This window comes from Micromonospora sp. URMC 105, assembly GCF_051386295.1.
Lineage (GTDB): Bacteria > Actinomycetota > Actinomycetes > Mycobacteriales > Micromonosporaceae > Micromonospora.
Window position 1 is genome coordinate 1 of record NZ_JBPQTL010000030.1, and the last position, 56,680, is coordinate 56,680.

Below are 56,680 nucleotides of genomic sequence, written 5' to 3' on the forward strand. Positions count from 1 at the left end.
CGACATGCGCGGCACCACCGCGCCCCGGCTGCTGCTGGAGCTGATCTGCGCCCGGATGATGCTGCCCGGCGCGGAGCCGGCGGCGGCCGACGGCAGCTCGGCGCCACCCAGGGTGAGCCGGCGTTCCATCCGCTCCAGGCGCTGGAGCAGGCCGCCGGTGGTGTCGTCCGCGCCGGGCAGCATCATCCGGGCGCAGATCAGCTCCAGCAGCAGCCGGGGCGCGGTGGTGCCGCGCATGTCGACCAGGCCGTTGTGCACGATGTCGGCGCAGCGGGAGAGGGTGCCCGGGCCGAGCCGCTGGGCCTGGGCGGCCATCCGCTCGACGTGGTCGGCCGGGCCGTCGATCAGGCCCTTGGCCGCGGCGTCCGGCACCTGCTGGAGCACGATCAGGTCGCGCAGGCGTTCCAGCAGGTCGGAGGCGAAGCGGCGCGGGTCGTGCCCGGCCTCGGCCACCCGGTCGACGGTCGCGTACGCGGCGGCGCCGTCCCCGGCGGCCAGCGCGTCGCACATCTCGTCGATCAGCGCGGAGTCGGTGACGCCGAGCAGCGCGGCGGCCCGGGCGTAGGTGACGCCCTCCGGACCGGCGCCGGCGATGAGCTGGTCGAGCACGGAGAGGCTGTCCCGGGCGCTGCCGCCGCCGGCGCGGACCACCAGCGGGAAGACGGCCGGCTCGACGGTGACGCCCTCCGCCTCGCAGAGCTGTTCGAGGTACGGCCGGAGCGTCTTCGGCGGGATCAGCCGGAACGGGTAGTGGTGGGTCCGCGACTTGATCGTGCCGAGGACCTTCTCCGGCTCGGTGGTGGCGAAGATGAACTTGACGTACTCCGGCGGCTCCTCGACCAGCTTGAGCAGGGCGTTGAAGCCGGCCGACGAGACCATGTGCGCCTCGTCGATGACGTAGATCTTGAAGCGGCTGCTAGCCGGCGCGAAGAACGCCTTCTCGCGCAGCTCGCGGGCGTCGTCGACGCCACCGTGGCTGGCCGCGTCGATCTCGATCACGTCGATCGAGCCGGCACCGTCAGTCGCCAGCGAGCGGCAGGACGCGCAGGTGCCGCAGGGCTCCGGGGTGGGGCCCTGCTCACAGTTGAGCGAGCGGGCCAGGATCCGGGCGCTGGACGTCTTGCCGCAGCCCCGGGGACCGGAGAAGAGGTAGGCGTGGTTGAGCCGCCCGCTGCGCAGCGCCTGCGACAGCGGTTCGGTGACGTGCTCCTGCCCGATGACCTCGGCGAAGGTGCGTGGCCGGTACTTGCGGTAAAGGGCCAGTGCCACCCGTACCGCCTCCTCTCGACCGAGCCATTCTGCGCCGGTCAGGCGCGGGTGACCACCCACCACCCCGTGACCTGACCCGCAGGTACGGTACCGGCGCCCGGAGACAAAAAGGCCTCCCGTGCACCCGGCAGAGCTCGCTTATCCTTGCTGCCTTCCGGCCCTGGGGAGGTTCACGAGGTACCGCCGCACGGGAGGTGACGCCAAGCCTACCCGACCCCGCGTGGATCTTCGGGGGGTGGTGGGGTGGATGGACCGGCGGAGACCTGTATCCTGGCTCGCGGAGGATTCGCCTAGAGGCCTAGGGCGCACGCTTGGAAAGCGTGTTGGGTTAACACCCTCACGAGTTCGAATCTCGTATCCTCCGCTCGCTTGAGCAGGAAAACGACAGGGTCGGCCCCGCGCGGGGCCGGCCCTTCGTCGTACGCGCAGAGGTCACCCACGGGCACGGGCCCAGGAGACGAACCGGTCGATCAGGCCCTCCGGGTTCGTGCCGGGTTCAGAACCGGCCAAGTGTCCGGCCGCCTCGGCCTGAAGGGTCGCCAGGTAGACGGTCAGCGCGGCCCGGTCGTGGCGGTACTCGGCGAGCAGCCGCAGTTTCGCCGCCGAGCAGGGCCAGGCGATGCCGCATGCCTGGCAGCGCCAGGTGGGTCGGGTGGGGACGTGCTCCCGGCGGCGGCTCACCGCGACGGCACCTCGACGGCGACCGCCCGGTCGACCCGGACGAACGCGAATCGCTGGCGGATGCGGAGCGTGCCGTCCGGGTTCACCTCGTGGCCGCGCAGCTCGGCCCACTGCGCCCCCTCGAACGGGACGACGCTCAGCACCTCGGTGATCCACAGCGTCAGCGGGCCCTTCCCGAAGCGGTAGGCATCGGCCGGGACGCGGATCGTGGCGCCGACGGTGACGCGGGACCTGGCTGGCATGGGCGGGGCCTCCTTCGCGGTGGAAGGGGCCGCCCCGCCTCCGGCGTCGAGGCGGCCCCTGACTGACGCCGACCGCCGGGCTCACTCCCCTCCACCGGCCGCGCCGTCCTGTGCGACCACCGTTGCGCGCGTCACCGGACAGGTACACCGCGTAGCTATATGGTCGGCGGATATTCGAGACATCCGATGGAGGGGCCGTGAACGACGCGCTGCGGGCGGCGCTGAGCGACACCGGGCACACCACCGAATCCCTCGCCGAACGCGTCGGCGTCGATCCGAAGACCGTCGCGCGCTGGCTGACCGAGGGCCGCATCCCGCATCCTCGGCACCGCTTCACCGCGGCGGAAGCCCTCGGCCGGGACGTGGCGGACATATGGCCGGACACATCGAGACGCCGGGACCCGATCTGGTTCCGGCCATGGCAGGAGATCGAGCGCGAGGCGGTGTCGCTGCGGTGGTTCGAGCCGAGCGTCCTGCCTGGCCTCTTACAGACCGAGGCATATGCCCGAGCGGTGCTCAGCGACGCGGGTCTGATCCCCCGAGGTGATGTCGAGCGGCGGCTGGCGGCCCGCCTCGCTCGCCAAGGCGTTCTCAATCGGGACGACCCACCGCAGTTCGTGGCCGTCATCGACGAGGCGATCCTCCGCCGGCCGGTCGGCGGCCGGGCGACCATGCACGAGCAGCTACGGGCCCTGGTCGCGGCGTGCGCAGAGCCGCACATCCGGGTGCACGTCGTGCCGTCGACGGTGGGCGCCTACGCGGGCCTCAACGGGCCGTTCGTGATCGCCAACAGCCATGACCACCGGGTCGCCGGCTATCTCGACAACCAACTTCAGGGACAAGTGGTTAGCGACCCGGAGGACATCGCGGCGATGATGGCAGCGTGGGAGAACGTGCGCGGCGAGGCGTTGTCCCACTGGCAGTCTGTCGATCTCATCACGGAAGTGGCGGAGACATGGACCTGAACAACGCGCGGTGGCGCAAGAGCAGTCGCAGCAGCGGCAACGGCGGTGCATGCGTCGAAGTCGCCGACAACCTGCCCGGCATCGTCGGCGTACGCGACTCCAAGGACCCGACCGGACCGGCGCTCATCTTCGCGCCGGCCGCCTGGCGCGCCTTCGTCGCCCGGGTCGCCGAACGGGCCTGACCCCAGCCTCAGCGAGGGCGCATCGAGGGGTGAGGCGCTGCCTCATTCGCAGCCTGTCGAACTTCCGGGAAGGGCGGAGACATGGACCTGAACAACGCGCGGTGGCGCAAGAGCAGTCGCAGCAGCGGCAACGGCGGCAACTGCGTCGAGGTCGCCGACAACCTGCCCGGCATCGTCGGCGTACGCGACTCCAAGGACCCGACCGGACCGGCGCTCGTCTTCACGCCGACCGCCTGGCGCGCCTTCGTCGCCCGGGTCGTCGAGCGGGCCTGACCCCAGCCTCGCAGCGGGAGCCCCCAGGAGGGCCGATACTCCGGCCAGCACAGGGGCGGATGACCCACGGCCCGGCGGGTACCGTCCGGATGATCGACGGCGGCACCGGTTCGTCGTACACATGTTCCATCCACAGGCTGTGGATGCCGGAGGGCTCGGATGAGTTACCAGCTCAGCGCGGTGGTCGCGGACGTCGAGCTGCTCCGCGAGCAGACCGCCGAGCTGGACCACGCGGTCCTCGCCGCGCTCCGGCAGGACTTCGCCCTGCTGCCGGTGACGCCCCAGCTCGTGCAGGAGCTGACCGGCGCGCTGCCCGACTTCGCCACCGACGAGCCGAGCGCGGAGCAGCCGTTCCAGCTGATCCTCTCCCCCGCGTTGGCGGAACTGCTGGCCCGCTGGTCGCGGCAGGGGCCGGTGGCGTACCTGGAGGCGGAGTTCGCCGGTGGCGCCGGGCACCAGTCGGCGGTGGTGTGGCTGGGTGGCGAGGTGAGCTGGGGTCCGCGGCTCGACCGGCTGCTCGACGGGCCCCGCGCCGAGTGGCCGATCAATGCGGCGCTGACCCGGCTCGGTGTCGAACCTGGCCGGTGGCTCGATCCCTTCGCCGAGCTGGGCCTGCACCTGGAGCGACACACCGACGGCTGGCTGGCCCATGGACGGCGGGGACTCTCTGCCGACTACTGGGACGAGCTGGCCGAGGAGTGGGAATACCGGCAATCCGGCCAGGAGCAGCAACCTGAGCGGCCCGGTTCCGTTGGGGACTGGGGGATTCCATGAAATTGCGACAATTCGTATTCATTGCCACGCTGCTGACGGCTGCCTCGATCTCGGGCAGCGGCGTCCGTCCACAAGGGTCGGACGTGCCGGCCCCGCCGGTCGGCGACACCGAGGTGGTACGCCTCAGCGGCCTGGCGCAGGTCGAGTTCGGTGACACCGAGCAGGAGCTGACCCGCCGTGGCGTGCTACAGGCCGAGGCCGACTCCTGCGGGCCGACGCTGGCCGGGCACGGGGCGGCCAGCCCGATCTTCGTCGACGACCGCCTGGTGCTGCTCTGGCTGGACGACCCGATGAGCACGCCGGAGGGGATCACCGTCGGCACGCCCGTCGACGAGGTGCTGGCCAGCTACCCGTCGGCGGTCCGGCTCGACGCTCCACAGCGGACTTACCGGTTCGACGGGCTGCTCGCCCGTGACGGCGACCGCGCGTACCTCTTCCTGCACGACGGCACCGCCGTGCGGGAGATCATCGCCGGGTACGCCGACTGGGCCCGCCGCCTCTTCGACGAGGGCTACGGCCCCTGCTGAAGCCGGCCTGCACCAGCAGGACAGTTAGGCGATTGTCGGCGATCGACACCCGTGGAATCATCTCCTCGCCCGCCCACTCGCGCGGGGATCCACGGGGGAGTTGATGTGAAGACAACCTTGTCCGCCCACCTGAGAAACCGCTTCAGGAACAGCCTCTCGCCGCTGGCGCTGGTCGCGGCGACCACCATGACCCTGTCGATCGTCCTGATCGGGCCCGCCGCCGCCGGCGCCGCGGCATCCCGGCCGGCACCGGCCGCCAGCTCGTCCGCCACGGCCACCTCGTCCGCCACGCCGACGTCGTCGCCGACCGACCGGGCGACCGCCGGGGCGACGACCAGGGCGACGACCGAGCGGAGCCGCACCCGGTCGGCCGCCGTCACCCCGCGGCCGAGGACGCGGAGCACCAAGCCGCCCGCGTGTGGCGGGAAGCTGACCTACGGCAAGGTCGAGACCTGCGCCTCCATCGCCGACGCGCAGGAGAACGCCTGGACCTTCACCACGACCGTCGACTCCGACACCCTGTACGCCCGCCTCAACGGGGTGTCGGGCACCGGTGTCGGCGCCCGGGTCACCGACCGCAACGGCCAGGTCTCCTGCTACGTGGGTCCCTACCTCAACGAGTGCCGGCTGGGTCCCGCCGGCCCGTACACGCTCACCGTGACGACCACCTACGGCACCGGAGAGGGGGCCTACACCCTCTCGGTCGAGTCGATGCGGACGCCGTCGGAGTGCGACACCCTGCCGGAACCCTTCTTCTCGTTCGCCTCGGCGGGCGTGCGCGGCACCCTGCCGGCCGGCCTGGCCGCCCGCTGTTTCAAGTTCGACCAGCCCACCGGCAGCCGGCTGCACCTGGCGGATCCGAGCGGCGCCGGTGACGTGCAGGGAAGCATCCTCGACGGCGGGTACGAGCCGGCCGGGTGCATGGTTCGATACACCACCGAATGCACCCTGACCGGGCCTGGACCGTACCGGCTCTTCCTCCACGAGCTGTACGGCAACGAGGCGGCGTACGCCCTCAGGATGCCGCGCCTCTCGCAGGCGGTCGGCTGCCCGGCGGTGCCGCTCGCCCCGTTCGGCGACCCCGGCGCCGCGGTCGGCCGGGGTTCGGTGGCCGAGCGGGAGGAAGTGGCCTGCCACTCGCTGACCTCCAGCACCCCCGGCTCGGTCGTGGTCCGGTTCAACCGCAACCAGGACCAGCACCTGTCCTGGGGCGTGTACGACGCCGCCGGCCTGCGGATCTGCGACGAGTACGAGTCCGCCCGGCACTGCGCCCTGCCCGCCGCCGGGACGTACACGCTGCTGGTGCAGAACCAGAACGACTTCGGCACCGTCGTCGACTACCCGGTCGCCGTGACCGCGCTGCACCGTACCGACGGGTGCGCGGCGGCGACCGGCACCAGCTGGGAGGCGCCCGCCCTGGTCCTGCACCAGACCTCGCCGGTGCAGACCAACTGCCAGCCGTTCCACGCCGAGGCCGGCGACCGAATCGTCACGTACACCGCCCCGGACCGGTACAACGACGCGGCGGCGTGGCTGGTCGACGCCGACGGCAAGGTGCTCTGCACCGAGTGGTCGGAGCAGGACGGCTGCGTGCTGCCGGCCACCGGGACGTACCGGGTCGTCTCGTACCTCGCCAGCTGGGCCGACGACAGCACCGACCTGACGTACCGGATGCAGGTCCGGCGGCTCTCCGACGCCGTCGGCTGCCCCACCGTGACGCTCGGCACCTACGGCTCGGCGCCCGCCGGCGGCCTCGGCGGGATCCGCTGCCGCACCCTGGACGTCGCGGCCGCCGGCCCGTACCGGCTGCGCGCGGTCGGCGACGACAACTACGAGCGCTACGGCCGGGTGTACGACCAGGCGGGCCTGCGGGTCTGCGGCACCGGCCGGTGCGAGTTCCCCGCCGCCGGCAGGTACACGCTGGTGCTGGGCGACCGGGGCACCGGCCAGGTGATCGACAACGACGTCCGGCACGCCGTCGCCCTCCTGCCGTGGGCGCCGTCGGACTGCGCGCCGGTGTCGGACGCCGGCTGGCGGGACACGCCGCACCGGGGCACGTTCCCGGCCGCCGGCCAGGTCAACTGCCTCCAGCTGCCCAGCCCGGCCGGCTCCCGGATCGTCCAGTCGCAGCCGGGTGAGACCAGCTTCGACGCGAGCCCGGAGATCACCGTCGTGGACGCCACCGGCGCGTACCTGTGCGACTATTCCTCGCTGCGCCAGTACACCTGCGAACTGACCGGCGAGGCGCCGTTCCACGCGGTGCTGACCGGCCCGGGGGGCAGCCCCGTCAGCGCGTACGCGATGGCCTTCAGCCGGGTCGACGGTCCACCGGCCTGCCCGGTACTGCCGCGTGACGCCGCGGGGGCCACGGCCACCACCGGCGCGGACCGCTTCGTCGCCTGCTGGTCGGTCCCGGCGGACCAGCACGCCGCGCGGGAGACCTTCACCTGGACGCGGACCTCGGGCACCGGCGACGCCCGCCTGTCGGTGATCGACAGTCGTGGGATCCGGTACTGCGGTCCGACCGGCTACGCCGTCGAGCGGACGATCACCTGCACTCTGCCGGCGGGTCCGGTCACGGTGCTGCTGGAGTCGGACGCGGTCGACGCCGCGTACCGGCTGACCCACCGGGACGCCGCCGCCCCGACCGGTTGAGACGGGTGGGCCGGCCTCACGGGGCCGGCCCACCCGCACCGCCCGTACACGTCGAACGCCCGGCCGATCCTGACGGATCGGCCGGGCGTTCGGCATGGTCGGATCAGTAGAGCGCGGCGCCGCTCTGCGGCCCGGCGATCCGGATGCCGTACCGCTGCGGCCAGACCACCTCGGTCCGCAGGGACGATCCGCTCCACGAGGCGTTCAGCGGCACGAGCCCGCCGGTCGAGCCGTGGAACGGGACCATGAGCCCGGACGGGTAGCCGGCGATGTCACCGCCCACCTCCTCACCGATCGACGTCGCGACGGAGTCGAGCGGGCCGGTGCCGTTGAGGTTCAGCACCGCGACGGACGCGCCGAACTTGTCCCCCCGCTCGGAGCCGCCCGGGACGACCGGGTGGTTCTGGTCGAACCCCTGCGCGCCGCTGCCGGTCAGGCCGGCGGACGAGCCCCGGAGCAGGGTGACGACGCCGGCCTCCGCTCGCGTGCCGACGGCCTCGCCGGGGGCGCCGATGAGCAGGTCCGCCCGGCCGTCGCCGGTCACGTCGCCGGTGGCGAGCGCCGCACCGAAGCGGTCGCTGTCCTCCGGTTCGCCCGGCACCCCGGCCGTACGCTGGGTGATGATCCGGACGGCGGTGCCGGACAGGCCGCCGGTGCGGCCGGTGAAGACCGCGACGAGCCCGCCGTAGATGTGCGGGGTCTGGGCGCTGGGCGCCCCGGCGACCACCTCACCGAGGCCGTCACCGTTCACGTCGCCGATCGCGAGCGACTCGCCCAGATACCACGCGATGACGCCACTCTGGTCGATCTTCGGAAGGACCGCCGCGCCGGTGACCCCGGTGGCGCGGGTCATCGACACGCCGGACGGCGAGCCCCACATCAGGCTCACCATGCCCGTGCCGTTCCAGGAGGCGCCGTCGTTCTCACCGGGGGCGCCGATGACCAGGTCGTGGTACCGGTTGTTGTCGACCTTGCCGATGGCGAGCGAGAAGCCGAACCGGTCGTTGCGCTCGGCCCCGCCGGGCACCGCGGCCAGGTCCTGCTGGAGGAACTGGGCGCCGGTGGCGGTGAGGCCGGTGGAGCCGCCGTACAGGACGGTGACCGACCCGGCCATCGCCTTGCTCCCGATCCCCTCCCCGTAGGCGCCGATCGCCAGGTCCTCGCGGGCGTCCCCGTTGATGTCGCCGGCCGCGAGCGCAGCCCCGAACCAGTCCTGGTTCTCCGAGTCACCGGGCACTCCCGGCGAGTTCTGGCTGAAGTGGGTCGCCGAGTCGGGCCGAAGCCCGGTGCTGCCGCCCGGGATGATCCAGACTCCGCCACCGTGAGCCCGGGTACGGGGATCCACCTCGTCCGGGTCGCCGATCGCCAGGTCGTCGTAGCGGTCGCCGTTGAAGTCGCCGGCCGCCAGCGCGTTGCCGAAGCAGGCACAACCGCCGTTGTCCGCCGACAGCACACCCATGAAGTAGTCGACCTGCGGCGCGGACGAGTAACGCACGACGACCACACCGGTCGGGGACTGAGGAAGGCTGTAGTTGAAGGGGTCACCGGTGGCGGCGATGTCGTCGATGCCGTCGCCGTCGAAGTCGGAGCGGGTTCCCCCGGTTCCCCGTACCGGCGTGGTCGCCTTCGCCACCCGGTGGTGCAGGAGGGTGAAACCCTCCCGCGTGATGGTCTGCACGTCACCCGCCGCCTGGGCGGGGACGCTGACCGCCAGGCCGGCCAGGACGGCCAGCACGGACACACCTGTCGTCGTTCGACGCACCAAGAACCCCCGTTCGCTGTGGATGCTTCGACACCGTAGAAGAGGGGATCGAGGGCGGTAACCAGATGAACGGGCAGGTCGGGTGACGACCTGTAGGTCGCCGTCGGCCGAACGGTCGCCGCGGCGGGGTGTCGCCGGAAAGCGGAACGCCCGGTGCGATCCTCGCGGATCGACCGGGCGTCCTCGCTGTTCACGAGCGGTGGCGGCGGGATTTGAACCCGCGGAGGGCGTAAACCCTCACACGCTTTCGAGGTCTGCGATCATGCATCCGCTGTGGTCCGGTAGTGGCCACGAGCAGGCGTGATGGTCCCCGACGACTGGCGGCATACACCCGCGTACCGCGGCGAACGAGACCGCAACTGAGACCGCCCCTGCCACGACGGCGCCTCGCCGCCCCGCGGACGTCCGCCCCTTGCCCTATCGTGCCGCCATGGCTTTCGAGCGGACCTACGGCGAAATCCCTGGCTACCCACCCGGCTCAACCTTCAAGAACCGGGATGAGCTCGCCGATTCCCAAGTGCACCGGCCGAACCAGGCCGGCATATGCGGAGGCAAGGACGGCGCTGAGTCGATCGTGGTCTCGGGCGGCTACGTGGATGATGAGGACTACGGCACGGAGATCGTTTACACAGGTCAGGGTGGCAATGACCCAGCCACTAAGCGGCAGATCGCAGACCAGCAGCTAACCCGCGGCAATCTTGGACTCGCTCGAAGCCAGATCGACGGCAACCCGGTCCGGGTGATTAGGGGCGCCGGCGGAGACCCGAAGTACTCCCCCAAGGCAGGCCTCCGGTACGACGGACTGTTCCGCGTAGTCGACCACTGGCACGATACTGGCAAGGATGGATTTCAAATTTGGCGTTACCGCTTGGTTGCGCTCGAAAGCGCTGACCCGCCGCCCGCAGGCACCCTTGGCGCTACAGGACCTGCCGCACGTACCGAAGCCACGATCCAACGCCTAGTTAGAAGTACCGCCGTCGCCAACAAGGTGAAGCGCCTGCACGAACACAAGTGCCAGGTCTGCGGCATCCAGCTTGCGACACCAGCTGGCCCATACGCAGAGGCAGCACACATACGTGCGCTGGGCAAGCCACACAACGGCCCCGATGTGGCGAGCAATGTCCTTTGCCTCTGCCCCAACGATCACCTGCTCTTCGACACTGGCGCCATCTATATTGAAGCCGACGGCACTGTGAGGCAGGCGGGTACGGCTGCCGAACTTGGTAAGCTCCGGCTGATTCACGGGCACTCAGTGGACTGGGCGCAGCTGGCTTACCATCGGGAACACCACCAGCCATAGACCAGACGCGATTCCCGATGCGCTGTCGTCGATTGGCAACCTACCGCCGCCCGACTGTCCTCACGGGTCCTGGCAAAGACGCGGGTTCGGGGCCGGAAGCGCTAGCTGGGCTAGCATCGAAACACCGCAACTCGGTAGCAAGACAACCCTCGGCAACGCTTCGGTTTGGTGGTCGCATCGGGCTCCACTCCCGTGTACCGTATGTTCATGTCAGACGCACCGAAGGCGGACGATAACCCACTGGATGTAGACGCGGCCGACCTCAGCATCTTTCAGGACGACGATGCGGAGCCAGCGGATGACGGTCAAGCCGCAGGCACGGCCAGCCAGACCGAGGCACTAGGTCTCCTGCGGAGTGTCGGATACGACGCAGAACATAGCCATATCGATCTCGCCTTCAAGTCCTTCGACGGAGCGCATTGGTTCTCAATTTTCAAACTTCAACCGAATGGCAAGAAGGAACGCTCAGGCATCCTTCCTGACTACGCGATACGCGGATATGTAGGCGAACTCGAAAAAGGCTGGTCGGCGGATCCGGATGGCCTGTCCATCGCATCGGCGGACGGTCGGTACGTAGAACTTATGATTTCGGGACGTTCGATGCGTATGCGACTCAGGCAGACTAGTCTTGCAAAGGGTACCTACACCTCCCCGCGCAGCAAATGCCCGAGCGCGGCTACCGATGGCGACCATGCGACAGCGTTCAGCACAGCATACGGATTAGAGGATCGACCGATCCCCGGCAGGCATAATGGTGTTCATCTTCCTGTTGTCCTCCACCTGGGCAGTGGGAAGGGCGACTGTGTAGAAGTCTCCAACCCTTCGGCCACCATGGCAGCCATATATTACAAGGCAGCAAACGGAATGCGCCCTACGGACTACCCACGGTCCGCTTCCATCAAATTCCGCTTCGCCGAGGGCGGATCGAGGGAATTCGCGATCCGTCGAGCCAGAGAGGTGGCAGCAACGCTTTTCTTCGAGATGGCAGCGATGGGCTGGCATACGATTCGGCTTCACGAGCCTTTGCGGGAACGCAGGCGCAGACTGCCACGTCAGCGCAGCGGCGAGTCCGTACTGAGATTTCCGCCCCAGGTTGTGGATGCACGGGCTGCTTCGCTCTTCGTTGGCGCAGAAGAGGCCACGAGCCCCCTGAGCGTTTATCTTTCGTATTACCAATCGATTGAGTACTACCTTCCGTTCAGTGACGAGCGAAGCACCATTGCTCGCCTTCGGAGAGAAATATTCTCCCCGGGCTTCGACCTAGGCAACGATTCCTCCCTCCTCCGATTAGCCCGAGCGGTTGGCAGACAAAGCAATAAAAGCGAGAGAGAATCTTTTCAGGCACTTCTTGCCTTTGCCCTTCCCAGAGATAAGAGTGAGGCAATATTCGATGGGGTCGCCGGCCGGTATAAGGATCATTTCGGGAAGCGGGGACCCATCTCTGATGTCGGACACGTAAACACACAAGACAAGCGCCTCCTATCGGATCAAATCGCCGACCGAATATATGACCTGCGGTGCCGTATCGTGCATTCCAAGGTCTCAGGCGGAGCCACGGGCGCTGAACCCCTGTTTCCGACAGATAGCCAGGTCGACCACCTAGAGGCCGACATCGAGTTAGTCAGGTTGGTTGCGATAGAAGTTATTACGGTTTTCGCTACGCCGAACTTCAGGATCGGACCCGGAGTCTCGTAAACGCTGCCACAGCCTCCGGCCCCTGTGGCAGTCCTATCCAGAGACAAGATTAATGCAACCACATCCGATACATTCGAACCATGAGATTCGAAGGCTTACAGAGGGGCGGACAGATTTAGAACGGTCCTACCTATACTGTGGCAATTAGGGCGGTGGCGATCTCGCTCATATTGGTGATGACCGCGTCAGCCCCCGCGGACCGAAATGCCTGCACCTTAGAAGCTCGGTTTGCGTAACCGACCGCCCGCACCCCGGCCGCCCGCGCCCCCTCGATGTCCGATAACGAGTCGCCGACGAGGACGCAATGGCGCGCAGTGACGTTGAGAGCCTGCGTGGCTAGCAGGATTGGTGCGGGGTTCGGCTTCATACGGGCCGGCTCGGCGTACGCTCGCCCCACCAGAGGCGACACATGCCCAGCGAGCCGGTGCGCCACCAGGTATGCCGTGACGGCACCGGCCGAGTTGTTGCTGACCACCGCCACGGGTAGCCCCGCCTGCCGTGCGGCCACAATGACCTCACGACCGTAGGGCGTGGGCTCAGCGGTAGCCGCGGCGCGGCGCTCTGCCGCGCAAAGAGCGTCCTCCACCGCCCGTGTAACTTCCTGATCCCCGGCTGCCCCGGTCCACCGCAACACCTCAAGCGGGTCAGGCTCGTGGACAAGGCCGGGAGGTAGGTCAACACCATGCCGCCGCAGCACGTCGACCAGCTCGGCCGCGATCTGGGGTGCGGGTAGGCCAGCGAAGATACTGCACACCGGTCCGTCGAAGTCGAGCAGCACCGCCCTGACCTCGCCGAACAGTCGGGCAAGATCGGCGCTCATCCGTCATACCGGTAGGCGATGGTGGACCAGACCGAGTCGAACCATTGGCGGGACGCCTCCACGAACTGCGTGCCGTGCGAGGCGTCATCGTCGGTCACCGCGTAGTGGAACAGCGGCACGTCCTTGCCCATCAGGTCGTAGATCGCCATGGGCTCGCCTTTGATCGAGACGGTGCGTTCGACGACCGGGTAGAAGCCATAGAAGACCTCGTCGCCGTTCAGGATGTAGAGCTTGAACAGCGGGGAAGCTCGGTGCATCCGCACCTCAGCCGTGGCCGACCGAATGAGGCCGAGGTCACCCAGCTCGGCGACCTGATCGATGATGCCGTCTGCCGCCCGCCGGGTGATGCGCTCTGCGCGCTCGCGTACCGCGGGGTCGTCAGCCTGTGTCTCGGCCCGCGACGGCAGCGCCATCGGTACGGACATGTCGGAGATCAAGACCCGCACCGCGATCGTCTCCGGCGCGAGCCGGCCCACACGCACTTTGTCGAGTGCTTCGGCGAGCGCATCGCGCAACGTCTCCCCGGAGAACCCGGCGAAGTCGATCGTGACGTGCGGCCGCTCGAACGCGGCTTCAATGTGTGGACGCAGCTCAACCGCTCGCTGCGTCTGCGCCCGTACGAACGCGCCGCTGCCCTGCCGGGTCACAATCAGCCGCTCTGTCCGTAGCAGCTCCAATGCCCGCTTGACCGTCTCCCGCGCTACGCCGTAGCGGGCGGCCAGCTCGGGCTGTGAGGGCAGCTTGTCGCCTGGCGAGAGCCGCCGCGTGAGGATGGCCGCCCGTAGCTTGTTTGCGATCTGCTGCGAAGCCTGCTTGGGGTCGTCGGGATCTAGCTCACCGAGGAAGTCAAGGTTCTCGCTCACCTGCTCACGGTAGCGCTGACTAGCCAAGTTAGGAAAGTTCCGCACGCCTCCTTGACCTGACTAGCCAAGTCGACCTACCTTGAAGGCGTCGTACCTGGCTAGCCAGGAACGACAAGCCGGGCGGAAGCCGGGGAAGGTGGCGCATGCGCTGCACGCCCACGGGCCGGTCGTGTGGTCGTTCATTCAGAACTTCACAGCAGAAGCGCCGCGTAGATCCGTCTGCGGCATCCCCGCCTTGAGCCACACGGTGGCCGACCTCGGTAGATCCCGGGCGAGCGGGGCGAGCGGGCCGGATCTTGGCGCGCGGCTTGGGCTTCTGCCTCTTTCCTTGTTCGTCCCGGAGTGCGGCCGGTCTGGTCGCACCACGGGGCTTCCGACCTCAACGACTCCCCCGGAGGTTTCCCGTGCGGAAGCACCTCGCCCCCGTCACCGCCGAGCCGATCGCCGCCGACCTCGCGGCCATCGAGGCGGAGTGGCCGCTGATCGCGGCCGAGCTGGACGTACTCGACGCCGAAATCACCCTGCTCTACGCCGAGGACCACGGCGGCCCGACCGCGCTGGACTGGCGTCGGCTGCGCCGGGCCGAGGCCCGCGTCACCCGCGCCGCCGCCGAGCTGACCGCCCGCACCGACCCGCGCCGCGCGGCCTGATGTCCCGCGTCCGCGCCGCCTACTTCGATCCGGACGGGGCGCGGTACGGCATCCCCACCTTCTGGTGGAAGGGTGCCCCGCCCGGCTACGCCACCCGCCGGCAACTCCGCGCCGCCGGCCTACGGCCCGGTGGTCAACCGATCGCCGCTCAGGTGCTCTGGCGCGGTATCGGCGGTACCCGTGTCGCCTACCTGTACCGGATCGACCTGGCCGCCCCGAAGCGCACCGCCACCCCCGCCCAACGCGCTGCCATCGCCGCCGCGCTGACCGCCCGCCGCACCTGCCGCGTCTGCGGCCAGGTCCAGCCCTACTGCATCCCGCGCTCGCTGGGCGAATGCCTCGCGTGCGCCTTTCCCGAGGAGGACGCAGCATGACCGCCCCCACCATCAACGGCTCCCGTTACCCGCAGCCCATCGAGGACCTGTTGCCCGCCGCCCGCAAGCTCGCCAAGGAACTCGACGCGCTGCCGTCCCGTAACCGGCTGATGCGGGAGTTCCACATCGGCGCGCCGAAGGCCGACGAGCTGCTGTCTCGGCTGCGCGACGAGGCCGACCGGCAGGCCCGCGCCGACGCGCTGCACCTTCACATGGTCAAGCGCGGCAGCATCGCCGAGCGGGTCGAGCTGTTCCCCACTGAGCCCGCCACGGACCCGGCCGACCCGCCGGCCGCGCCCGAGCCCGCACCGCCCGCCGTCGACCCGGTGGAGATCACGCCGGTCGACAGGGTCGCCGAGGTCAACACGGCCGGACACCCGGACACGCCCACCGCGACCGCGCCGCCTCGCCGGGCGGTGGTGTGGCCGGTGGTGCTGCTGGCGCTGCCGGCGTTCGTGGCGATCTGGTCCGGGTGGGTCGGACTCGGCGGACTCACCGGGTTCGGCGTGGTCCATCCGCTGCCGGGGATCTGGGACAGCTTCTCCATCAACTCGGCAATCACCCTGCCGATCGGGGTGGAGACGTACGGCGCGTACGCGCTCTACGTGTGGCTGTCCGGCCGGGTGCCGGACCGGGCGCGCCGGTTCGCGAAGTGGTCGGCCATCGCCTCGCTCCTGGTCGGCGCGCTCGGCCAGGTCGCCTACCACCTGTTGGAGGCCGCCGGTGTCACCTCGGCCCCGTGGTGGATCACCACCGCTGTGGCCTGCCTCCCGGTGGCGGTGCTCGGCATGGGCGCCGCACTCGCACACCTCGTCCGCACCCACGACTAGCGCCGCCCCGCCGCCGGCCCCCTTCCGATCCGCAGACCGTTGGAGGAACCCCCATCATGACTGCCCCTGATGACCGCTTCGACTGGCAGGCCGCCGAAGCGGAGCTGACCGACCCGACCACCGCCGGCCCGGACGCCGAGGTGGTCGACCTGGACGACGCCCGCGCCCGCCGCACGCCCCAGCCGCGTCCGCCGGCCGACAACGACGACTGCGACCAGGACGACGACCACGACGACGCGGAGAGCATCGAGGACGGACCGGACCGCCTCGGCGGCCCGGTCGATACCGCCGAGGACATCCCCCGTGACGTGCTGGCCCGCCAGCAGGACCGCCGGCCGATCCTGGCGGACTGGGCCAGGTCGTGGCGCGGCTTCCGCGCCGCCGTGCGGCATCAACTCAAGGACGCCGGCTACGTGACCGCCTACCACGGCGTCCGCCTGCCGAAGTATGCGGCCAAGACGGCGGTGTGGGCACCGGTTGGGCTGTTCCGCGGCTTCGGCCGCGCGCTGCACTGGGCCACCGCCGAGCAGGGCAACTGGGACCTACGACAGGCCGCCGCGTCCCGTGGCGACGCCGACACCTGGCTCAAGCTCGACGCCCGCCGGCAGCGCCAAACGGTGTGGCGGTGGTGGGTCCTCGCCGCCGGAGCCGGTGCGACCGTAGCCGGCGCGATCGTGCTGGCGCTCGGCCCGTCGTGGTGGCGCTACGCCGCGCTCGCGGTGGTGGTGCCACTGCTGGCCACCCTCGGCCGACCGGCGGACAAGCCGCTCACGGACCGGGTGACCGAGGGCAACCGCTACCGGAAGCTCACCGCCGAGCTGGTCCGCCGGGCGCTCACGTCGCTGCAAATGAGCGGCATCAACTCGGCGGTGGCCAAGGACCCGAAGGCGATCAGTTTCCCGGTGGATATCCACCGGGACGGTCCCGGCCACCTCGCGGTGGTCGACCTCCCGTACGGGGTGGAGGCCGCTGAGGTGGTCGCGCGCCGGGGCAAGCTCGCATCGGCGATGCGGCTGCCGCTGGATCAGGTATGGCCCGAGCCCGCCCCCGGCCACACCGGCCGCCTAGCGCTGTGGGTCGGTTATGAGCCGGCGTCGCAGATGAAACAACCGCCCTGGCCGCTGCTCTCGGCCTCGGCCAAGGTCGATGTGTTCAAGGCGTTCCCGTTCGCCACCACGCCCCGGCTCGATACGGTCGCGGTGGACCTGATGTTCCGTAACTACCTGTTCGGCGGTCAGCCCGGTTCGGGTAAGACGTTCGCGCTGCGGGATCTGATCCTGGCCGCTGCGCTGGACGCGCGGACCGAGATCCGGGGGTACGAACTCAAGGGCGTCGGGGACTTCGCCGTGCTTGAGCCGGTGATGGCCGAGTATGGCAACGGCTTCGATGACGACACCCTCGCCCGCTGCTTCGCGTTCATCGAGTGGCTGTATGAGGAGTGCCGCCGCCGTTCGAAGCGCATCGAGCACTACGCCCGCTTGGGCAAGGCCCCGGAGAACAAGGTGACGCCCGAGCTGGCGTCGCTCAAGGGGTCCGGGCTGCACCCGCTGGTGGCGTGGTTCGATGAGCTGCAAGAGCTGATGACCAGCAAGTACGGCAAGGACGCCGGGGAGATCCTGGAGAAGGTCATCAAGCTCGGCCGGGCGCTTGGCGTGATCATCCTGATCGGTACGCAGATCCCCGACAAGGACAGCTTGCCGACCGGCATCACCCGCAACGTCAACTCCCGCTTCTGCCTGTCAGTGGCGGATCAGACGGCGAACGACATGATCCTTGGCACCTCGGCGTACAAGAACGGATACCGGGCGACCGTCTTCCAGCCGGTGATCGAGGCCGGGTGGGGCATCCTGCGTGGCTTCGGGCCGAAGGCGTCGGCGGTGCGGTCGTTCTACGTCGACACCACCGCCGCCGCCCGCATCGTCGCTCGCGCGGTGGCGTTGCGGACCACGGCCGGGACGTTGCCGAAGCTGGACGAGCAGACCCGCGACGTGGCCCCGGTGGCGGATGTGCTCGGCGACCTGGCGCGGGTGTGGCCGGGCGACGATAAGGCCGCGTGGAACGAGACGCTGTGCGCGCTGCTGGCCGAGCTGCGCCCCGACGTGTACGGGGGTTGGGAGGCCGCGCAGCTGTCCACCGCCCTCAAGCCCCACCCCCTCGTGAAGGTCGGCGACGTGGGCCGGCGTATCGACGGCAAGGCCACCACCCGGCGCGGCATCAAGCACGCTGACCTCCTCGCCGCGATCGCGGAGCGTGACCGGAAGCGGTCCGCCGGCTAACCGCCTCTGAGGGTGCTAGCGCTAGCGGCCCGATCTGCTAGCGCTAGCACCCCCGCTAGCACCCCATCCGAATCATGAGCTGCGACCTAGCAGATAGCAGCTCACAGCCTCACGCACCCAAAAACCGGCCTGGGAGGCACTTGTGGACCCCCTGCTCACCCTCGCTAGCGTCATCGTCACGCCCGCCGCCCTGGTCACGCTCGGTTACGCCGGGCTGTGCTGGGTCAGCCCCTTCAAAACCTGCAAGCGGTGCGCTGGCACCGGTCACACGACGACCCGCTTCCTGCGCCGTCCGCGCGCCTGCCGCCGCTGCGATCGCGGGCTGCGGCTGCGCACCGGGCGGCGCGTCTTCAACTACTTCCACCGCCTCCGCGCCGAGGCGACCCGATGAACCGCCCCGGCTCCCACACCGACTGGTGCGGCCGGGACCACCGTTGCGGCCTCGGCGAGCACCGCTCACCGGAAATCGTGGTCGACATCCCCGGCCGTGCGCGTGCCGTCCTCGTGCGGGTGCGCACCGCTGCCGGCCGGGAGCACGCCGAGGTGCGCGTCAGGGTCGCCCTCGCGCCGGGCGACCTGGCCGCCCGCCGCCAGTTGGTCGGACTGCTCGGCGACCTCCGCCAGGCCGTCACCCGCGCCGCCATCACCGCCCGCCCCCGGCCGAGACGGTGACGCGGTGGCCGCCCGATGGCTCGTCGCGTCCACGGTGCTCGGCCGGCCGGTAACCGACGACGAGCCGTACCCGCACATCTGCGGCCGGCTGCTGGCAGCCGAGGACAGCCGCAGCGGCCGATCGGTCTACCTCCTGCGGCGGGACTGCGCTGCCTGCGCTCAGGAGCGCCACGACCGCACCAACCGGCAGCCCGACCCGGCGGGCGGTTCGGTGGTCGACCTGGCCGCCGCCCGCGCTCGCCGCACCGCACGAAGGGAGAGGCCCGTTGCCTGATCTGCTCGCCGCCGCCCTGCGCTACGCCGAGCGCGGGTTGCCGGTGTTCATGCTCGGCCGGTCGAAACGGCCGGTCGCCAACTGCCCCGACTGCCCAAAGGCAGACCAGGACCCCACTCACGATCAGGAAGCCTGCGGCTGCCTTACCTGCCACGGTTTCTACGCCGCTACCACCGACCCGGCGCGGGTCGCTGCGATTGTGGCCGCCGTCCCGCGTGGGCAGCTCGCCTTGCGCACCGGGGCAGCGTCCGGGGTGATCGTGGTCGACGTGGACCCCGCGCACGGCGGGGCGGACACCCTCGCCCGGCTGATCGCCGCAAGCTTCACCCCGCCCACAGCGCGGGTACTCACCGGGTCGGGCGGGCTGCACCTGTACTACCGGCACCCCGGCGGCCGAGTGCCGTGTAGCCAAGGCAGGCCCGGTCAAGGGCTCGGACCAGGCGTCGACGTGAAAGCCGATGGCGGCTACGTGGTGCTGCCGCCGTCGGTGCACCCGCGTACCGGCCGCCCGTACCGGTGGGTGCCCGGTCAGGCCGTGAAGGAGATGCCCCCCGCCCTTCTCACGGCATGCACCCGGCCGCAGGCCCCGCCGCCGATGGTGGCCGCGCCCGGTTCGACGCGGCTGAGCGGGGCGGGGGGCATCTCCCACCCCGACCGGCTCCTAGCCGCACTGCTCGACCGGGTGGCCACCTCCGCTGAGGGCACCCGCCGCACCACCCTCTACGGGGCAGCCCGAGGCGTCGCCCGCATGGTCGCCGCCAGAGCCATCGACCGGGCCGACGCCATCGCCGCGCTTACCGACGCCGGCCGCCAAGCGGAGCAGACCGACCGCGATATCCGCGCCGCCATCCGTGGCGGCTTCCGAGACGAAGGAGTCGCCGCATGACCACCGAACCTGACGACGGGGCAGCCATCCTCGACGCTCTGCACGCCTGCCTGACCCGCTACGTCATCCTGCCCAGCGCCGAGGCCGTCGACGCGGTGGCGCTGTGGATCGCCGCCACCCACGCCCAACCAGCGTGGGCGCATGCACCCCGCCTCGTGATCCGGGCGCCGGAGAAGCGGTGCGGGAAATCGCGGCTGCTCGACGTGGTGGAGGGCTGCTGCCACAACCCGCTCATCACCGTCAACGCCTCACCCGCCGCCGTCTACCGCGCCATCGGCAGCGACAACCCGCCCACCCTGCTCGTGGATGAAGCCGACACCATCTTCGGCGGGAAGAACGCCGACGCGAACGAAGACCTACGCGGGCTGCTCAACGCCGGCCACCAGCGCAACAGGCCCGCGATCCGATGGGACGCCGGCACCCAACGGCTGGAAAAGATCCCCACCTTCGCCATGGCCGCACTCGCCGGCATCGGCGCGATGCCCGACACCATCGAAGACCGCGCCGTAGTCGTACGCATGCGCCGCCGCGCCCCCGGCGAGACCGTCGCCCCCTACCGGCACCGCCGCGACGGCCCAGCATTGCGCACCATCGCGCAACGTCTCGGACAGTGGCTCGGCGCGCACCTCGCCACCCTCGAAGCCGCCGAACCGCCGATGCCGGTCGAAGACCGCGCCGCCGACACCTGGGAACCACTCGTAGCCGTCGCCGACCTCGCCGGTAGCACCTGGCCGCAGCGCGCCCGCCAGGCCGTCACCGTCCTGACCACCGAAGCCGACGAGTCCGGCAACGTCTCCACCCGCGTACGGCTGCTCGCCGACGTGCGCACCGCCTTCACCGTCCTCGGCGACCCGCCCGCGGCTTCCACCCACGACCTGCTCACCGCGCTCAACGGCGACGAAGAAGCACCCTGGGCAGGGTTCGGGCCGACCGGCCTCACCGGCAAACGCCTCGGCGACCTGCTCCGCGAGTTCGGCATCACCTCGACCACCATCCGATTCCCTGTCGGACAGGCCAAGGGCTACACCCGAGACGCCTTCACCGATGCGTGGAACCGCTACTGCCCAGCACCCACCGCCGGGCCATCCGTACCAAGCGTCCCAACCTCGTTTCCGCAGGTCATCCCCGGGACGGATTCCCTCACTGGTACGGATCAATCCGTACCAGCACCCCAATCCGTACCGCACCTGACCAGGCAAAACAAGCTTGGTACGGATGGGACGGATACCCCCCGGCAACAGGTCACCCAGCATCGCCGGTGACAAGCCGAGCCGCAGAACGGCCCGCTGAGAGCCACGGAGACCGTTGCACCCTACGCCGTACGCCGGGACACCGGAAATCTTGCCTCTACGGCGCTCTCAGCGGGCCGCCCCAACGGCCTCCATCGATCCGCCTACCCCACCCAGCAACTGACACTCGCCGGACGAGAACGCCCGCCACCGGCGCTCTCAAGCCACCGAAACCACGGGGAGAAGCCGTGCCCACGCCAGAAAACCGCGTCGTCCTGACCATCGAAGAAGCCGCCCACCGACTCGGCATCGGCCGCACCACCATGTACGCCCTCATCAAAACCGGCCAGATCCGCACCGTCACGATCGGCCGCCTCCGCCGCGTGCCGGCGTTCTGCCTGGACGAGTACGTGCGAAACCTGCTCGCCGAGCCCACGCCCCTCGACCACGCCGCCTAACGAAAGGAGCCAGCCATGGGACGCAAACCGAACGGCGCATCCAGCATCTACCTGGGCGCGGACGGCTCGTGGCACGGCCGGGTCACGGTCGGCGTGAAGGACGACGGATCGCCGGATCGCCGCCACGTCCGGGGCAGGACGGAAGCTGCGGTGATCAAGAAGGTCCGACTCTTGGAACGAGAGCGGGACAGCGGCACGGTCCGCAAGGCTGGCCAGCGCTGGACGGTGAAGACCTGGCTCACTCACTGGGTAGAAAACATCGCTGCCCCGGCCGTGCGAGAGAACACCCTCGCCGGCTACCGGGTGGCTGTCTACCGACACCTCATCCCCGGTCTCGGTGCTCACCGGATCGAGCGCCTGGAGCCCGAGCACCTGGAGCGCTTCTACCGCCGGATGCAGGAGACTGGCAGAGCCCCGGCGACCGCCCACCAAGCGCACCGCACGATCCGGACCGCGCTCAACGAGGCCGTACGCCGGGGGCACCTCGCCAAGAATCCGGCCACCCTCGCCAAGGCACCGCGCCTGCCCGAGAGCGAGATCGAGCCGTACACGGTCGCCGAGGTACAGCGGTTGATGGCAGCCACCCGCGCCCGGCGCAACAGCGCACGGTGGGCGGTCGCGCTCGCCCTCGGCCTACGTCAGGGGGAAGCGCTCGGCCTGCGCTGGTCGGATGTTGACCTGGACGCCGGCACACTGACCGTCCGGCGCGGCCGGCAACGACCGAGGTGGGAGCACGGGTGCCGCTCACCGTGCGGCCGAAAGCACGGCGGCCACTGTCCCGACCGCCGCCAGATACGGGCCGATACCGCCGACACCAAGTCTCGGGCCGGACGACGCAGCATCGGCCTCCCTGACGAGCTGGTGACGCTGCTCCACAAACACCGCGACGAGCAGGAACGGGAGCGCGCTACCGCCGCCCAACTCTGGGAGGGAGGTGACTGGCTGTTCACCACGCCGACCGGCGGCCCGGTCAACCCCCGCACCGACTACGACGAGTGGAAGCGGCTGCTCAAGCTCGCCGGGCTGCGCGACGGCCGGCTGCATGACGCCCGGCACACCGCCGCCACGGTGCTGCTGATCCTCGGCGTGGCCGAGCGGGCGGTGATGGGCATCATGGGCTGGTCAAACTCAGCGATGGCGGCCCGGTACCAACACCTCACCGGCCAGGTGCGCCGGGACATCGCCCAGCGCGTCGGAGGGCTGCTCTGGGACCGCCCGACAGGGGACTCGAAGTCGCGCTCTTGAGCAGCAACTGAGACCGAAACTGAGACCACAAGCGGAACGCCCGGCCGGTCCTCGCGGACCTGCCGGGCGTTCGCGCATCTCACTGGCGGTGGCGGCGGGATTTGAACCCGCGGAGGGCGTAAACCCTCACACGCTTTCGAGGCGTGCTCCTTAGGCCACTCGGACACGCCACCGCCGACGAGGGTACAGGACCACTGGTCTGGATGCCGAACCGGTATGCCCGCCCCCGGCCTGGCAGGATCTTTGCCATGAGTACGCACATCGGCGCGAAGCCGGGAGAGATCGCCGAGCGGGTCCTGATGCCGGGCGACCCGCTGCGGGCCAAGTGGATCGCGGAGACCTACCTCGAGGACGCCACGTGCTACTCGACGGTCCGGGGCATGCTGGGCTTCACCGGCCGCTGGAACGGCGTGCCGGTCTCCGTCCAGGGCTCCGGCATGGGCATGCCGTCCGCCTCCATCTACGCCCACGAGCTGGTCAACGAGTACGGCGTGAAGACCCTGATCCGGGTCGGCTCCTGCGGCGCCCTCACCGAGGACCTCCAGCTGCGCGACGTCGTCGCCGCGATCGGGTCCTCCACCGACTCGAACATGAACCGGATGCGGTTCGACGGGCTGATCGACTACGCCCCGGTCGCCGACTTCGGGCTGCTGCGTACCTCGGTCGAGGTGGCCGAGCGGCGCGGCATCAGCATGCGGGTCGGACCGATCCTGGCGGCGGACGCCTTCTACACCGACCGGCCGGACCTCTACGACACCCTGGCCGACTACGGCGTGCTGGCGGTGGAGATGGAGTCCGCGGCGCTCTACACGATCGCCGCCCGGTTCAAGGCCCGCGCCCTGACCATCCTGACCGTCAGCGACCACATCAAGACCGGCGAGAAGACCACCTCCGAGGAGCGTGAGCAGACCTTCAGCCAGATGGTCGAGATCGCCCTGGACACCGCCATCGCCTGATCCCCTCCTTCGCCGGCGACGCCCCGTCATCCGTCCGGACGGCGGGGCGTCGCCGTGTGTGGAGTGACCACGGTCACCAGACGAAACAATACGACCGGTCGTGCTTTTTGATTAACCTCTCCTCATGACAGTCGACGGACGCGTCGCTCGGGGCGACCGGACCCGGGGCGCCGCACTCGACGCCGCGGTGGTGCTGGCCACCGAGGTCGGCCTGCACGGGCTCTCGCTCGCGCAGCTCGCCGACACGCTGGGAGTGAGCAAGTCCGGCCTCTTCGCGCACTGGCGCTCGAAGGAGGCGCTCCAGCTCGCCACCGTCGACCGGGCGGTGGAGCAGTGGCAGGAGCGGATCGTCGATCCGGCCCTGCGCGCCCCCCGGGGCGTACGGCGGCTCTGGGCCCTGCACCAGGCCCGGATCGACTTCTACGCCGCCCGGGTGCTCCCCGGCGGCTGCTTCTTCGCCAGCACCGACTTCGAGTACAACGCCCGCCCCGGCCCGGTCCGCGACCGGCTCGCCGAGGTGTTCGGCCGCTGGACCGCGTTCCTCGAACACCTCGTCCGGGAGGCGGTCACCGCCGGCGAACTTCCCGCCGACACCGACGTTCCGCAACTGGCGTACGAGATCGACGCGCTCGGGATCACCGCCGCGATGCGCTCCCGGCTGCTGGACCCCGACACCGCCTACCGCCACGCCCGTCAGGGCCTGCTGCACCGCCTGCGGGCGTTGTGCCCCGATCCGACCCTGCTACCGGAAGGCCTCTCATGAGCCACGCCCTCGCCCACCCCTCCGCCGTCGAGTACGGCCACGTCGAGCACGTCAGCGTGTACTTCGACGACCTGGACGCCCTCGGCATCCTGCACAACGCCCGGTACGCCGTGCTGCTGGAGCGGGCCCTGACCGCGTACTGGGCCGAGCGGGGCGTCTCCTACCAGGGCGGGCAGCGCAGCGCGCCGGACACCTTCCACGCGGTACGCGAGTTCACCATTACCTACCGCGCCCCGATCGCGGCCACCGGGCCGGTGGCGGTGCACTTCTGGCTCGAACACTTCGGCACCAGCAGCGCCGAGTACGCCTACCAGTTCCGCTCGCTCGACGGCGGCACCGTGCACGCCGAGGGTCGGCGGGCGATCGTCCGGCTCGACCCGGCGACCCTGCGACCCACCCCGTGGACCGAGACCGCCCGGGCGGTGGCCGCGAACCTGCTCCGCCCCGCACCGACCCCGGCCTGAGCGGCGACCCGGGCTGAGCGCCCGAGATGCCGGATCAACGCGTCAGCGGAAGAAGGCGCGCAGCAGCGCGGCGCTCTCGGACTCCAGGACGCCGCCGTAGACCTCCGGGCGGTGGTTGAGCCGGCGGTCGCGCAGCACGTCCCAGAGCGAGCCGGCCGCGCCGGTCTTCGGCTCCCAGGCACCGAACACCACGGTGGACACGCGGGCCAGGACCAGCGCCCCCGCGCACATCGTGCAGGGCTCCAGGGTCACCACCAGGGTGCAGCCGTCGAGCCGCCAGCGACCCGTCCGCTCGGCGGCCCGCCGCAGCGCCAGCACCTCGGCGTGCGCGGTCGGGTCGCCAGTCAGCTCGCGCTCGTTGCGGCCGATCGACAGTTCCGTGCCGTCCGGCCCGTAGAGCACGGCACCGACCGGGATGTCGTCGGACCCGTCCGCGCCGTCCGGGCCGGGAGCGGGCCTGTCCGGGCCGGTCACGGCGACCTCGAGCGCCCGGCGCATCCACAGTTCGTGCCGCTGCCGGCGGCCCGCCCCGTCCGGATCGGCCAGCCCCTCGTGCGGGCCGGGTCCGACCCGGCCCACCGCGCCCGGGGTCGGCTGTCCCGAACGTACGGTCTCCAGCGCCGGGTCGGTCGAGTCGACCGGCTCGGCGGCCCCGGCCAGCGGCGAGCCGCCGCCCGACAGCGGGGCGGTTCCGTCGGCGGACGGCTCAGACCTCACGCAGTTCCTCGACCTCGTCGGCGCAGCCGAGGACCTGGCACACCTCGGCCGTGACGTCGGCGGGCAGCATCCCCTGGTGGGCGCTGAGCCGGAGCAGCTTCTGGGCGGAGATGCCCAGGTCGGCGAGGATGTCCGCGTCACCGACCGGGTCGGCTTCCGGGTCGACCGCCGGCTGCTCGCTCTCCGTGTCCCCGGTGGCGGCCGGAGCGGGCTCCTCGCCCTCCTCCAGCCCGGTGACCGAGGTCTTCAGGTCGCCGACGAGCAGCGCACCCAGCCGGGACTCCTCCGCGTACGCCGAGTCGGAGCCGAAGACCCGCAGGTCCTCCCCCTCGTCCAGGCGCAGGATCACCAGGTAGGCGTCGTCCGCCTCGACGAAGAGCAGCGAGAGGTCGGCGTCGGGCTCGACGTCGCGCAGCCGGTCGGCGACGTCGTCGATGTCGGAGGCGCCCCGTAGGTTCACCTCGGCGGCGCTCCACTCGCCCTCGTCGCGCACCACGGCGGCAGCGAAGTACGACACGGTCCCCCCAAAGGCTTCGGCACAGCACGCCGACTCGTTACGCGATGCACGTTAACCGGTCGGGTCGGCAGGCGACCGGTCAACGCCCCGAAGGGCCGGTCAATCCTGAGAAAACGGGTCAGCCGGCGACGCGACGCCGGGTCGCGATCAGCTGCCGCAGTCGCTCGGTGCGCTCCCGCTGCGGCTTGTCCCGCTGTCGTACCGCGCGGGCTCCCGCCAACTCGGCGAGAATCTGCAGGCGGCGACGGCTTCGCTCAGGGTCGAGCCGCGGGGTGGTCCAGGCCATACCGGAAAGCGTCCCCAGTCACAGCGAGTACGTCAAGATGGCGTTCGAAGCGGAGCCGACCAGCCACGCAGCGTCACCACATGGGCCAGTCCGCGCTGGTCGCCCAGCGGACCACCACGACCGCGAACGCGATGCTCCAGCCACCCGCTGTGACGATCGCCACCCCGGTGCCGACGCCCCGGTCGCCGTACCGGACGAGCGCGAGGGCGGCCAGCCAGGCGATCGCGCCGGCGATCACGGTCCACCACGCGTAGCCGGGGACGTCCCGGCCGAGGAGACCGAAGAGCACCAGCCAGGCGGCGGCGACCGCGCCACCGGCGGCGACCCCGCTGCCGGTCACCGGGTGCGGTTCGCGCCAGGTCGGCCGGCGGGGCGGCCCGGAGGGAAAGAGACCTGAGGGGGTACGCGCCAGGAACTGCCCGGCGGCCGGCCCGCCCGGGTACGTCGGCTGACCGTCCATCGCCGTCACCGCTCCCGTCCACGGAATCCCCCGGCGCTCCGGGGGACCCTCCCACCGTATCCGTCTGCCAGGATGGCCGGATGTCGTCGCGATCGACCGGCCGCCGCGCGCGTTCGGCATACCCGGTCCTGCTGTTGCTCGGGCCGGCGTTGCTCGCCGGCTGCGCGCCCGGCGACCGGCCGGCCGCCGCACCGAGCACGGTCTGGGACGCCCCTTCCGCGGTGCCCACCGCGGGCCAGCCTGCGGCGCCGGCGACCGCGCCTTCCGCGACCCCGGCCGCGCCGTCGGCGTCGCCGAGCCGCGCGCCCCTGCGGCGGGTCTTTCCGGTACGCGCGAACGACGTCGCCTACCACCCGACGCACTCGGCGTATCCGGGCACGGACATCTTCGCCGACTGCGGCGAGCCGGTGGTGGCGGTGACCGACGGGACGATCCTGGAGGTGAGCCGGGTGGACCGGTTCGACCGGCGGGGGCCGTTGGGGCCGTACAACGGTGGGCTCTCGGTGTCGCTGCTCGGCGACGACGGGGTGCGGTACTACGGCTCGCACCTGGGTGCGATCAGCGCGGGCGTCGACGCCGGGGTGCGGGTCCGCGCCGGGCAGCAGCTCGGCACGGTGGGGCGGACCGGCAACGCGAACAACGTCTGCCACCTCCACTTCGGTCTGTCGCCGAAGTGCACGGGTCGCGACGACTGGTGGATCCGGCGGGGCGTGGTCTGGCCGGCGAAGTACCTGGATTCGTGGCGCAAGCGCGGCAACCGATCGCCGGCCGCCGAGGTGACCGCCTGGGAGCGCGAACACGGCTGCCCGAAGGCCCCGCGGGCCACCACGGGCGCCGGCTGACCGGAGGGTCCGGCGGCCCTGCAACGGGCGCGTCATCGGCTGGAAACATTGACGAAAGTCATGTCAATGGTTAACGTCCGCTGAGAGAGCGCTCTCTCAGATAACAAAGCTCCCGATTCCGACGAACCGCAACCCCGATCCCCCGATCCGGCGCGCGCTGGAGGAACGATGAACCCTCCCGTCCCACTCCGCCGCACCCCCTGGGTGCTAGCCACCACCACCGCCCTGGCCGTCGCCGTCGCCGGCCTCGCCGTCACCGCCGCCACCGCCCCGGCCGAGGCCGCCCCCGTCGGCGCCGGCAGCTACACCACGGACCGGGTCGGCCCGCTCCCCACCGGCTGCGGCGACCTGACCACCAACCCCCGGCAGTTCGCCACCGCCAACGCGCCCGCCGGCCCGGTCCCCACCAACGACTGGTGGTCGTCGCTGCTCTGGAAGCGGACCAACTGCACGTACAGCGAGCCGCTGCACGCCCACCCGGTCTCCTACCAGCCGTTCGGCGACGGCCTCGGCTTCTCGGCCACCTCCACCCCCACCGTCACCGGCACGGCGACCGGGGTGGGCGAGTACAAGTACACCTACGCCGAGGACATCCGGGTCGGCGTGGCCGGGCTCGGCGCCCCGGTGGTCAAGGTCGACGACTGGACGGACTGGACGGTCAGCCCGTACTGGAGCGACGGGGCCCGCACCCTGCGGGCCACCATCGGGCACGGCCTGCCGTTCACGTACTTCCGCACCGGCGGCGGTGCGGCGCTGATCAACCCCACCGGCGGCAGCCCGACGATCTGGTCGAACAGCGGCGCCACCATCGGGTTCACCGTCCGGGGGCACGACTACGTCGCCTACGCCCCCACCGGTGCGAACTGGACCGTCTCCGGCGGACGAATCACCTCCACCCTGGCCGGCAAGGACTACTTCTCCGTCGCCCTGCTGCCCACCACGCCCGGCACCGACGCCACCACCCGCGCCGGCCTCGCCACCACCTACGGCCGGTACGCCCACGCGCACGTCACCGGCACCCGCGTCTCCTACTCCTACGACCAGGCCGGCAGCCGGCTCACCACCACGTACGCGCTGACCACCACCCCGCGCGAGGGCACCACCACCCAGACCGTGGTGAGCCTCTACCCGCACCAGTGGAAGGCGCTGACCGGCGCCACCCCGATCGGCCAGACCTACCCGTCCGCCCGCGGCCGGATGAAGGTGCTCACCGGCGTCGACCAGTTCCGCACCGCCATGACGTACCACGGGGTGCTGCCGGAGCTGCCCGCCGTCGCCACCGGCGCCGGCGCCGACCTGACCCAGCTCAGGGAGCAGCTCGCGGCGGTCCGGGGCAACCCGATGGACCAGCGCGGCAATGACACCTACTGGACCGGCAAGGGCCTCGGCCGGGCCGCCCGGATCGCCGAGATCGCGGACCTGGTCGGCGACACGCAGACCCGTACCGCCGCGCTGAACGCCATCCGGACCACGCTGACCGACTGGTTCACCGCCACCCCCGGCAAGACTGAACGCGTCTTCCACTACGACCGGAACTGGGGAACCCTGATCGGCTACCCCGCCTCGTACGGCTCCGACCAGGAGCTCAACGACCACCACTTCCACTACGGCTACTACATCGCGGCCGCCGCGACGCTGGCCAAGTTCGACCCGGCCTGGGCCACCAACGCCCAGTACGGCGGCATGGTGGACCTGCTCATCCGGGACGCGAACAACTACAGCCGCTCCGACACCCGCTTCCCGTACCTGCGGGACTTCGACATCTACGCCGGGCACGACTGGGCCTCCGGGCACGGCTCGTTCAACGCCGGCAACAACCAGGAGTCGTCCTCGGAGGGGATGAACTTCGCCAACGCCCTCATCCAGTGGGGGCAGGCCACCGGCAACACCGCCGTACGCGACGCCGGCGTCTTCATGCACACCACCCAGGCGGCGGCGATCCAGCAGTACTGGTTCGACGTCGACGACGAGAACTTCCCCGCCAACTTCGGGCACTCGACCGTCGGCATGGTCTGGGGCGACGGCGCCGCGTACGCCACCTGGTTCAGCGCCGAGCCGGAGATGATCCAGGGCATCAACCTGCTGCCGGTCACCGGCGGTCACCTCTACCTGGGCAACCGGCCGGCCTACGTCCGGACCAACTACGCCGAACTCGTCCGCAACAACGGCGGCGAACCCACGGTCTGGCAGGACATCCACTGGCAGTTCCTGGCCCTCGGCGACCCGGACGCGGCGCTGGCGAAGCTGCGCGCCAACCCCGGCTACACCCCCGAGGAGGGGGAGAGCCGGGCCCACACCTTCCACTGGATCCGCAACCTCGCGGCACTGGGCCAGGTGGACACCGGCGTCACCGCCAACCACCCGCTGGCCGCCGTCTTCACCCGCAACGGTGCCCGCACCTACGTCGCCAGCAACATCACCGCCGCGCCGCTCACCGTCACCTGGTCCGACGGCACCCGGCTGACGGTCGCGGCCGGACGGACGGCGACCACCGGGGCGTACACCTGGAGCGGCGGCAGCGCGGGCGGCGGCACGAGCCCGACGCCGACGCCGACGCCGACCGACCCGACGCCGACGCCGCCCCCCACCACCCCGCCGCCGAGCGGCTCACCGACCCGGTACCTGCTGCCCGGCGGTGGTCTGGGAACGGCCGGCGGCCCGGGCACCGCCACCGTGGCCGGCGCCGGTGGCGTCAACCGCGACGGCACGCCGACCAACCCGACGGTCTTCACCGCGACCGGCCTGACCATGGCGTACTCGGGTGGGCAGACCCGGTTCGACCTGTTCCTCGACGCCGGCTCGGCGGTGGGCAACGGGGTGCAGACCCGGGTCTCCTACGACCTGACCGGTGACGGCAGCTTCGACCGGGTCGAGACGTACCGGTACTTCGCCACCGATCCGGTGCCCGGCTACGAGCACTACACGCAGAACGCCGGGCTGCACTCCGCCAGCGGCGCCCTGGGCAACCTGGCCAACGGCACGGTGAAGGTGGAGGTCTGGTCCGCCATCGGCACGAACCCGACCACCCTCGGCATCGGCGACCGCTCGGTCGTGACGCTGCCGTACGCCTGATTCCTGCGCACCACCGCGGGCGCGTAGTTTGCAGGTCATGAGCGCCCGGGACCCCATCGCCGACCTGCGCCGGATCGCGTTCCTGCTGGAGCGGGCCAACGAGGCCACCTACCGGGTCCGGGCGTTCCGGTCGGCGGCGAAGGCCCTCGCCGAGCTGCCGGCGAAGGAGGTCGCCGAGCGGGCCCGCACCGGCAAGCTCACCGAACTGACCGGGGTCGGCGACGTCACGGCCCGCTGCGTCGCCGAGTCGCTGGCCGGCGAGGAACCGGTCTACCTGCGACGGCTGGTCGCCACCGAGGGCACCGACCTGGACGCCGCGGCCACCGCACTGCGGACCGCGCTGCGCGGGGACTGCCACACCCACTCGGACTGGTCCGACGGCGGGTCGCCGATCGAGGAGATGGCGCTCGCGGCGGTCGAACTGGGCCACGAGTACCTGGTGCTGACCGACCACTCGCCCCGGCTCAAGGTGGCCCGCGGCCTCACCGCGGACCGCCTGCGCAAACAGCTCGACCACGTGGCGGCGGTCAACGCGGCGCTGCCCAAGGGGTTCCGCATCCTCACCGGCATCGAGGTGGACATCCTCGCCGACGGCTCGCTCGACCAGACCGACGAGCTGCTGGCCCGGCTGGACGTGGTGGTCGGCTCGGTGCACAGCGGGCTGAACGACGAGCGGGCCAAGATGACCCGGCGGATGCTGGCCGCGATCGAGAACCCGCACCTGGACATCCTGGGCCACTGCACCGGGCGGATGGTGTCGTCCCGCCCGGCCGGGGTGAAGGGTCCGGGGGACCGCGCGCACCGGCCGCGTACCCGGTCGGAGAGCGACTTCGACGCGGACGCGGTCTTCGCCGCGTGCGCCGAACGCGGGGTGGCCGTCGAGATCAACTCCCGGCCGGAGCGGCAGGACCCGCCGAAGCGGCTGATCCGCCGGGCCCTGGAGGCGGGCTGCCGGTTCGCCGTCAACACCGACGCACACGCGCCGGGCCAGCTGGACTGGCAGCGGTTCGGCTGCGAACGGGCGGCGCTCTGCGGCGTGCCCGCCGACCGGGTGGTCAACACCTGGCCGGCGGAGCGCCTGCTGAAGTGGGCCCGGACCCGCCGCTGACCTCCTCAGCGCCGAGCCACCCGCGGTCGTCGCGACGGCGGCGTCAGCGCGCGGCAGGCTCCGCGGCCGGCACGGCCGGGATGCCGGTGACGGCTTCGTCGCGCCGGCGGCGCGGGCCGACCAGGCCCTGCGTCACCGCGACGCCGAGCAGCACGACCAGGGCGCCGACCGGCTGGTGCCAGTTCAGCCGCTCGTCGAGCACCACCGCGCCGATCAGCACCGCGAAGATCGGGATCAGGTAGGTCACCGTGGAGGCGGTGCTCGCGCCGGCCGTCCGGATGTTGCGCAGGTTGATCACGAAGGCCAGCCCGGTACCGAGCGCGCCGAGCGTGACCACGCTGCCCACCACCGGCGCCGACAGCTCGGTCGGCAGCGGCGGCGCGCCGGCCACCAGCGGCGCGACCACCGCGAGCTGCGCCGTCGCCACCAGCAGCTGCGCCGCGGAGAGCGACAGCCCGGAGTACGCGCTGCCGGCGATGAACTTCTTCTGGTACGGGATGGCCACGCCGTAGCAGGCCGCCGCGCCGAGGCACATCAGCTGGCCGGTGAAGTGGGACCCACCGACGCCCTCCCAGACGCCGAGCACCACCAGCACCCCGAGGAAGCCCAGCCCGAGCCCGACCGCCCGGCGCGCGGTCAACCGCTCGGTGCGGAAGACCAGCACCGCCAGCGGCAGCACGATCAGCGGGGTGGTCGCGTTCCAGATGCCGGCGAGCATCGACTCGACGCGCTGCTCGCCGTAGCCGAAGAGGGTGAACGGCAACGCCACCCCGAACGCGGCGACCACGACCAGGTGCGCCCAGACCCGGGGCTCGCGCGGCAGCCGGTCGCGGAGCACAGCGAGCACCACCAGCAGGGTGAGCGCACCGGCGGCCACCCGGTAGAGGGTGAGCTGCAAGGGATGCAGCTCCTCGATGCCGATCTTGATGAACAGGAAGCTCGCACCCCAGATCGCGGCGAGCGCCAGGAAGCCCGGCAGCCAGCTGCGCAGCGGCGCCCGGTCAGGAGTCACATGGGTGGTCACCCCTGACACTCTGCCGCAGGGGTACGACGAAGTCCCGCGAAAATCGGACGCCGTGTCGCCCGCCACAGCAACCGCCACACAGTGGAGGCGTTGACCAGTCGAGGAGGTGCGCCCGATGGCGATGCCGGAGAGGTTCGACCCGCTCTACGACTTCGACGGGGTCTGGACGACGGGCCTGGCCGACCGATACCTCCCGCCGCGCGACCTGCCGGACGCGCGCTTCGAGTGTGTCGACGGAAGGCTGGTCATGACCCCCGCGAAAGCCGGTGCCAACAGCTTCGGCGAGATCAAGTTGGCGCGGCTGCTAGGGCCCGCGGCCGAGGCGGCCAACCTCTACGTCTACGGCCAGGTCAACCTGACGTTCAATCCGCGCAGTTGGATCCAGCCCGACCTCACCGTGCTGCACACCGTGCCGAAGACGGACGACGAGGACCGGTGGGTCCCGGTGCGGTACTGCACGATGGCGGTGGAGTTCGTCTCCCCGGCCAGTCGGCAGCAGGACTTCCTGGACAAGCCGCGCCGGTGCGCGGAGGCCGGGGTGCCGTACTTCATGCGGGTCGAGATCGTCCGCCGGCTGCGGCACGTCTCCGTGGAACTCTTCTCGCTCGACGACTGGAGCGCGTACGCCACGGTGGCGAAGGCGCAGGGCGGGCGCCGCCTCCGGGCCGAGGCACCCTTCCCGATCGATTTCGACCCGGCGGAACTGTTGCCGTAGCCCGGTCCGGAACCCCTACGGCGCCCCGTCGTTGATCAGCCGGGAGGGATGAGGCCTTGATGCTGCTGACACGGGGGCCGGAACCGGCTCTCGACCTCGACGGCGGGTGGACGGTGCGGCGCGCGGAGCGCCACCTGCGGGTCGGCGAGCTGGCCGGCGCCCGGCACGAATGCCTCGACGGGCGGCTGGTGGTGACGCCGTTCCCGCCGGCCACCGAGAGCATCGCCATGGCGAGCCTGGCCAGCGCCTTCGTCCCGGCGGCCGAGGCGGCCGGCCGGCACGTGCTCGGCCGGGTCAACCTGACCTTCTCGCCGAGCTGCTGGATCCAGCCCGACGTCACCGTGCTGCACACCCTCCCGGCCAGCGACGAGGAGGAACGCTGGGTGCCTGCGGAGCTGTGCGTCCTGGCGGTGCGCTTCGTCCGTCCCGGCGGGGACGGGGCCCAGGCGTGGCGCCGCTGCGCCGAGGGCGGCGTCCCGTACGTCATGCGGGTGGAGATCGGCGGCCGGTCGCGGCGGGCGACGGTGGAACTGTTCGGCCTCGACGGCGACGGGCACTACGTCCGCACCGCGCGGGCGGTGGGCGGGCAGCGGCTGCGCGCCCGCGCGCCGTTCCCGATCGATGTCGACCCGGCGCGACTGCTGCCCCGGACATGCCAAACACGCTCGACATCGGGGCCGGTCGGTCACGTAGGGTCGCAGCGTGGGACGAATCGATGACCTCGCGAACCGCTACGTGGCCGACTGGGCCCCGCTGAGCCCGACCGGCGCGACCTACGTCGGCATCGCCGGCTACGACGACCAGCTCGACGACCTCTCCCCCGCCGGCTACGCGGCCCGCGCCGAGCTGACCCGGCGCACCCTCGCCGACCTCGACGTGACCGAGCCGGACTCGGAGACCGAGCGGACGGCCAAGGAGGCGATGCAGGAACGCCTCGGCCTCGACCTGGCCCGGTACGACGCGGGTGAGGTGACCAGCGAGGTCAACGTGATCGCCAGCGGGCTGCACGAGATCCGGATGGTCTTCGACCTGATGCCGACCGACGGGGAGGCCGCCCAGGCGAACATCGCCGCCCGGCTCAACCGGTTCGCCGCGACGCTGGAGGGCTACAAGACCACCCTGCGCGAGGCGGCCGCCGCCGGCCAGGTCAGCTCGAAGGTGCAGCTGGTCGAGGTGGCCAAGCAGTGCGACGTCTGGACCGACCCCGACGGCGACAACTTCTTCCACGGGCTGGTGGAACGGCTCGGCGCGGACGGCACCCTCGGCGCCGAGCTGCGCCGGGGCGCGGCCTCCGCCACCGCCGCGACCGCCGAGTTCGGCCAGTTCCTCCGCACCGAACTGGCCCCGCACGGGCGGGACAAGCAGGCCGCCGGCCGGGAGCGGTACGAGCTGGCCTCCCAGTACTTCCTCGGCGCGAAGGTCGACCTCGACGAGACGTACGCCTGGGGTTTCGCGGAGCTGGCCCGGCTGGAGGCCGAGATGGGCACCCTCGCCGGGCGCATCGTGGGGCCGGGCGCCACGGTGGACGAGGCCGTGGCTGCGCTCGACGCCGACCCGGCCCGGACCATCCAGGGCAAGGAGGCGTTCCGGGACTGGATGCAGACGCTGGCCGACAAGGCCATCAGCGATCTGCACGGCACCCACTTCGACATCCCGGAGCAGGTCCGCCGGATCGAGTGCTGCCTCGCGCCGACCAGCGACGGGGCGATCTACTACACCGGGCCGAGCGAGGACTTCTCCCGGCCGGGCCGGATGTGGTGGGCGGTGCCGCAGGGCATCACCGACTTCTCCACCTGGCGCGAGGTGACCACCGTCTACCACGAGGGCGTGCCGGGGCACCACCTCCAGGTGGCGCAGACGGCCGTCCGGGCCGAGCTGCTCAACCGCTGGCAGCGGCTGCTCTGCTGGGTGTCCGGGCACGGCGAGGGCTGGGCGCTCTACTCGGAGCGGCTGATGGACGACCTGGGCTACCTGGAGGATCCGGGCGACAAGCTCGGCATGCTGGACGGGCAGGCCATGCGGGCGGCCCGCGTGATCGTCGACATCGGCATGCACCTGGAGCTGGAGATCCCGAAGGACAACCCGTTCGGCTTCCACCCGGGCGAGCGCTGGACGCCGGAGCTGGGCTGGGAGTTCATGCGGGCGCACTGCCGGGTGCCGGACGAGAACCTGCGCTTCGAGCTGAACCGCTACCTGGGCTGGCCGGGGCAGGCACCGTCCTACAAGGTCGGTGAGCGGATCTGGCTCCAGGCCCGCGAGGAGGCGAAGGCCCGCAAGGGCGCCGACTTCGACCTCAAGGAGTTCCACCGGCAGGCGCTCGACCTCGGCTCGCTGGGGCTCGACCCGCTGCGCAAGGCGCTGGCCCGGCTCTGAGTGCTCCCGACGGCCGGGGGCGGGCGGGACGGCCCGCCCCCGGTCATCAGGGGTGGTGGAAGCAGGTCAGGGCAGGCTGAGCTTCAGCGCCGGCCGGGCGGTCAACGTGTCGCAGTCGACGAACGCCAGATCGATCACCGGGCCGGTGAAGGTGATCGGGATGGGCGAGGTGATCGGAATGCCGTCCGGGAACGGCAGGTCCGGCGTCAGCGTGATCTTGATGCCGAGGAGCCGGCCGACGAAGCGGGTGGCGTAGAACTCCACGTCGCCCTGGACCGTGAGCCGGTCGGTCACATACTGCTGGTTGCGGCCCGCCGGGCCGTCCGCCACCAGCTTGAAGTCGTCGGTGACCGCCTTGCTCATGCCGAACTTCAAGGCCTTCAACGTGCCGTTCGCGGTCGGCAGGTCGACGATCCCCTCGAACCGCAACCTGGTCATGGTGACCTTGGAGCCGGTCAGCTTGGACGGCCGCTGGGCCACCTTCGGCTGCCCCGGCTCGGCCGCCAACCGGGGCAGCAGCTTGCCGGGCTCGACCGTGCCGGGCCGCTTCGGCCGGCTCGGCGCGCACTCGCCGGTACGGCCCGCCGCCCGCCCGGTCGGGGTCGGCCCGGCGGTCGGCGCGGCCGCCTTCGCGCTCGGCGCGGCCGCTTCCGCGCTCGGTGTCGGGCCGGCGGAGGGGGTCGCGCTCGGCTCGGCCCGCCGACCCCCGGTGAAGAGGTCGCCGATGCCGCGCAGGATGTCGCCGATGATGCCGCCGTCCGAGGTGGCCGTCGGCGACGGGGTGGGGCCGGCCGACGGTGTGCCGGTCGGCGGTGTGGCGGTCGGGGCGCTCGGCCGGAGCGCGGCCGAGCGGGTCGGCGCCGGGGTGGACGGCCGCGGGCAGGCGGTGACGGTGACGGCCGGGGTGGGCACCGTCGGCGCGGCCTGCACCGGCGACGGCCGGGTGGCGACCAGCCCGCCGGCGGAGAGGCCGAGCACCACCAGCGCCACGGCGAAGTAGCGCGGGTCCCGGGGGCCGGCCGGCGGCGCGGCCGGGACGTCGTACCCGGCGGGCGCCGGCTGCTCCGGCCGGTACGACGGCAGCTCGCCCCGCTGATGCGGCACGGTCCGGTCGTCGACCGGCATCAGGTCGTCGGTCAGCGTCGGGTCGTCGGGTCCGGGGGTGTCCTCGTCGCCCGGCGGGTCCACCCCGTCGGCGGGCGCGTCGGTCCGGGCCGACCTGAGCGGCGTCCAGGCGAAGCCGAGGGCACTGCCGACCAGGCCGAGCAGCAGGCCGACGAAGAAGCCGCCGAGGTTGAGACCCATCAGCGAGTAGATCGTGGTGACCGCGGCGACGATCGAGTAGAAGAGTCGCTGCGCCGGGCTGAACCAGAGCAGCAGCCCACAGGTGAGCAGGATGACGGGGATGAGCAGCGAGTAGAGCCCGGTGGCTCCGGACTGGAAGCTCAGGCCGTTGAGCGTCATCCGGGTGGAGGCGAACATCTCCACCCCGGCCAGCGCGGTGAACAGGCCGCCCCAGAACGGCCGGCTCCGCCGCCAGCGGCGGAATCCCCGCCAGGCCCGGCCGGGGCCACCGGCGCGGGCGTGTCGTGGATCGGCGGTTGTCACGTACTCCTCCTGGCTGAGCGGGCCACGGCTCAGCTCAGAAGCATTCCTTGCCCTTGGCGGCGTCCCCCACGTTGACCTTGAGACGGAGGCCGGTGAGGTTGAAGGTGGCCGCCGTGGTGTAGCGGGACACCTGCTCCAGATCGGTGATGGTGACGTGCTGAGCGTCCTGACCGAACGACCCGGCCTGCGCCGACGCGTTCAGGTCGGTGGCGTCGCGGCCGATCCTGATGTTGGTGAAGGTCGCGTTGCCTTCCAGGCTGTCCATCGCGATCAGCATGTCCTTGGCGGTCGCCGGCTTGTCGTCCCCGGCGTTGATGGTGAGGACCACCGGCAGGCCGGGCAGGTCGGCGCGGACCGACTGGCAGAGCTTGTACAGCTCGGCGCGGCTGATCTCGGAGAGGGCGACCGGGTGGACCTTGCCGTTCTTCTCCTTGGCGATGCCGCCGTACTGCTTGAATCCGTCACCCTCCAGGCGCTCGGCGCCGATCTTGAAGGTCTGGCCGGAGACGGTGATGTCGGACGCGATCGCGCCGGACTGCATGCCGAACAGGATGGCGCCGACGGCTGCGGTCGCCGGCACCATCATCGCGGCGAAACGCCGCCACCGGGTACGACCCGGGTTCTCGATCCGATCCTGCACGGGTTCCTCCTGGGTGGGGGGCGGTGCTCTTCGGGGTCGTTCGCGGGTCGGTGGACGGAGGCGCCCGGGGGCCGGACCGGGAGGCCTGTTACCAGCGAGTAACGAACGTGCGCATGATGGTGCACCCAGTGAGGCGTAGGTCACAAGACCCTACTTACGGTGCCGTAGGTTGCCGGGGCGGCAAAGGTTGATCGTTTTCACTCTCGGTGTATCGCATTCGGGCCCCAGCCCGAGGACCAAGCCACCAAAAGGGACGTTCCCGAGCAGCGTCGGCTACCGAGCGCAGTGAAACCATCGACAAGTTACGATTCAGTAACAAGTGCCGAGCGTGACGACACCGACGCCAAGGGGGCGGGTCGAAGGATCGACCCGCCCCCTTGGATGGTGCTACGGCGTCAGTGCTTCTCGGTCTCGTCCGACGCGGTCCGCTGAGTGGGGACCGTCGGCTCGTCGTCCGTGCGCCAGTTCGTCGACGCGGGCGGAATCTCGTCGGTCAGCGGTCCACCCTCCCGGTCCACGACCGGCTCGTCGTGCCGGGTCGGCGCGTCGACCGGAGCGGGCACCGGCGGGACGTCCGCCCGGTGCCGCGCCTCGCCGGCCGCGGCGACCGCACCCTGCCGGGCCACCAGCAGGCCGCCGATGATCAGCACCAGGCCGAGTGCGGCCAGCCCGATCGGGACGTAGACGCTGAGCAGCTGGAGGCTGTTCCGGCTCTCCTTGGCCCGCTCGACCGAGGCGGTGATGGTCGCGTCGTTGTAGGTGAAGTCGGCGTCCAGCAGCGTGGTCGGCGCGCCCACGTTCGGGGTGAGGACCTTCTTCTGCACCTCGCGCACCTTGATGTACGACCCGGTCACCGGGTCCACCCAGACGGTGCGCTGGTTGCTGTAGACGAGCGAGGCGTCGGTCGCGCCCGGCGCGAACGTGGCCAGCAGCGCGGTGACCCGGCTCGGGTCGAGCGTCAGCCGCTCGTCGGCGATGACCTGCTCGAACCGGTAGGTCTCGATGCCCTTGATGTTCTCCGTGCCGGAGAACTTCGCGTCGCGGACCTGGCGCAGGTCACGGTCGAAGATCTTGTAGTCCCGCTTCTCGGTGTTGAACGGGAACTTGTAGATCTGGCCGGCGAACTGGATCCCGGTGTCGCGCTGGCCGGTGTCGTCGAGCCACTGGCCCTGCCACTTGACCGCCTCGCCGGAGACCCGGTCCATGGCCAGCTTGGCGCCGTACGCGCTCACCAGCTCCTTGTTGTCGACCCGGTCCACGGTCTGACCGACCTGCCACACCACGGCCTTGCCGTCGAGGTCGCCGCCGAGTTTCGCGGTCTCGTCCTTCAGCTGGTTGACCCGGACGGTGGACCTGAGGTCACCGTCGTAGACCTTGATCACCCCGTTACTGATCTGGAGGAACTTCGCGTCGTTGGCCTCCGCCACCGACGTCGCAGGCTTCAGGTCGTACGGGAGCTTGGTCAGCGCGGGGGTCACGACGAACACCAGCCCGGCGGCCAGCGCCAGGAGCAGTACGCCGACCCCGAACAGCACGGCACCGATGGCGCGGTGCTTCATGTTTCCTCCCTGGAGGAGCTCAATTTCGTCGTTGTCGATCAGTGGGATGGCCGCGAGGTTACTACCTGGTCACATCCGGACGCGACCCCCGGTCAGCCCTACTTTTTCCGCCTGCCCGGCAACGTCGGGCCGCTCACCGGCACGACGCAGCACGAGCAGGAAGTTCCACGAACCGATTTCCCGCGCCCCGGGAATCCGCACGATCCACCGCCCCCACCAGGGGTGATAGCGGGGCAGCGCGTCCAGCACCTCGACCTCGGGGTTGCCCCGGGCCCAGCGCAGCGCGTCGGCGATGGAGACCGGGAAGAGCGTCTCGCGGAACCGGTTCTTCGGCGGGCGGCCGTTGCGCCGCTCGTACCGCCGCCGGGCCCGCTGCCCGCCCAGGTAGTGCCAGGGGGCGGTCTCGTGCCCGCCCCACGGCGAGAGCCACGGGGTGAACGAGACGAACAGGACGCCGCCGGGCTTCGTCACCCGCGCCATCTCGTCCAGCATGCGGTGCGGCTCGGAGACGTGTTCGAGCACGTTCGACGAGAAACAGACGTCGACGCTGCCAGAGCGCACCGGCAGCGCGGTGCCGCTGCCGCGCAGCATCCCGGCCGAGGACTCCGCCGCGGAGAAGTCCCCCACGTCCGGGTCCAGGCCCACGTAGCGGGCACCGGCGGCGCGGAACGCCTGCGCGAAGTAGCCGGGGCCGCCGCCCACGTCGAGCACCGTCCGCCCGGCCAGCCCGGCGTAGCCGGAGACCTGGCGTACCGAGTCGTCGGCGAGCAGGCCGTAGAAGTGGTCCGGGTCGGTCTGCTCGACCAGGAAGGCCCGGAACAGGGCCACCGACCGGCTCAGCGTGGCGAACCGGCGGCGGGCCGCCGGTCCCTGTCCAACGGTCATCGCACTACCGTCCCGTCCTCGTCCTCGCCGGCGGTCGGCCGGTCAGCGTCCTCGTCCTCCGCGGAGTCCGGCACATCGTCCCCGTCGTCCGCGGGGTCCGGCGCACGGGGCCCGTCGTCCGTCGCGGGCCCGTCGTCCGTCGCGGAACCGGCGTCCGTCGCGGAACCGGCGTCCGTCGCGGAACCGGCGGGCGGCTCGTCCCGCGCGGCGTCGGCCCCGCCGCCGGGCGTGGACGGCGCACCGGCGACCGGGTCGGGCTCGCCTGCCGGACCGCCGCCGGTCGCCGGGACCGCGCCGGGGACCGGGACCACCGCGGCGACCACCGCGCCGATCGCCACCAGCATCGCCGCCTGCACCCACGTCCCGTACGCCCACTCCTGGCCGTACCCGCGCAGCCGGCCTGCGACCGCGACCACCGTGGCCACGGTCAGGCCGCCGAAGACCACCACCGGCAGGGCCCGGAGGGCGAGCTGGCGCAACAGCATCGCCGCCAGCACGATCGCCACCGGCAGCACTCCGCCGAGCGCGGCGAGCAGCACCACCAGCAGCGTCCCGACGAACCAGGGGGCACTCTCGGCGGGCAGCGCCCCGGGGCCCTCCGGTCGCCGCCGCACCGGCCAGGCGGCGAGCACCAGCACGGCCAGCGCGGTCAGCGCGCCCACGGCCAGGCCGCCCCGGTAGGCGCGGTCGGGGGTGAACTCCAGCCGCACCTCGCCGCCGGCCCCCGCCGGCAGCACCCAGGCCTGCTGCCACCCGTCGACCCGGGTGGCCGGCAACGTCCGCCCGTCCAGGGTGGCCGTCCACCCGGCGTTCGCGTTCTCGGGTACGACCAGCAGCGCGCTCTCCCCGGCGGCGACCCGTACCCGGCGCTCGGTCGGGGCCCAGTCGAGCACCGACACGTCCCGGTGCCGGGGTGCGGCGGCGGCCGGGCCGGCAGGCCGCAGCGTCGCGTCCTGCACCACGAAGCCGCGCGACGGTGAGCTGGCCAGCCGGTGCCCGCCGGCCGGCAGGTCCACCACCGCGCCGGTCTCCCCGCAGAGGGTGACCGGCATCGGCCGCCCGGCGACGACGTCGCCGAGGGTGCCGGCGACCGCCGTGTCGTAGCGGAAACCGTCGAGTTCCACCGCCGGCCCGGCGCCGCACGGCACGGATACCCGGGAACCGGCGCTCAGCGGCCGGATCGGCAGGCCGGGGATCTCCACCTCGGCGATGCCGACGGTGGCGGTCCAGCCGTTGCCACGCCGGTCGGCCACCCGGTCGGCGGCCTCCCGTACGACGACTTCCACCCGGTCGGTACGCGCGGCGGCGAACCGGACCAGCCCGTCCGGGCCGACCGGCACGAGCTGGGTACGGCCACCGGCGCGCACCTCGACCCGGGTCGGCGGGGAACCGATCGGCAGGTCGGCGGGGCGCAGCCGGAGCCGGTCGATCCGGCGCTGCCCCTTCCAGCCCAGCGTCAGGGTGGGCCGCAGGTCGCCGATGCCGGCCAGCCAGGCCGTGCCCGGGTCCCCGTCGACCGCCGCGTACGGGGCCACGGACGGGTCACCGGCCAGGTGCGACGACGCGCCGGCGGTCACCGGGGCACCGGCCGGCGTGACCGCGCCACCGGGGCGGGCGACCGCGGTGACGGTCAGCCGGTACGTGCCGGCGGTGGTGCTGCGGAACAGCCGGTCGACCCCGAGCGGCTCCTCGCCGACCCGGGCCAGGAAACGGTCGCAGCGCACCACGGTGCCGGCCGGCCGGACCCCCGCCGTGGTCCGCGTGACCGGCACGACCCCGGAGTTCGCCGGCACGGCGTCGGAGCCGGCCGGCACCGCGCGGGGGTCGCCCTCGGGCGCGTCGGCCGGGTAGCACGCCGGCCGGTCGCCCGCGCCCCGGCTGAACGACCAGGCGACCGGGCCGGTGCCGGTGGCCGGCAGGTCGGTCGGCACCCGCAGCGCCCGGCGGGGCGTGACGTCGGGGACGGTGAGTTCCCGGATACCCACCCCGCCGTCGAGCCGGTTGCCGGCCACCGCCAGCACGGTGATCCGGATCGTGCTGGTCGCCCCGGGCAGGGTGTAGTACGTCTGCGCGCCCAGCCCGGCGGTGACGTCGTGGTCGACCGAGCCGCGGTCGGTGCTGATCCGGAACCGGGTCACCGGCCAGCCGACCCCGAGGTCGTCGACGAACGCCAGGGAGACCTGCTGGACCTCGCGCGGGGTGTCCAGGTCCAGTTGGAGCCACTGCCCCACCGGCCCGGCCAGGGCCGCCGAGTGCCAGGCGGTGCCGGCGTCCCCGTCGACGGCGGCGAACGGCAGGTGCGACGGATCTGCCGGGGCCAGGTTGTCCACGAAGCTGGCCGCCGTGGCGGCGCTGACCTCGCGCAACCCCTGGTAGGTCGCGACGGTCTGGTGCCGGCGGCCGCCGAAGGGCAGCAGGTCGAGGGCCACCCGGCCCTGCCGGCCCGACTCCGCCGCGGTCATCGTCTGGCTGAGGTTGTCCCGTACCCGGCCGATGTCGCGTTCCCGGCGGCGCAGGCCGTCGGTGACGATCCACCGGTCGCCGGTGGCGCCGACGTCGGCGTCGGCGCGGTCGCCGGCCAGCACCACCGGGCGGTCCCGCTCCACCAGGCCCTGCTCGAGCAGGGGCAGCAGCGACTCGGGGCCGCCGCTGACCGTGGGCACGTCGGCGGTGAGCACCGCCGAAGCGGCCGGCACCGGGCGCTCCACCTCGTACACCTCGACGGCCGGCAGCGCGCCGGCGTCGTCGTCGACCGGGCTGCCGGCGGCCCGGCGGACCGCGTCGGTGCTGCCGAAGGTGGCCACCCGGGTGATCCCCGGCGACCCGGCCAGTGCCCGGCGCAGCACCGCCACCGGCGGGGCGTCGACCTGCGTACGGTCGATGTCGTTGCGCAGCAGCAGGTGGCGGAAGCCGGAGCGGGCCAGGAAGTCCGCCAGCCCGGCCGAGCCGCGGCCACCGGCCAGCACCGTCTCGACGGTGTCCATCATCCGGATGTTGCCGATCGAGCCGAGCGGGATCTGGTGGCGCACCGCCCAGGGCGCCCCGGCCAGGGACTGCAACGGCTCGTCGACGGTGCGTCCCCAGTCGTACTGGCCGAAGCCGGAACCCGGCACCACCAGCGTGCGGGCCAGCGCATCCCGGTCGGCGAGCCAGGTGGCCGCCGCCCGCCAGTGCGGCGGCAGGTCCGACCAGCCGGGGCCGGGGCGCAGCAGCCCCGTCCAGGCCGGCGCGGCCGCCCCCAGGACCAGGGCGAAGACCGGCACGAACACCACCGGGCGCAACCGCAGCCCGGGCCGTCGGCGGCGGGCGGCGGTGTGCAGCCGGGTGACCCAGGCGTCGACGCCGTGCGCGAAGCCGAGCATCAGCGGCAGCCGCAGCACCGGCTCCAGCTTGTGCACGTTGCGGAACGGTGCCAGCGGGCCGTCCAGCAGGTCGCGGACCTGCTCGGAGAGGGGGCTGTCCAGGCTGCCGACGTAGCCCATGGTGAGCAGGGTCAGCCCGGCCAGGAAGCCGAGCACCAGGAATCGCCGCTCCGGCAGCAGGTTGCCGGCCAGCCCGGCCAGGCCGACCAGCGCGACCACGGCGGTGAGCGCCATCAGCGCCGGGTGGTCGATCAGCAGCCAGCCCGCCGGCCACCACGGGTCGCCCTGGACGATGTACGCCACCCACTGGTTGGTGCCGCGTACCGCCTGGAACAGCGAGGCGACCGCGGTGGTCGTGGTGGACGACTCGATGTAGTCCAGGAACGGCAGGCTGTACTCGCCGAGCAGCAGCAGCGGCACGATCCACCAGAGGCAGACCCCGACGACGCCGAGGCACCACCAGCCGACCAGCCGCAGGTGGGCGGCGTCCCAGCGGCGGGAGAGCAGCCACACCCCGGGCAGCACCAGGGCCAGCAGCACGACCGCCGCGTTGATGCCGCCCATGCCGAGCACGGCCAGCGCGGAGAGCGCCGCGGCCCGGCGCGGCGAGCCGATCCGCTTCACCTGCACCAGCGGCAGCAGCACCCAGGGCAGCATGGCCGCGGAGAGGACCTCGGAGGAGAGCGCGCCGATCTCGGTGAGCATCCGGGGCGCCAGCGCGTAGCCGAGCGCGGCGGCGTACCGGGTCGGTTCGGTGCCGATGCCGAACGCGCGGGCCAGCCGCAGCAGGCCGTAGAAGGCGGCGCAGAACAGCACCGCGCACCAGAGCCGCTGGGTGACCCACGGGGGTACGCCGAGCAGTTGCCCCGCGCCGAAGAACGGCCCCATCGGGAAGAGGTAGCCGTACGCCTGGTTCTGCAACTCGCCGGAGGTGGCCTCCGGGTTCCACAGGTGCAGCGCCCGGGCCATGAAGTGCAGGGGGTTCGCCGCCAGGTCGAGCTTGGTGTCGAAGGTGACCTGGCCGGGCCGCTGCGCGAACGCCAGCACGGTGAGCAGCACCAGGCAGGACGCGGTGGCGGGGGCCTCGCGGACCGGCCGGACGACCCGGTCCAGCACCCGCCGCGCCGAGGTGGCGGTCACCGCCGGCACTCCGGGGGCAGGCAGCTCAGGTTGGCCAGGGCGGAGAAGAAGACCTGCCGCATGCCCTTCGGATGGGCGGTGCGGTGGACCTGCCCGCCGGTGACCTTGGCGATCGCGTTCAGCTCCTCCGGGTCCACGTCCGGGCCGAGGCCGACGAAGACGATCGGCAGCGGCTTGCGCGGGTCCTGCATGGCGGCGAGCTCGGCGAGGAACTTCTTCCGGTCGATGCCCTCGGCGTCCTCGTTGCGCCCGTCGGTCATCACCAGCACCAGGTTGATCCGCCCCGGGGTCCAGTGCCGCCGCGCCTCCCGGTACGCCGCCAGGGTCGAGTCGTACAGGCCGGTGCCGCCCTTGGGCTTGACCTTCACCTCGCCGAGCCGCTGCGCCAGCGCGGCCCGCTGCGCGCGCAGCGGCCGGACCGGCAGGATCTCCCGGTAGTCCCGGTCGCCGTCGACCCGGGTGGAGAAGACCCAGATCCCCAGCTCGCTGTTGTCCAGCAGCAGCCCGGCACCCTCCCGGGCGGCGGCCACGGTGGCGTCGAGCCGGGTGCCGCCGCCGGGCACCCGGGCGGCCATCGAGCCGGAGACGTCCAGCACGGTGAGGATCCGGGCGCTGCGCTGCACCCCGCTCCACCCGGTCAGCATCTCGGTCACCGTCTCCTCGGCCGGCAGCGCCACCGGTTCGCGTACCGCCGGGTCGAGGCGGCGGTCGCGCGGCATGGCGGGCGGGTAGCCGGCGGCGGTGCGGAAGCCGTACCCGGTCAGCACCTCCCGGGAGGTGTTGGTCAGCAGGTCGCTGAGGAAGCCGGCGGCGGCGTCCCGCACGGCGTCGCGGGCGGCGGGCAGCACGGCGTACGGCAGGTCGAGCGCGGGGACCGCCACCTCCGGGTACGCGGCGACCAGCTTGTCGGCGCCGGCCAGCGCGTTGTGCCCGAGCACCGCCTGTTCGGTGGTGGCGACGGCTTCGGAGCGGCCGGGCAGCTTGGCGCCCGGGGAGAGCGCCGCCCCGGTGCCGGTGGGGCTGAACGTGTGGCCGGCGAGCCGGCGCAGCGTCGCCGCCACCACCCCGCGCGGGTCGCGTTCCCCGGCGGCGAGCGCCCGGACGCCGAGCAGCGCGCCCACCCCGGCGGCGTCGGCGGCCGGGTCGGGCAGCCCGACCGGGCGGGCGCCGGCCCGGGGACCGATGAGCGGCGCCCAGGTCAGTGGCTTGGCGGGCCAGCCGGACCGGCGGGCCACCGGCTCTGTCACCGCGAGCACCACCGGGGTGCTCGCCACCGACGTGCCCTGCCCGGGCACCTCGAAGGCGCCGGCGGCGCGGGCCCGCCGCAGCCAGAACGTCGACTCGGGCAGCCAGGCGTCGGCCACCTCGGCGCCACTGGCCAGTTCGGCGGCGACGGCGTCGGACTCGCGGGACTCCACGGCGATCGACACGCACGGCTGCCGGCCCACCGAGGCGCGGGCGATCCGGTCCACCGCCGGGGCGACCACCGGGGCGGCGGCCACCCGCAGCCGCACCCGCTCGGCGCACTCCGGCGTCACCTGCTCGTCACGCAACCAGGCGTACCCGGCCCAGCCGACGAGCAGCAGCACCAGGGCGGCGCTGAGCAGCACCACCGGGGAACGGCGGGCGAGCAACCGCGCCGGCACGTCGCGCACCACGGCTGCCTCCCCTCCTGGCCGTCGCCCGTCCGTCGGCACGCTGCCGCAGGTCACGGGTGTCGCGGACGGCCCTCGCCGGTGTGTTCACCGACCCCGCATCGTTCCGCGATGACACACCCTGCCAAGGTTTCGGGTCCCCGGCAAACCCCCGGTCGACGAGCTGTTATCCGATCGTCGCTGCCGGTCCGACCCATTGCGCCCGCGGGCCGGGCCGCCCTAGGGTGGCGCGATCGTGCCGCTTACTGACCGGTAGGAGCAGCGTGGACCACTCCAGCAGCACCACCGCTCGCCACGTGCTGTTCCTCAACTGGCGCGACACCAGCAACCCCGAGGGCGGGGGGTCGGAGGTCTACATCGAGCGGATCGCCGCCGAACTGGTCGCCGCCGGACACCGGGTCACCATGCTCTGCGCCGCCCACGCGAACGGCGGCCCGGAAGAGACCAACCCCGACGGCGTACGCCTGCTGCGCCGCGGCTCCCGGCACACGGTGTACGCCCGCGCGGCCCTGACCTACCTGGCCGGCCGGTTCGGGCTGGGCCCGCTGGGCCGGCGCGGCCTCGGCCTGCCGGACCTGGTGGTGGACGTCTGCAACGGCGTGCCGTTCTTCGCCCCGCTCTACGCCGGTCGCCCGGTGCTCGCGCTGGTGCACCACGTGCACCGGGAGCAGTGGCCGGTGGTCTTCGGCCCGTGGATGTGCCGGCTGGGCTGGTGGATCGAGTCGTGGCTGGCGGTCCGGCTCTACCGCCGCTGCCGCTACGTGACGGTCTCCGAGGCCAGCCGCGCCGAGCTGGCCGAGCTGGGGGTGGACGCGGAGCGGATCGACGTGGTGCCCAACGGCACCCCGCCGGTGACCGGACCGCCGCTGCCCCGCACCACCCACCCGTCGCTGCTGGTGCTGGGTCGACTGGTGCCGCACAAGCGGGTCGAGATCGCCATGCGCACGGTCGCCGAGCTGGCCGGGGAGCTGCCGGAGCTGGAGCTGGTGGTGGCCGGTCAGGGCTGGTGGGAGCAGCCGCTGCGGGAGGTGGCCGACTCCCTCGGCATCGCCGACCGGGTCCGCTTCACCGGCTTCATCAGCGAGGAGGAGAAGCACGAGGTGCTCTCCTCCTGCTGGCTGGCGCTGACCCCGTCGCTCAAGGAGGGCTGGGGGCTGACCATCGTCGAGGCCGCCGCCCGCAGCACGCCGACGATCGCGTTCCGCTACGCCGGTGGCGTCGCCGAGGCGATGGTCGACACCGAGACCGGCCTGCTGGTCGACGACGAGCGCGAGTTCACCGACCGGGTCCGCGAGCTGCTCGCCGACGACGTGCGGCGCAAGGCGATGGGCGAGGCGGCACTGGTCCACGCGGGGCGCTTCACCTGGGCCGCGACCGGGGCGCGCTTCGCGCAGCTGGTCGCCCGGCTCACCGCCGCCCGCTGACGGCCGGCGCGCACCGGCCCCGGACACGCGACCGGGGCGCCCGCAACAGCGGACGCCCCGGTCGACGGTGGTTCAGCGCGTGCCGTACAGGGTGCTCTCGGAGCTCTGCTCGCTCACCTTGGTGTTGGCGGCCTCCTTGGCGGACGGGCTGAGCGCATTCGCCAGACCGACGCTGCCGAGCAGGCCGAGCACGACCCCGAGCACCCCGACGGCGACGAACGCGGGCAGGTTCCTCATCCACCTTCTCCTTCCGCGGGACTCGCGTGCCGGGACGCTACCATGCGCCGCAGCACCTGCGCAGTGCCCGAAAACCCGATGGCCAACACCACCGTTCCGGCCAGCAGGTGGGCGAGACCGACCGGACCGGGGCCGGCCCGACCGGCCGGGGCCGTCCAGGCCGGGTTCTCGTAGAGGGCCAACTCCGGCCCGGCGTGGGCCAGTCGCAGCCCGGCCAGCGACGTCCCGGGCACCGCCGGACCGGAGGCCCGCTGCACCAGGACCCAGCGCGCCTTCATCGCGGCCAGCGGACGGCCGGCGGCGAGCAGGTCGCGCACCTGGGCCGCCCGCGGATCCTCCTTGCCGACCGCGACGTCACCCACCCACAGGGTGTCGTCGATCAGCACCGGCGACGACAGGTACCGCGGAGCCGGGTCGATCACCACCCGGTCGCCGTTCCAGGCGTACCGCTGGTACTCCTGGAACGGCAGGGAGATCACCTCGCCCGGCCGGTCGGCCACCTGCCGGGCGACCACGGCCCAGTCGGCCGGGTAGTGCACCGGCGTCAACCGGCCGAGCGCCCCGAAGGCCAGGTCGGGCAGGAGCGCCACCGGCAGCATGGCCGCGCCGACCAGCAGCACCGTGCCGGTGGTCCGGTCGAACCGGGTGGCCAGCCGGTCCGCGAGCCGTTCCACGCCGAGCGCCACGGCCACCGCGAGGGCCAGCGCGTACGGGACGAGCAGCTTCTGCCCGTCGCGGACCAGCCCGCCCCCGGGCGCGGTGTCGACCAGCCAGCCGAGCAGCGCGGCCCCACCAGGCAGCACGCCGAGCGCCGCCACCAGCCACGATCCGGCGGCCAGCACCAGCAGCCGCACGGGCGCCCCGGCCGGCCAGCGCCGGCGCAGCAGCGCCAGGCCATACCCGGCCAGGAGCAGCAGCCCGACGGTGGCCGGCGGCACGAACCCGGCCTGGCGGGACACCGGGACGGTCAGCGCGTTCCAGATCCCGCCGGTGCCGGCGAGCGCGACCAGCGACCCACCCCAGTTCTCGGCACGCGCGGCGAAGGCCGGCACCCCGGCCGGGTCGGAGCGGCCCCCGGTGGCGCTGCCCAGCCCGGCCACCAGCCACGGCGCGTTGAGCAGCACCGTCACCGCGAGCCCGATGCCGGCCCGGCGGGCGGCGCCGGGGTAGCGGCCGGGCAGCAGCACCGCCACCGCCACCAGGGCGATCAGCCCGCCGGTCGGGGTGATCGCGGAGACCGCGGCCGCCAGCAGCAGCCCGGGCAGCGCCCCGGGCCGGCCCGCGCGCACCCCGAGCGCCGCCGCCACCAGCCAGGGCAGCATCGCGTACGCCAGCAGCAGCCCCCACTGCCCGATCAGCAGCCGCTCCGCCAGGTACGGCGTCCAGGCGTACCCGAGCGCGGCGACCACCCGTACGGCGGTGCGGTTGGTGGGCACCAGCCGGGCAGCGCCGAGCGCGGCGAACCAGAGGATCGCCACCAGCACCAGCCGTTGCAGCAGCCAGCCGGGGACCAGCAGGTTGGCGAGGGCGACCACGGCGTCCTGCGGCACGGCGCGGGGCAGCGCCGAGGCCGGGGCGATCACGTCCCAGCTCAACGCCTGCCGGGGCACGAAGACCATGTCGTAGCGGAGCACGTACCCGGGCAGCGCCAGCGGCGCGAGCACCACCGCCGCCACGACGGCGGCCACGCCGTACGGCACCAGCCGTCCACGCATCCGTCGACCCCCACCTGCCTGCCGGGCGCGGCCCGACCGCGCCGTGGTGGCTCGCCACTGTACGCGGCCACCGCCGCGCTCCGGCGACGACCGGGAACCACCCGATGACCTGATGGGACGCCAGGTGCCCGGTGTGGCAGTCTTCCCGCCATGGCATCGACCGGCTCGACCACCTCCCCCGAAGGGACCGGCCTCATCGGCGGCTGGGCGCGCGTGCACCCGGTCCGGGCGGTGGCCGTCGCCATGATCCTGGTGAGCCTGGCCTGGCGGGCGCAGCTCGCCTCGCGCGGCTACCTGGCGGTCGACGACTACATGCTGATCGCCCGGGCCGCCGAGGCCGAGCTGACCCCGGGCTTCCTGCTCACGCTCTACAACAACCACTTCATGCCGGCCGCGCTGCTGATCACCTGGCTGGTGACCCGGGCGGCCGGCCTCGCCTACTGGCCGTACGTCCTGATCCTCACCGCCGCCCAGGCGATCCTCGCGGTGAGCTTCGCCCGGCTGCTGCGCACCCTGGTACGCCCCGGCTGGGCGCTGCTGGTGCCGCTGGCGGTGTTCCTGTTCAGCCCGCTGACCCTGGAGGCCACCTCCTGGTGGGCGGTCGGGGTGAACATGCTGCCGATGCAGATCGCCATGGTGCTCGCGGTCGGCGCCCAGGTCCGGTACGTGCGCACCGGCCGGCGGCGGCACCTGGTGACCCTCGCCCTGGCCGTGCTCTTCGGGCTGCTCTTCTTCGAGAAGGCCCTGCTGGTGGTGCCGCTGGTCTTCCTGCTGACCGCGTTCCTGTTCGTCGGCGGCCCGCCGGTGCGGGCGGTGCTGACCACCGTCCGCCGGTACTGGCCGTCGTGGCTGCTGCTGACCGGCCTCTCGCTGGGCTTCCTGGCCCTCTACGGCTCCCGGGCGGAGTCGTCGCTGCGTCGGCCGGACTCGCTCGGCGAGGTGTTCTCCTTCCTCTGGCAACTCCTCGGCTCCACGGTCGTACCGGGTCTGCTGGGCGGGCCGTGGCGCTGGCTGCCGGCCGGTGACGGCGCCCCGGTGACCGCCCCGCCGGAGCTGGGCCGATGGATCGCCTGGGCGGCCTTCCTGGTGCTGGTGGTGCTGACCGTCCGGCTGCGCCGGGTCGCCGGGCGGGCCTGGCTGCTGCTGGCGTCGTACCTGACCCTGGTGACCGCTCTGCTGGCCGCCACCCGACTCGGCTCGATCTACAGCGACGTCGCCGGTGCCGTCCCCCGGTACGTCAGCGACGTGGTGGTGGTGGCCGCGCTCTGCATCGGCGTCGCCCTGCTCGGCCTGCGGCCGGCGCCGGACCGTTTCGCCCCCGCCGACCCGGCACCGGCGGACCGCGACGACGCCGACCCGGCCGACACCGACTCCGACGTCGACGCCGCGCGGGTGGACAACGCCACGACCGGCGACCAGCCCACCGGCACCGCGACCGCAGACGCGGGCGACGACGAGGAGCCGGACCGGCCCACCGCCGCGCCCGAGCCGGTCACGGCCGACGTGCAGCGCCCGGCCGACGCCGAGCCGGCCCCCCGGGTCACCGTGCCGGCCGCCGCCTACCGGGGCCACGGCGTGCTGCACGCCGAGTACGACGACGACGATCTGCCGGCCCCGGTCCGCCCGCCGGCGGCGCGACCGTTCGACGCGCCACCGCAGAGAGCCGGCGCGGCCACCCGCCCGACCCCACCGGCCGCCATCCCGCCGGTGTCGCCCGCCACGGCCACCGGCCCGGCGGGGCGCACCGTCGCCGCGAGCGGGCCGGCGAGCCCGGCGGATCCGCACCTCGACCGGCCGGAGCAGCCGGCCCTGCCGGCGGCGTTCACCGGCGGACGCGACCCGGAGGACCCGCCGCCCCCGGCCGTGCTGGTACGCCACCGGGAGGCGGTCTCCGCCGGCCTGGCCCTCGCCCTGGTCGCCGCCGGTCTCGGCACCGCCTGGACGACCGCCCGGTTCGGCGACGAGTGGGCGGTGAAGGCCGGGCGCACCTACCTGGACACCGTCCGGGCCGAACTGGCCGCCGCCCCGCCCGGCACGGTCTTCTTCGACCAGCCGGTCCCCGGTGACGTGGTGCCGGCGCTCTCCGCGCCGTACAACCGGCAGTCGACGTTCTTCCGGGCGCTGCCGGAGCGGCCGGTCTTCGTCACCGAGGCGGAGGCGCCGTCACTGTTCGACCGCACCGGCCGGATCACCCCGGTACGCATCGACGGCCCAACCGTGCAGCCGGGACCGGAGCAGGCGTGCGGCTGGAAGATCACCGACGGCGAGACGGCGCGGATGCCGCTGACCGGACCCCGCGACGACTGGTTCTGGGTGGTCCGGATCGGCTACCTCAGCTCCGGCGACAGCACCGCCACGTTCCGGCTCGGTGGCAAGGAGAAGCGGTTCCCGGTGAAGACCGGCCTGCACCAGATCTACTTCGAGTTCACCGGCGGCGGGGACACCGCCGAGCTGACCGTCGCCGACCCCGACGTGACCCTCTGCACCAACGAGGTCGCCGTCGGCACCCCCACGCCCCAGCAGTGACGGCCCCGGCCGGGGTTCACTCCGGCCGGAACAGCACCGAGTTGACGTAGCGGGGGCGGGGCCAGAGCACCCGGCGGGCGAAGCTCTGGCCCACCCGGGCGATCGCCTCCCGCTGGTGCCGCCCGAGGTCGAAGTCGGCCAGCGGCACCCAGGTACGCCCCGGCAGGACGTACCCCCGGTAGCCCCAGCCGGTGAGCAGCTCCAGCAGCGGCTCCACCGGCTGGATCCGCTCCTCCACCTCGATCAGCAGCGCCGGCCGGTCGCGCCGGACGGTCTCCGCCCCGCCGCGCAGCGCGGGAAGCTCGTGCCCCTCGATGTCGAGCTTGACGAAGCGCACGTCGGTCAGGCCCAGCGAGTCCAGGGTGATCCGCGGGACCTCCACCGGGTCGCCCAGCCCGGGGTCCTCCAGCGAGGAGGTGCCGACGATCGGGCCGCCGGCGGGAACGTGCAGCGACGCGGTGCCCGCGTGGTCGGAGACGGCCGCCTCGACCACCTCGGCGGCGGGGAACGCGGTGCGCAGTTGCCGGGCCAGCTGCGGCGTGGGCTCCACCGCCACCACCCGGTCGGCGCGGCGCAGCAGGCGGGCGGTCCACGGGCCGTACCAGGCGCCCACGTCCACGGCGGTGCCGCCGCGCGGCACGAAGTCGGCCAGCCGGGCCAGCTCGGGCTCCACCCGGGGGTAGACCAGCCGGATCCCGTCCGCGACCCACCGTTCGGGGAGCTTCGCGGCCAGCCCGGAGGTAGCTGCCGCGGCCACGTTCGTCGACGCCATGGGGCAGCACACTAGACGCTTCCCGGCCGCGACGGCAGGGGTCACGGGTGCGGGGCTGACGGCCGGTCGGCCGACCGGTACCGTCTCCCCGGTCGGGCCGGGGCGGCCACGGCCGTCGCCGGCCGCGAGGCGCATCCGGTCGTCGGAGCAGCGCGGGCCACTCGGGGCGGCATGACACAGACCATCGGCAGGGACGCCGGCGCGGCGCGGCTCGGGGCCGCCGGCGCCGCCGTCACCGTGGCCACCACCCTGAGCAACGCCCTGGCCTACCTGGTGCCGGTCCTCGGTGCCCGCCGGCTCGACCCGGCCGACCTGGGCGCGCTGGCCACCGTGCTGGCGCTCGGCGCGATCGCCGCCGTGCCCGGGTTCGGCCTGCAGATCGCCGTCGCGGTGCACCGCGCCCGGCGCGGTCCCACCCCCACCGGCCGGCTGGCGCTGCTCACCGCCGGGGTCACCGCCGGCGTCACGGTCGCGGCGGCGCCCCTGCTCACCGTGCTGCTGCGGCTGCCGGTGGCGCTGACCCTGCTGCTCGCGGCGACCACCTTCGCCACCGTGCTGGCCGGCCGCTGGCTCGGCGAGCTCCAGGGCGACCAGCGCTTCCTGCGCCTCTCCGTAGGGATGACGGTGCTCGCCCTCGGCCGCTACGGCGGGCTGATCGCCGGCCTGGCGCTCGGCGGGGGTGCGGTCACCGCACTCCTGCTGGCCACCGTCACCGGGCTGCTCGCCCTGCCGCTGCTGGCCCGCCTCGCCCGCTCCGACCGCCCGGGCCCGCCCGCGACACCGGGGGGCGACCTCCGCCCCACCCACGTGACGACCGCCTGCGCGGCCACCCTGGCGATGCTCACCATCTCGTACGCCGACCTGCTCCTCGCCCGGCAGTTGCTTCCGGCCGACGGCTCCGGGGCGTACGCGGTCGGGGCGGTGCTCACCAAGGGCGCGCTCTGGGCGCCGCAGGTGGTGACCCTGCTCGCGCTGCCCCGGCTGGCCCAGGGCGACCGGCGGGTCCGGGCGCTGGGGCTGGCGGTGATCCTCGCCTGCGGTGCCGTCCTGGTGGCGGCCGCCGCGCTCGGCGGCGAGCTGGCGTTCCGGCTCGCCGGCGGCGCGGACTACCTGCACCTGGCCGGCGAGGCCCCGCTCTTCGCCGCCACCGGCGCCCTCTACGCGGTCGTCTTCATGCTGGTCAACGACCGGGTGGCCGGCGGCGCCCGGTTCCCCGCCGCGCCGCTCTGGGTGGCCACCGCCGGCCTGGCCGGCGCGGCGGTGCTGGTCGCACCGCGCACCGTCGAAGGGGTCCTGGTCTGCGCGCTCGGCACCGCCGCGCTGACCGCCGCCGTGATGGCCTGGCTGGTCCTGCGCCCCCGCCGTCCGAACTGACCCGGGTTCGGCACCGCGGAGGGCGGGCCGCCCGGGGAGCGGATCCGGGGTCAGCCGCCGGCGGCGAGCCAGCTGCCGAGCAGGTGGTGGTCGATCGAGTCGGCCCGGCCCAGCGGCCGTCCCTCGGCCTCCCGGCGGCGCAGTTCGTCCCGGGTGAACCAGCGCGCCTCCAGCAGCTCCACGCCGTCCACCCGGACCTCCTCGGAGGCGGCGGTGGCCCGGAACCCGACCATCAGCCCGGCCGGGAAGGGCCAGGCCTGCGACCCCTGGTACGACAGCGCGGAGAGGGCCACCCCGGCCTCTTCCGCCATCTCCCGGCGGACGGCGTCCTCCAGGCTCTCGCCCACCTCGACGAAGCCGGCGAGCGTGGAGTACGACCCCTCCGGGGCGCCGGCGTGCCGGGCCAGCAGGCAGCGGTCCGGCGATCCGGGCGCCTCGACCAGCACGATGATCGCCGGTTCGATCCGGGGAAAGAGCAGCCGCCCGCAGCGCGGTCCCGAGCAGGCCCGCAGGTGCCCGCCGTCGCGCGCCACGGTGGCCGAGCCGCAGCTGCCGCAGTACCGCTGCTGCCGGTGCCAGTGCAGCAGCCCGCGCGCGTACGCCTGCACCGCCGCCTGGGCCGGATCGAGCCAGGTGACCAGGGCGCGGACGTCGGCGGTCGCGGCGGCGCCGGCCAGCCGGACCGCCTCGGCCCCGGTACGCCCCGAGAGGTCCACGGCGAAGACCGGCACCCCGGCGTCCAGGCCGAGGAAGACGGTCTCGTCGGCGGCGGCGAGCACCTCGGCGGCGTCGGCCGGACGGAGCCGTACCGGCGTCTGGTCGGCGGTGACGAGGCAGTGGTCCCGCCAGAGCGGCAGCAGCACGGCCCCGGGATCGGTGAGCCGATCGGAGATCCACTCCCGGTCGGCGCGCAGCGCCGCCGCCCGGTCCAGCCACCCGCCGCCGTACGCCAGCACCCGATCGCCCACCCGGACACGGTGCCATGGCGACACCCACGCCCGGTGGCCGGGTCACCCCTGACCGACACGCTGTCGGCGGGGTGGCCGCCCGCACGGTGTCCACCGGCCCTCGCGTTGGTTACCGTAGACGTCTTCCGGGGGCCAGCAACCCCCAACGTGGTACGTCCCGATCGAGGTGGCTGTGACCCTTTACGGCGACAAACGTCTCTCCGACGACCGGCCCACGGTGCAGGTGACCGCGGTGACCTGGCCGGGTGACGACGAGCCGGCGCCGACCGGCAGCGGCCCGGGCGGCTCGCGGTCGCGGCGTGGGCGGCTGCTGCTCGCCGGCGGCCTCGCCGCCGCAGTGTTGGCGTCGGTGGCCGGAGCCGGTGCCTACGCGTACGCCGGGGACGTCCCCCGGGGCACGTCGGTACTCGGCGCCGAACTGGGCGGCCGGAGCCGGGGCGAGGCGGTCCGCGAGCTGCGTGCGGAGCTGGAGCGCCGGGGGGCGACCCTGAACGCCCCGCTGACCGTCCAGGTGGGCGAGCAGCGGGCGGAGATCAGCCCGGCCGACGTGGGGCTGGCGATCGACGTGGAGGCCACGGTGGCGGCGGCGGCGGAGGCCGACGCGCCCCCGGTCAGC

Annotated in this window: 53 protein-coding genes, 2 tRNA genes and 1 other RNA gene (1 of these 56 cut by a window edge); 33 read left to right on the plus strand and 23 right to left on the minus strand. The window is 72.6% G+C overall.

The features are described from left to right. A partial coding sequence (locus ACSNN7_RS12640; protein WP_436680929.1) for a DNA polymerase III subunit gamma and tau occupies positions 1–1,269 on the minus strand: 1,269 nt, incomplete at its 3' end. Between the two features lie 107 nt (positions 1,270–1,376). Next, an RNA gene (ffs, locus tag ACSNN7_RS12645) (signal recognition particle sRNA small type) lies at positions 1,377–1,466 on the minus strand. Between the two features lie 82 nt (positions 1,467–1,548). Between ffs and ACSNN7_RS12650 the strand changes: the two genes are divergently transcribed. Then, positions 1,549–1,633, plus strand: a tRNA-Ser gene (locus ACSNN7_RS12650). Positions 1,634–1,701: 68 nt separating this feature from the next. Here ACSNN7_RS12650 and ACSNN7_RS12655 read toward each other — a convergent pair. Beyond that, positions 1,702–1,950 (minus strand): flavin reductase, encoded by a 249-nt coding sequence (locus ACSNN7_RS12655; RefSeq protein ID WP_436680930.1) that lies wholly within the window; start codon positions 1,948–1,950, stop codon positions 1,702–1,704. Next, positions 1,947–2,192 (minus strand): hypothetical protein, encoded by a 246-nt coding sequence (locus tag ACSNN7_RS12660; protein WP_436680931.1) that lies wholly within the window; start codon positions 2,190–2,192, stop codon positions 1,947–1,949. The genes ACSNN7_RS12655 and ACSNN7_RS12660 overlap by 4 nt, the downstream gene beginning before the upstream one ends. A gap of 197 nt (positions 2,193–2,389) precedes the next feature. On the opposite strand from ACSNN7_RS12660, the gene ACSNN7_RS12665 reads away from it, so the two are divergent. From ACSNN7_RS12665 to ACSNN7_RS12690, 6 genes are all read left to right on the plus strand, one after another. Continuing rightward, entirely contained in the window at positions 2,390–3,157 is a 768-nt protein-coding gene (locus ACSNN7_RS12665) for a helix-turn-helix domain-containing protein (RefSeq protein WP_436680932.1), read from the plus strand. After that, complete coding sequence (locus ACSNN7_RS12670; protein WP_436680933.1) at positions 3,148–3,339, plus strand: DUF397 domain-containing protein; 192 nt, start codon at positions 3,148–3,150, stop codon at positions 3,337–3,339. Before ACSNN7_RS12665 ends, ACSNN7_RS12670 begins: the two co-directional genes overlap by 10 nt. A gap of 81 nt (positions 3,340–3,420) precedes the next feature. Beyond that, positions 3,421–3,612, plus strand: coding sequence for a DUF397 domain-containing protein (locus ACSNN7_RS12675; RefSeq protein WP_436680934.1), 192 nt, complete (start codon positions 3,421–3,423; stop codon positions 3,610–3,612). Positions 3,613–3,771: 159 nt separating this feature from the next. Continuing rightward, a complete protein-coding gene (locus tag ACSNN7_RS12680; protein WP_436680935.1) occupies positions 3,772–4,386 on the plus strand; it encodes a hypothetical protein in 615 nt (204 codons plus the stop codon). 32 nt (positions 4,387–4,418) lie between these two features. Further along, positions 4,419–4,913, plus strand: coding sequence for a hypothetical protein (locus ACSNN7_RS12685; protein ID WP_436680977.1), 495 nt, complete (start codon positions 4,419–4,421; stop codon positions 4,911–4,913). 105 nt (positions 4,914–5,018) lie between these two features. Further along, the gene (locus ACSNN7_RS12690; RefSeq protein WP_436680936.1) at positions 5,019–7,568 is read left to right on the plus strand and encodes a hypothetical protein; all 2,550 of its coding nucleotides are present in this window, start codon (positions 5,019–5,021) and stop codon (positions 7,566–7,568) included. Positions 7,569–7,671: 103 nt separating this feature from the next. On the opposite strand, the gene ACSNN7_RS12695 is transcribed toward ACSNN7_RS12690, so the two are convergent. Continuing rightward, positions 7,672–9,303 carry a hypothetical protein gene (locus ACSNN7_RS12695; protein WP_436680937.1) on the minus strand — a complete coding sequence of 544 codons (1,632 nt, stop codon included), beginning with the start codon at positions 9,301–9,303 and terminating at the stop codon, positions 7,672–7,674. 457 nt (positions 9,304–9,760) lie between these two features. Here ACSNN7_RS12695 and ACSNN7_RS12700 point away from each other — a divergent pair, with 457 nt between their 5' ends. Both ACSNN7_RS12700 and ACSNN7_RS12705 read left to right on the plus strand, forming a co-directional pair. After that, entirely contained in the window at positions 9,761–10,630 is an 870-nt protein-coding gene (locus tag ACSNN7_RS12700; RefSeq protein WP_436680938.1) for a YDG/SRA domain-containing protein, read from the plus strand. A gap of 207 nt (positions 10,631–10,837) precedes the next feature. Further along, entirely contained in the window at positions 10,838–12,325 is a 1,488-nt protein-coding gene (locus ACSNN7_RS12705) for a hypothetical protein (RefSeq protein WP_436680939.1), read from the plus strand. Between the two features lie 130 nt (positions 12,326–12,455). Here the strand turns inward: ACSNN7_RS12705 and ACSNN7_RS12710 are convergent, their stop codons facing one another. Beyond that, positions 12,456–13,145, minus strand: coding sequence for an HAD family hydrolase (locus tag ACSNN7_RS12710; protein ID WP_436680940.1), 690 nt, complete (start codon positions 13,143–13,145; stop codon positions 12,456–12,458). Further along, positions 13,142–14,008 carry a GntR family transcriptional regulator gene (locus ACSNN7_RS12715; RefSeq protein WP_436680941.1) on the minus strand — a complete coding sequence of 289 codons (867 nt, stop codon included), beginning with the start codon at positions 14,006–14,008 and terminating at the stop codon, positions 13,142–13,144. The genes ACSNN7_RS12710 and ACSNN7_RS12715 overlap by 4 nt, the downstream gene beginning before the upstream one ends. Before the next feature lie 404 nt (positions 14,009–14,412). Here ACSNN7_RS12715 and ACSNN7_RS12720 point away from each other — a divergent pair, with 404 nt between their 5' ends. From ACSNN7_RS12720 to ACSNN7_RS12770, 11 genes are all read left to right on the plus strand, one after another. Further along, a complete protein-coding gene (locus tag ACSNN7_RS12720) occupies positions 14,413–14,658 on the plus strand; it encodes a DUF6284 family protein (RefSeq protein WP_436680942.1) in 246 nt (81 codons plus the stop codon). Beyond that, the gene (locus ACSNN7_RS12725; RefSeq protein WP_436680943.1) at positions 14,658–15,032 is read left to right on the plus strand and encodes an RRQRL motif-containing zinc-binding protein; all 375 of its coding nucleotides are present in this window, start codon (positions 14,658–14,660) and stop codon (positions 15,030–15,032) included. Before ACSNN7_RS12720 ends, ACSNN7_RS12725 begins: the two co-directional genes overlap by 1 nt. Beyond that, positions 15,029–15,862 carry an ABC transporter permease gene (locus ACSNN7_RS12730; protein ID WP_436680944.1) on the plus strand — a complete coding sequence of 278 codons (834 nt, stop codon included), beginning with the start codon at positions 15,029–15,031 and terminating at the stop codon, positions 15,860–15,862. The genes ACSNN7_RS12725 and ACSNN7_RS12730 overlap by 4 nt, the downstream gene beginning before the upstream one ends. A 56-nt stretch (positions 15,863–15,918) precedes the next feature. Continuing rightward, positions 15,919–18,138: a cell division protein FtsK gene (locus ACSNN7_RS12735; RefSeq protein WP_436680945.1), complete on the plus strand. Its 2,220-nt coding sequence runs from the start codon at positions 15,919–15,921 to the stop codon at positions 18,136–18,138. Positions 18,139–18,280: 142 nt separating this feature from the next. After that, the gene (locus tag ACSNN7_RS12740) at positions 18,281–18,529 is read left to right on the plus strand and encodes a hypothetical protein (protein ID WP_436680946.1); all 249 of its coding nucleotides are present in this window, start codon (positions 18,281–18,283) and stop codon (positions 18,527–18,529) included. Then, positions 18,526–18,810 (plus strand): hypothetical protein, encoded by a 285-nt coding sequence (locus ACSNN7_RS12745; RefSeq protein ID WP_436680947.1) that lies wholly within the window; start codon positions 18,526–18,528, stop codon positions 18,808–18,810. The genes ACSNN7_RS12740 and ACSNN7_RS12745 overlap by 4 nt, the downstream gene beginning before the upstream one ends. 4 nt (positions 18,811–18,814) lie before the next feature. Beyond that, a complete protein-coding gene (locus ACSNN7_RS12750; protein WP_436680948.1) occupies positions 18,815–19,084 on the plus strand; it encodes a hypothetical protein in 270 nt (89 codons plus the stop codon). After that, on the plus strand, positions 19,077–19,970 hold the full coding sequence (locus tag ACSNN7_RS12755) for a bifunctional DNA primase/polymerase (protein ID WP_436680949.1): 894 nt from the start codon (positions 19,077–19,079) through the stop codon (positions 19,968–19,970). The genes ACSNN7_RS12750 and ACSNN7_RS12755 overlap by 8 nt, the downstream gene beginning before the upstream one ends. A 518-nt stretch (positions 19,971–20,488) precedes the next feature. Further along, positions 20,489–21,232 carry a DUF3631 domain-containing protein gene (locus ACSNN7_RS12760; RefSeq protein WP_436680978.1) on the plus strand — a complete coding sequence of 248 codons (744 nt, stop codon included), beginning with the start codon at positions 20,489–20,491 and terminating at the stop codon, positions 21,230–21,232. A gap of 215 nt (positions 21,233–21,447) precedes the next feature. Continuing rightward, positions 21,448–21,657 carry a helix-turn-helix domain-containing protein gene (locus ACSNN7_RS12765; RefSeq protein WP_436680950.1) on the plus strand — a complete coding sequence of 70 codons (210 nt, stop codon included), beginning with the start codon at positions 21,448–21,450 and terminating at the stop codon, positions 21,655–21,657. A 15-nt stretch (positions 21,658–21,672) separates the two neighbouring features. Beyond that, complete coding sequence (locus ACSNN7_RS12770) at positions 21,673–22,902, plus strand: tyrosine-type recombinase/integrase (protein WP_436680951.1); 1,230 nt, start codon at positions 21,673–21,675, stop codon at positions 22,900–22,902. 83 nt (positions 22,903–22,985) lie between these two features. Here ACSNN7_RS12770 and ACSNN7_RS12775 read toward each other — a convergent pair. Continuing rightward, positions 22,986–23,075: transfer RNA gene (locus ACSNN7_RS12775), tRNA-Ser, on the minus strand. A gap of 75 nt (positions 23,076–23,150) precedes the next feature. Here ACSNN7_RS12775 and deoD point away from each other — a divergent pair. The 3 genes from deoD (at position 23,151) to ACSNN7_RS12790 (ending at position 25,085) form a co-directional block, all read left to right on the plus strand. Beyond that, on the plus strand, positions 23,151–23,858 hold the full coding sequence (gene deoD / locus ACSNN7_RS12780; RefSeq protein ID WP_436680952.1) for a purine-nucleoside phosphorylase: 708 nt from the start codon (positions 23,151–23,153) through the stop codon (positions 23,856–23,858). 124 nt (positions 23,859–23,982) lie between these two features. After that, positions 23,983–24,621: a TetR/AcrR family transcriptional regulator gene (locus tag ACSNN7_RS12785; protein ID WP_436680953.1), complete on the plus strand. Its 639-nt coding sequence runs from the start codon at positions 23,983–23,985 to the stop codon at positions 24,619–24,621. Then, positions 24,618–25,085 carry an acyl-CoA thioesterase gene (locus ACSNN7_RS12790; protein ID WP_436680954.1) on the plus strand — a complete coding sequence of 156 codons (468 nt, stop codon included), beginning with the start codon at positions 24,618–24,620 and terminating at the stop codon, positions 25,083–25,085. Before ACSNN7_RS12785 ends, ACSNN7_RS12790 begins: the two co-directional genes overlap by 4 nt. A 42-nt stretch (positions 25,086–25,127) precedes the next feature. On the opposite strand, the gene ACSNN7_RS12795 is transcribed toward ACSNN7_RS12790, so the two are convergent. The 4 genes from ACSNN7_RS12795 to ACSNN7_RS12810 all read right to left on the minus strand — a co-directional run bounded on the left by ACSNN7_RS12795 (position 25,128) and on the right by ACSNN7_RS12810 (position 27,065). Further along, entirely contained in the window at positions 25,128–25,583 is a 456-nt protein-coding gene (locus tag ACSNN7_RS12795; protein WP_436680979.1) for a nucleoside deaminase, read from the minus strand. A gap of 208 nt (positions 25,584–25,791) precedes the next feature. Further along, positions 25,792–26,319: a tRNA adenosine deaminase-associated protein gene (locus ACSNN7_RS12800; RefSeq protein ID WP_436680955.1), complete on the minus strand. Its 528-nt coding sequence runs from the start codon at positions 26,317–26,319 to the stop codon at positions 25,792–25,794. Positions 26,320–26,437: 118 nt separating this feature from the next. Beyond that, positions 26,438–26,605 (minus strand): hypothetical protein, encoded by a 168-nt coding sequence (locus ACSNN7_RS12805; RefSeq protein WP_170285394.1) that lies wholly within the window; start codon positions 26,603–26,605, stop codon positions 26,438–26,440. Between the two features lie 73 nt (positions 26,606–26,678). Further along, positions 26,679–27,065, minus strand: coding sequence for a hypothetical protein (locus ACSNN7_RS12810; RefSeq protein ID WP_436680956.1), 387 nt, complete (start codon positions 27,063–27,065; stop codon positions 26,679–26,681). 80 nt (positions 27,066–27,145) lie between these two features. On the opposite strand from ACSNN7_RS12810, the gene ACSNN7_RS12815 reads away from it, so the two are divergent. From ACSNN7_RS12815 to ACSNN7_RS12825, 3 genes are all read left to right on the plus strand, one after another. Continuing rightward, positions 27,146–27,907, plus strand: a complete 762-nt coding sequence (locus ACSNN7_RS12815; protein ID WP_436680957.1) for a M23 family metallopeptidase — start codon at positions 27,146–27,148, stop codon at positions 27,905–27,907. A 168-nt stretch (positions 27,908–28,075) separates the two neighbouring features. Further along, a complete protein-coding gene (locus ACSNN7_RS12820) occupies positions 28,076–30,979 on the plus strand; it encodes a glycosyl hydrolase (RefSeq protein WP_436680958.1) in 2,904 nt (967 codons plus the stop codon). Positions 30,980–31,016: 37 nt separating this feature from the next. Further along, positions 31,017–32,087 (plus strand): PHP domain-containing protein, encoded by a 1,071-nt coding sequence (locus ACSNN7_RS12825; protein ID WP_436680959.1) that lies wholly within the window; start codon positions 31,017–31,019, stop codon positions 32,085–32,087. 43 nt (positions 32,088–32,130) lie between these two features. On the opposite strand, the gene ACSNN7_RS12830 is transcribed toward ACSNN7_RS12825, so the two are convergent. Beyond that, a complete protein-coding gene (locus ACSNN7_RS12830; protein ID WP_436680960.1) occupies positions 32,131–33,111 on the minus strand; it encodes a DMT family transporter in 981 nt (326 codons plus the stop codon). 115 nt (positions 33,112–33,226) lie between these two features. On the opposite strand from ACSNN7_RS12830, the gene ACSNN7_RS12835 reads away from it, so the two are divergent. Genes ACSNN7_RS12835 through ACSNN7_RS12845 form a run of 3 tightly spaced genes read left to right on the plus strand, consistent with a single transcriptional unit; the run spans position 33,227 to position 36,199 of the window. Then, the gene (locus tag ACSNN7_RS12835; protein ID WP_436680961.1) at positions 33,227–33,826 is read left to right on the plus strand and encodes a Uma2 family endonuclease; all 600 of its coding nucleotides are present in this window, start codon (positions 33,227–33,229) and stop codon (positions 33,824–33,826) included. Positions 33,827–33,885: 59 nt separating this feature from the next. Next, positions 33,886–34,545, plus strand: coding sequence for a Uma2 family endonuclease (locus ACSNN7_RS12840; protein ID WP_436680962.1), 660 nt, complete (start codon positions 33,886–33,888; stop codon positions 34,543–34,545). Beyond that, positions 34,529–36,199, plus strand: a complete 1,671-nt coding sequence (locus tag ACSNN7_RS12845) for a DUF885 domain-containing protein (protein ID WP_436680963.1) — start codon at positions 34,529–34,531, stop codon at positions 36,197–36,199. The genes ACSNN7_RS12840 and ACSNN7_RS12845 overlap by 17 nt, the downstream gene beginning before the upstream one ends. Positions 36,200–36,265: 66 nt before the next feature. Here ACSNN7_RS12845 and ACSNN7_RS12850 read toward each other — a convergent pair whose 3' ends face one another. From ACSNN7_RS12850 to ACSNN7_RS12875, 6 genes are all read right to left on the minus strand, one after another. Continuing rightward, positions 36,266–37,807, minus strand: coding sequence for a DUF6114 domain-containing protein (locus tag ACSNN7_RS12850; RefSeq protein ID WP_436680964.1), 1,542 nt, complete (start codon positions 37,805–37,807; stop codon positions 36,266–36,268). Positions 37,808–37,841: 34 nt separating this feature from the next. Continuing rightward, positions 37,842–38,447: a DUF6230 family protein gene (locus ACSNN7_RS12855; protein ID WP_334457572.1), complete on the minus strand. Its 606-nt coding sequence runs from the start codon at positions 38,445–38,447 to the stop codon at positions 37,842–37,844. 395 nt (positions 38,448–38,842) lie between these two features. Further along, positions 38,843–40,006: a DUF3068 domain-containing protein gene (locus ACSNN7_RS12860; protein WP_436680965.1), complete on the minus strand. Its 1,164-nt coding sequence runs from the start codon at positions 40,004–40,006 to the stop codon at positions 38,843–38,845. Between the two features lie 69 nt (positions 40,007–40,075). Beyond that, a complete protein-coding gene (locus tag ACSNN7_RS12865; RefSeq protein WP_436680966.1) occupies positions 40,076–40,891 on the minus strand; it encodes a class I SAM-dependent methyltransferase in 816 nt (271 codons plus the stop codon). After that, on the minus strand, positions 40,888–45,393 hold the full coding sequence (locus tag ACSNN7_RS12870) for an alpha-(1->3)-arabinofuranosyltransferase domain-containing protein (protein ID WP_436680967.1): 4,506 nt from the start codon (positions 45,391–45,393) through the stop codon (positions 40,888–40,890). Before ACSNN7_RS12870 ends, ACSNN7_RS12865 begins: the two co-directional genes overlap by 4 nt. After that, positions 45,390–47,051 carry a substrate-binding domain-containing protein gene (locus ACSNN7_RS12875; RefSeq protein WP_436680968.1) on the minus strand — a complete coding sequence of 554 codons (1,662 nt, stop codon included), beginning with the start codon at positions 47,049–47,051 and terminating at the stop codon, positions 45,390–45,392. The genes ACSNN7_RS12870 and ACSNN7_RS12875 overlap by 4 nt, the downstream gene beginning before the upstream one ends. A gap of 260 nt (positions 47,052–47,311) precedes the next feature. On the opposite strand from ACSNN7_RS12875, the gene ACSNN7_RS12880 reads away from it, so the two are divergent. Further along, the gene (locus tag ACSNN7_RS12880; protein ID WP_436680969.1) at positions 47,312–48,472 is read left to right on the plus strand and encodes a glycosyltransferase family 4 protein; all 1,161 of its coding nucleotides are present in this window, start codon (positions 47,312–47,314) and stop codon (positions 48,470–48,472) included. Positions 48,473–48,544: 72 nt separating this feature from the next. Here the strand turns inward: ACSNN7_RS12880 and ACSNN7_RS12885 are convergent, their stop codons facing one another. Next, a complete protein-coding gene (locus ACSNN7_RS12885; RefSeq protein ID WP_334457566.1) occupies positions 48,545–48,709 on the minus strand; it encodes a hypothetical protein in 165 nt (54 codons plus the stop codon). Continuing rightward, complete coding sequence (locus ACSNN7_RS12890) at positions 48,706–50,424, minus strand: hypothetical protein (RefSeq protein WP_436680970.1); 1,719 nt, start codon at positions 50,422–50,424, stop codon at positions 48,706–48,708. The genes ACSNN7_RS12885 and ACSNN7_RS12890 overlap by 4 nt, the downstream gene beginning before the upstream one ends. A gap of 150 nt (positions 50,425–50,574) precedes the next feature. Here ACSNN7_RS12890 and ACSNN7_RS12895 point away from each other — a divergent pair, with 150 nt between their 5' ends. Then, entirely contained in the window at positions 50,575–52,950 is a 2,376-nt protein-coding gene (locus tag ACSNN7_RS12895) for a hypothetical protein (RefSeq protein ID WP_436680971.1), read from the plus strand. Positions 52,951–52,966: 16 nt separating this feature from the next. Here the strand turns inward: ACSNN7_RS12895 and ACSNN7_RS12900 are convergent, their stop codons facing one another. Next, positions 52,967–53,722: an FkbM family methyltransferase gene (locus ACSNN7_RS12900; protein ID WP_436680972.1), complete on the minus strand. Its 756-nt coding sequence runs from the start codon at positions 53,720–53,722 to the stop codon at positions 52,967–52,969. 171 nt (positions 53,723–53,893) lie between these two features. Between ACSNN7_RS12900 and ACSNN7_RS12905 the strand changes: the two genes are divergently transcribed. Next, positions 53,894–55,096 (plus strand): polysaccharide biosynthesis protein, encoded by a 1,203-nt coding sequence (locus ACSNN7_RS12905; RefSeq protein ID WP_436680973.1) that lies wholly within the window; start codon positions 53,894–53,896, stop codon positions 55,094–55,096. Between the two features lie 50 nt (positions 55,097–55,146). Here the strand turns inward: ACSNN7_RS12905 and nudC are convergent, their stop codons facing one another. Next, on the minus strand, positions 55,147–56,064 hold the full coding sequence (nudC, locus tag ACSNN7_RS12910; RefSeq protein WP_436680974.1) for an NAD(+) diphosphatase: 918 nt from the start codon (positions 56,062–56,064) through the stop codon (positions 55,147–55,149). Positions 56,065–56,230: 166 nt separating this feature from the next. On the opposite strand from nudC, the gene ACSNN7_RS12915 reads away from it, so the two are divergent. Continuing rightward, positions 56,231–56,680, plus strand: partial view of a VanW family protein gene (locus ACSNN7_RS12915; RefSeq protein WP_436680975.1) — the 5' end (the start) only. 1,359 nt of this gene lie beyond the right edge of the window; 450 of the gene's 1,809 nt are visible here — the first part of the coding sequence; the start codon lies at positions 56,231–56,233; its stop codon lies beyond the right edge, outside the window.

Bases quoted from the DNA above. Each gene is read 5' to 3' on its own strand.
- ACSNN7_RS12700 (WP_436680938.1), top strand. From the start codon at position 9,761: ATGGCTTTCGAGCGGACCTACGGCGAAATCCCTGGCTACCCACCCGGC.
- ACSNN7_RS12825 (WP_436680959.1), top strand. From the start codon at position 31,017: ATGAGCGCCCGGGACCCCATCGCCGACCTGCGCCGGATCGCGTTCCTG.
- ACSNN7_RS12860 (WP_436680965.1), bottom strand. From the start codon at position 40,006: ATGAAGCACCGCGCCATCGGTGCCGTGCTGTTCGGGGTCGGCGTACTG.
- ACSNN7_RS12840 (WP_436680962.1), top strand. From the start codon at position 33,886: ATGCTGCTGACACGGGGGCCGGAACCGGCTCTCGACCTCGACGGCGGG.
- ACSNN7_RS12745 (WP_436680947.1), top strand. From the start codon at position 18,526: ATGAACCGCCCCGGCTCCCACACCGACTGGTGCGGCCGGGACCACCGT.
- ACSNN7_RS12890 (WP_436680970.1), bottom strand. From the start codon at position 50,424: ATGCGTGGACGGCTGGTGCCGTACGGCGTGGCCGCCGTCGTGGCGGCG.
- ACSNN7_RS12805 (WP_170285394.1), bottom strand. From the start codon at position 26,605: ATGGCCTGGACCACCCCGCGGCTCGACCCTGAGCGAAGCCGTCGCCGC.
- ACSNN7_RS12795 (WP_436680979.1), bottom strand. From the start codon at position 25,583: ATGCGCCGGGCGCTCGAGGTCGCCGTGACCGGCCCGGACAGGCCCGCT.
- ACSNN7_RS12675 (WP_436680934.1), top strand. From the start codon at position 3,421: ATGGACCTGAACAACGCGCGGTGGCGCAAGAGCAGTCGCAGCAGCGGC.
- ACSNN7_RS12710 (WP_436680940.1), bottom strand. From the start codon at position 13,145: ATGAGCGCCGATCTTGCCCGACTGTTCGGCGAGGTCAGGGCGGTGCTG.
- ACSNN7_RS12735 (WP_436680945.1), top strand. From the start codon at position 15,919: ATGACTGCCCCTGATGACCGCTTCGACTGGCAGGCCGCCGAAGCGGAG.
- ACSNN7_RS12885 (WP_334457566.1), bottom strand. From the start codon at position 48,709: ATGAGGAACCTGCCCGCGTTCGTCGCCGTCGGGGTGCTCGGGGTCGTG.
- ACSNN7_RS12705 (WP_436680939.1), top strand. From the start codon at position 10,838: ATGTCAGACGCACCGAAGGCGGACGATAACCCACTGGATGTAGACGCG.
- ACSNN7_RS12900 (WP_436680972.1), bottom strand. From the start codon at position 53,722: ATGGCGTCGACGAACGTGGCCGCGGCAGCTACCTCCGGGCTGGCCGCG.
- ACSNN7_RS12770 (WP_436680951.1), top strand. From the start codon at position 21,673: ATGGGACGCAAACCGAACGGCGCATCCAGCATCTACCTGGGCGCGGAC.
- ACSNN7_RS12670 (WP_436680933.1), top strand. From the start codon at position 3,148: ATGGACCTGAACAACGCGCGGTGGCGCAAGAGCAGTCGCAGCAGCGGC.
- ACSNN7_RS12785 (WP_436680953.1), top strand. From the start codon at position 23,983: ATGACAGTCGACGGACGCGTCGCTCGGGGCGACCGGACCCGGGGCGCC.
- ACSNN7_RS12680 (WP_436680935.1), top strand. From the start codon at position 3,772: ATGAGTTACCAGCTCAGCGCGGTGGTCGCGGACGTCGAGCTGCTCCGC.
- ACSNN7_RS12810 (WP_436680956.1), bottom strand. From the start codon at position 27,065: ATGGACGGTCAGCCGACGTACCCGGGCGGGCCGGCCGCCGGGCAGTTC.
- ACSNN7_RS12820 (WP_436680958.1), top strand. From the start codon at position 28,076: ATGAACCCTCCCGTCCCACTCCGCCGCACCCCCTGGGTGCTAGCCACC.
- ACSNN7_RS12725 (WP_436680943.1), top strand. From the start codon at position 14,658: ATGTCCCGCGTCCGCGCCGCCTACTTCGATCCGGACGGGGCGCGGTAC.
- ACSNN7_RS12760 (WP_436680978.1), top strand. From the start codon at position 20,489: ATGCGCCGCCGCGCCCCCGGCGAGACCGTCGCCCCCTACCGGCACCGC.
- ACSNN7_RS12815 (WP_436680957.1), top strand. From the start codon at position 27,146: ATGTCGTCGCGATCGACCGGCCGCCGCGCGCGTTCGGCATACCCGGTC.
- ACSNN7_RS12660 (WP_436680931.1), bottom strand. From the start codon at position 2,192: ATGCCAGCCAGGTCCCGCGTCACCGTCGGCGCCACGATCCGCGTCCCG.
- ACSNN7_RS12835 (WP_436680961.1), top strand. From the start codon at position 33,227: ATGGCGATGCCGGAGAGGTTCGACCCGCTCTACGACTTCGACGGGGTC.
- ACSNN7_RS12730 (WP_436680944.1), top strand. From the start codon at position 15,029: ATGACCGCCCCCACCATCAACGGCTCCCGTTACCCGCAGCCCATCGAG.
- ACSNN7_RS12905 (WP_436680973.1), top strand. From the start codon at position 53,894: ATGACACAGACCATCGGCAGGGACGCCGGCGCGGCGCGGCTCGGGGCC.
- ACSNN7_RS12865 (WP_436680966.1), bottom strand. From the start codon at position 40,891: ATGACCGTTGGACAGGGACCGGCGGCCCGCCGCCGGTTCGCCACGCTG.
- ACSNN7_RS12790 (WP_436680954.1), top strand. From the start codon at position 24,618: ATGAGCCACGCCCTCGCCCACCCCTCCGCCGTCGAGTACGGCCACGTC.
- ACSNN7_RS12895 (WP_436680971.1), top strand. From the start codon at position 50,575: ATGGCATCGACCGGCTCGACCACCTCCCCCGAAGGGACCGGCCTCATC.
- deoD (WP_436680952.1), top strand. From the start codon at position 23,151: ATGAGTACGCACATCGGCGCGAAGCCGGGAGAGATCGCCGAGCGGGTC.